Here is a 43,513-nt window from a genome sequence, read left to right as displayed (position 1 = left end):
CGGTTACATTCCGAACCCGGAAGCTAAGCCTTACAGCGCCGATGGTACTGCAGGGGGGACCCTGTGGGAGAGTAGGACACCGCCGAACAATCATTCAAAAGGGTTGGGTTCTGAACTTCGGTTCGGAGCCCAACCCTTTTTTGTTTCCCGTCACTTGAAGTTCACGTTGCGAGCCGAGCATCCACGGCATGGGTACTGCTGCAATGCTCAGAGCCGCAGGCGTCGGTGTCGGTGACGAGGTCGTCGTGCCGGCCTTCGGGAATGCCGAAGTCGCCGGGGCGGTCACCCTCGCGGGTGCGCTGCCGGTGTTCGCCGATGTGGATCCCGTGACCTACTGCCTGGATGCGGCTGCCGTCGAGGCGGTCGTAACTCCGCGGACGGCGGCCGTCGTTGTCGTCCACCGATTCGGTCGGCCGGCGGATGTCGGGCGGTTGCATGCGGTCGGGCAGCGGCATGGGCTTCTGGTGTTGGAACAGGGCGAGTCCGAGGTGCCGTACGACGAGGTCGCGCAGCGCAGGGAGCGGGCAGCGTATCTCGATGCCCGGCTGCGCGGGGTGCGGACGCCCGATGGCGGCGACGGGCACACCTACCAGCAGTACGTGGTGCGGGTGCCGGGGAACGGGCGGCCCGATCGCGACGCTTTCGCACGTGCCTTGCGGGGCAGGGGAGTTGAGTGCCGGGTGCCGGTGAAGACTCCGTTGCACCGGCTGCCCGAGTTCCGGCGGTGCGTGTCGTTGCCGCAGACCGAGCTGGCTGCCGACGAGACGCTCGCCCTGCCGGTGGACGCTTCATTGACCAAGCGGGACATGCAGCGCATCGTGGCCGCGTGCAACGCGCTCGGCGGACTGCTTCAGCCCGCCTTCTGAACGAGTTTGGGAACACCGGCCAGTTCGGGGTATGCTCTATTTCGTTGCCGCGAGGGAAACCTCGAAAAGTGACTAGCCCCCTTAGCTCAGTCGGCAGAGCGTCTCCATGGTAAGGAGAAGGTCAACGGTTCGATTCCGTTAGGGGGCTCCACGAAGAAAGCCCCCGCCCTTTCGGGCGGGGGCTTTTCTCATGCCCTTCTTCCCTTTCACGCCACCCGCATCGCCAGGATCGCCATGTCGTCGGACGGGGCGTCCGACGCGAAGCGCTCGACGGCGCGCATGATGCGGGCCGCGACCGCGCCGGCCGTCAGGCCCGTGCAGGTGGTGAGGACGTCGGCGAGACCGTCGTCGCCCAGCATGCGGGTGCCCTCGCGGCGTTCGGTGACGCCGTCCGTGACGCAGAGCAGGACGTCGCCCGGGTCGAGGGTGACCGTCTGCTCGTACAGCTCCAGGTCCTCCATGACGCCGAGGAGGGGCTGGGGTTCGGCGGCGGGCTCGACCGTGCCGTCCTGGCGAAGGCGCAGGGGGAGGGGGTGGCCGGCGCAGACGACCTTCAGTTCGGCGCTGCCGTCCTCCTGCGGGCGCATCTCGCCGTAGAGGAGGGTGAGGAAGCGGCTGCGGGCGCCCTCGTCGAGGATGGCCGAGTTGAGGCGTTCCAGGACGGCCGGGCCGCTGAGGCCCTCGCGGGCCAGGAGGCGCAGGGCGTGGCGGGCCAGGCCGGTCACGGCGGCCGCGTGCGGGCCGGTGCCGCAGACGTCGCCGATGGCGAAGCCGTAGGCGCCGTCGCTGATGGGGAAGAGGTCGTAGAAGTCGCCGCCGACCTCGTTGCCCTCGCCGGCCGCTCGGTAGATGACCTCGACCTCGACGCCGTCGATGTCGGGGAGTTCCGGGGGCAGGAGGCTGCGCTGGAGGGACTGGCTGATGGCCGTGCGCTCGGAGTAGAGGCGGGCGTTGTCGAGGGCGAGGGCCGCTCGGCGGCTGAGGTCCTCGGCGAGTTCGAGGATCTCTTGGCGGAAGTGCTCGTCGGTGGGCTTGCCGAGGGTCAGCATGCCGATGACGCGGTTGCGGGCCACCAGGGGGAGGACGACGGTCTCGCCGCCGACCGCGGAGGCCGTGGCGAGGGTCGGGCCGATGCTGGAGGACATCTGGTGGGTGGGGCCGCCGGTGAGGCCGAGGCTGCGCATGGAGCTGCGCAGGGCGGCGTTGTGCGCGGCCTCGGCGGGGGCGGCCCAGACGCGGGCGCCGGGGGTGGGCACCGGGTCCGGCGGGGCGATCTTGGAGAGGAGTGACTTGATGCCGTCGATGAGTTCCTCGTCCTCGTGCAGGACGTAGGAGAGGTACGGCTCGGAGGCCTGGTCGGCGATCGTGTAGACCGCGCACCAGGTGGCCAGCGTCGGGACGGTCATCTGGGCCATCAGGGCCAGGGTCTGGTCGCGGTCGAGGGTGCCGGCGAGGAGGTCGGAGGCCTCTACGAGGAAGCTCAGGGAACCTCGGCGCAGGCGTTCCAGTTCGCCGAGGCGGGCCGACTCGACGGCGAGCGCGATGCGGTCGGCCGCGAACTGCAGGCGCAGGGCCTCCTCGTTGGAGTAGCGGCCGGGGCCCTCGGCGGCGACGCCGAGGGAGCCCGTGAGGCGGCCCTCGACCTTCAGCGGGACCGTGACGACCGAGCGCATGCCCGTGTTGTTGAGCAGGGGGACCGCGCCGGGGACGGCGAGGAGGTCCTCATGGACGGCCGGCATGCGGGCGGAGCCGTAGCGGCCGGGGCCCGCCTCGACGGGGACGCGGGCGAAGCGCTGGCGGGCGGAGGGCAGGCCGGTGGAGGCGCGGACCTCCAGTTCCGTCTCGTCGTCGGTGGCCAGGAGCAGGAAGGCGGAGTCGCCGTCGAGCATGTCGCGGGCGCGTTCCACCGTGCGCTGGAGGAGGCCGTCGAGGTCGTCCGGGGCGGGGGAGCCGATGAAGACCTCGAAGGGGTCGGCGTTCTGGCCGTCGGCGGGGCCCGTGTCGGAGGCGGGGGCGCGTGACGGGGTCTGGAGGACGGCCCGTTCGTGGTCGCGGACCAGGAGGCAGACCGTGGAGGGCTCGCCGTCAGTGTCGCGGACGCGCAGGTGGGAGGCGTACACCGGGGTGACGCGGCCGCTGGCGCCGCGGATGCCGTAGCTGCCCTCCCAGCGGGAGAGCTGGAGGGCCTCGGCGATGCCGGTGCCGGTGCCGGGGGTGTGCGGCCAGGCCGCGAGGTCGGTGAGGGGCTTGCCGGTGACCTGGTCGGCGGCGTAGCCGAAGAGTTCCTCGGCGTCCTCGTTCCAGGCCGAGATGGCGCCCGCGCGGTCGATCTGGACGACCGCCACGCGGACGCGGCTGTCGGCGAGCGGCAGGAGGTCGGCGGGGAGGGACGGGCCGGCGGCGCGGGTGCCCACCGGGCGGTCGGGGAGGTCGAGTTGGAACCAGACCTGTTTGTGGGTCGGGGTGTACTCGACGCCCCAGCGGCTCGCGATGGCCGCGCAGAGCTGGAGGCCGCGGCCGCCCTCGCGGTCGGGGCTGCCCATGGTGGCGGGGGAGCCCTGGAGCGGGATCTCGCGTTCCGGGTAGCGGTCGGCGACCTCGACGCGTACGCCGTCCTCGGAGCGCAGGCACAGGACGTCGGCGTGGGTGCCCGCGTGGACGACCGCGTTGGTCACCAGTTCGCTGGTGAGGACCACGGCGTCGTCGACGATGTCGGCGAAGCCCCAGCCCTGGAGGGTGTCGCGGACGAAGGAGCGGGCGGTTGCGACGGATCGCCCCACGGGCTCGAAGCTGGCGGCCGCGCGCGCGGTGATCACAGAACTCCTCGGCCGGTTGTCGACGTACGGGGATCGCTGGCCGGTCCGGTCGCGCCGCTGCTGGGGCGCGCGCATGCCTGCAGGCCGGGGGTCCGGGGGCTGTCCCCCCGGGATCAGTCCGGTGGTCATGTTGCGGCCGCCCCTCCGATGCCCGCTCGTGCGCCTCGTGCCACCGCCCAGGCCGGTCAGGACCGGCGCGGCTGGACAGCCGCATGCAAGGTTACTTACCTGAACCGCCCGTGCGGATGCCGGTCAGCAGTGTTTCCGTCCCATGAGTGTGCGGACGATGTGCGAAGCTGCCGAACTGTTATGGCCGGGTTCGGCAAGGGTGAAACACTGGGCAAGCTTCTTGTGAAGGTCCGGGCAGACTGGGTGTCTTCTGACCACAGGGGGCAGCGGCTCCCGGGGTCCGCCTGATTACATCGGGCGGAAAACCCAGTGGTAACCGGCATGACGAGCAGTAGCACCCAGGCACAGCGGTAACGGTCGACCCCTGCGGGAGGGACAAGTGGAGTCTGGCGCAGCGACGCGGGGCACTAAGGCGCGCGCGAAGGGCGGACAGACCCTGAGCAGGCGGGCGCCGCGCGGTGGCACCACCGTGGTGGACACGGCGGCGCTGAACCGGCTGCTGGCCGCGCTGGTGTCCATGCGGGAAGGGAATTTCCGCAAGCGGCTCACGGTGTCCGGGGACGGCGTGATGTCGGAGATCGCGGCTGTCTTCAACGAGGTGGCCGACCGGAATCTCCATCTCACGGGTGAGTTGTCGCGCGTACGTCGCATGGTCGGCCGCGAGGGCAAGCTCACCGAGCGGCTGGAGACGGGTGCCTGTGAGGGCTCCTGGGCGACCGCGATCGACAACTCGAACGCGCTGGTGGACGACCTGGTGCGGCCGGTGTCCGAGGTCGGGCGGGTGCTGTCGGCGGTGGCCGAGGGTGATCTGTCGCCGCGGATGGAGCTGCGGACGCACACTCCGGAGGGGGCCGGGCATCCGCTGCGCGGGGAGTTCCTGAAGGTCGGGCGGACGGTCAACAACCTGGTCGACCAGCTGTCGACGTTCACCGACGAGGTCACGCGTGTGGCCAGTGAGGTGGGGACCGAGGGCAAGCTGGGCGGGCAGGCCCAGGTGCGCGGTATGTCGGGTTCGTGGAAGGACCTGACGGAGTCCGTCAACACGATGGCGTACCGGCTGACGGCGCAGGTGCGGGACATCGCGTTGGTGACGACGGCGGTGGCCAAGGGTGATCTGTCACGGAAGGTGACGGTTCATGTCGAGGGCGAGATGCTGGAGCTGAAGAACACCGTCAACACGATGGTGGACCAGCTCTCCGCGTTCTCGTCCGAGGTGACGCGCGTGGCGCGTGAGGTGGGCACCGACGGCATCCTGGGCGGTCAGGCGCAGGTGTCGGATGTCGACGGTGTGTGGAAGGAACTCACCGATTCGGTGAACACCATGGCCGGCAATCTGACGGCCCAGGTGCGCGGGGTGTCCGAGGTGATGACGGCGGTCGCCAACGGTGACCTGTCGCGGAAGGTGACCGTGCCGGCGCGCGGTGAGGTCGCGCAGCTCGCCGAGACGATCAACCAGATGACCGAGACGCTGCGGATCTTCGCGGACGAGGTCACGCGGGTGGCCAACGAGGTGGGGGCCGAGGGGCGGCTCGGCGGGCAGGCGAACGTGCCGGGCGCGGCGGGGACGTGGAAGGACCTGACGGACTCCGTCAACACCGTGTTCCGGAACCTCACCACTCAGGTGCGGGACATCGCGGCGGTGACGACGGCCGTGGCCAGTGGTGATCTGTCGCAGAAGGTCACCGTGGACGTGGCCGGCGAGATGCTGGAGCTGAAGAACACCGTCAACGGGATGGTGGACCAGCTGTCGGCGTTCGGTGCCGAGGTCACGCGGGTGGCGCGGGAGGTCGGTGTCGAGGGTGAGCTGGGCGGCCAGGCGCAGGTGTCGGGCGCGGCGGGGACGTGGAAGGACCTGACGGACTCCGTCAACACGGCGTTCCGGAACCTCACCGGACAGGTGAGGAACATCGCGCAGGTGACGACGGCCGTGGCCAACGGTGATCTGTCGCAGAAGGTCACCGTGGACGTCTCCGGCGAGATGCTCCAGCTGAAGAACACCGTGAACACGATGGTGGACCAGCTGTCGTCGTTCGCCGACCAGGTGACGCGGATGGCCCGGGACGTGGGCACCGAGGGCCGGCTGGGCGGTCAGGCCCGGGTGGACGGTGTGTCGGGCACGTGGAAGGAGCTGACGGACTCCGTCAACTCGATGGCGGGGAACCTCACCTCACAGGTGAGGAACATCGCGCAGGTGACGACGGCCGTCGCCCGGGGCGACCTCTCGCAGAAGATCGACGTGGACGCGCGCGGCGAGATCCTGGAGCTGAAGAACACCATCAACACGATGGTCGACCAGCTCTCCGCGTTCGCCGACCAGGTGACCCGGGTGGCGCGGGACGTGGGTACCGAGGGCCGGCTGGGCGGTCAGGCGCAGGTGCCCGGCGTAGCCGGTGTGTGGCGGGACCTGACCGATTCGGTGAACGGCATGGCCGGCAACCTCACGGCGCAGGTGCGCAACATCGCGCAGGTGGCCACGGCGGTGGCCCGGGGTGACCTGTCCCAGAAGATCACCGTGGACGCGCGCGGGGAGATCCTGGAGCTGAAGAACACCCTGAACACGATGGTGGACCAGCTGTCGTCGTTCGCCCAGGAGGTCACGCGGGTTGCCCGTGAGGTGGGCACGGAGGGGCAGCTCGGCGGTCAGGCCGAGGTGCAGGGTGTCTCCGGCACCTGGAAGGACCTCACGCAGTCCGTGAACTTCATGGCGAACAACCTGACCATCCAGGTGCGTCAGATCGCCGATGTCACGACCGCGGTTGCCAAGGGCGATCTGTCGAAGAAGATCACCGTCGACGCGAAGGGCGAGATCCTCGAGCTCGTCACCACCGTCAACACGATGGTGGACCAGCTGTCCTCGTTCGCCGAGCAGGTGACCCGGGTGGCCCGTGAGGTGGGCACCGAGGGCATCCTGGGCGGCCAGGCGCACGCGTCGGGCGTCACGGGCATCTGGAAGGACCTCACCGACAATGTGAACCTGATGGCCAAGAACCTGACCATGCAGGTGCGCAACATCTCCCAGGTCGCCGCGGCCGTCGCCAACGGCGATCTGACCCGTACGGTGACGATCGAGGCGCGCGGTGAGGTCCAGCAGCTCGCCGACACCTTCAACACCATGGTGAAGACGCTGAGTTCGTTCGCCGATCAGGTCACCAAGGTGGCCCGTGAGGTGGGCACGGACGGCATCCTGGGCGGTCAGGCGCATGTGCCGGGGGTGGCGGGCACGTGGAAGGACCTCACCGATTCGGTGAACGGCATGGCGTCCAACCTGACCGGCCAGGTGCGCAACATCGCCATGGTCACGACGGCCATCGCCAAGGGTGACCTGACGAAGAAGATCGACATCGACGCGCGCGGGGAGATCCTCGAGCTGAAGACGACCATCAACACGATGGTCGACCAGCTGTCGTCCTTCGCCGAGGAGGTCACGCGGGTGGCCCGCGAGGTGGGTACCGAGGGGCAGCTGGGCGGGCAGGCACGTGTGCGTGACGTCGACGGCACCTGGCGGGACCTGACCGAGTCGGTGAACGAGATGGCCGGGAACCTGACCCGGCAGGTGCGTGCCATCGCGCGCGTGGCGACCGCGGTGACCCGGGGCGATCTGAACCTGAAGATCGACGTGGACGCGTCCGGGGAGATCCAGGAACTCCAGGACTACATCAACAAGATGATCGCCAACCTGCGCGACACCACGATCGCCAACAAGGAGCAGGACTGGCTGAAGGGCAACCTCGCGCGCGTGTCGGCGCTGATGCAGGGGCGGCGGGACCTGGAGGACGTGGCCTCGCTGATCATGAGCGAGCTGCCGCCGCTGGTGGCGGCGCAGCACGGCGCGTTCTTCCTGGCGATGCCGTCGGCGGACGGCACGGACGATCTGTACGAGCTGCGGATGCTGGGGTCGTACGGCTACTCGATGGGGTCGATGCCGACCTCGTTCCGGCCGGGTGAGGCGCTGGTGGGGACGGCCGCGGAGGAGAAGCGGACGATCCTGGTGGAGAACGCGCCGAGCGGGTATCTGAAGATCTCCTCCGGGCTCGGCGAGGCGCCGCCCGCGCAGGTGATCGTGCTGCCGGTGCTGTTCGAGGGCAAGGTGCTCGGGGTGATCGAGCTGGCTTCGTTCACGCCGTTCACGCAGATCCAGAAGGACTTCCTCAACCAGCTCGCCGAGATGATCGCGACCAGCGTCAACACGATCTCCGTGAACACCAAGACGGAGCAGCTGCTGAAGCAGTCGCAGGAGCTGACCGAGCAGCTGCGGGAGCGGTCGGCGGAGTTGGAGCAGCGGCAGAAGGCCCTCCAGGCGTCCAACGCCGAACTGGAGGAGAAGGCCGAGCTGCTGGCCCAGCAGAACCGTGACATCGAGGTGAAGAACACCGAGATCGAGGAGGCGCGGCAGGTCCTGGAGGAGCGTGCCGAGCAGCTGGCGGTGTCGATGCGCTACAAGAGCGAGTTCCTCGCCAACATGTCGCACGAGCTGCGTACGCCGCTGAACTCGCTGCTGATCCTGGCGAAGCTGCTGGCCGACAACGCGGAGGGCAACCTCTCGCCGAAGCAGGTGGAGTTCGCCGAGACGATCCACGGGGCGGGTTCCGACCTGCTCCAGCTGATCAACGACATCCTCGACCTGTCGAAGGTCGAGGCGGGCAAGATGGACGTCTCGCCGACGCGGATCGCGCTCGTGCAGCTCGTGGACTACGTGGAGGCCACCTTCCGTCCGCTGACCGCGGAGAAGGGCCTCGACCTGTCCGTACGGGTCTCGCCGGAGCTGCCGGCCACCCTGCACACCGACGAGCAGCGGCTGCTCCAGGTGCTGCGCAACCTGCTGTCCAACGCGGTGAAGTTCACCGACTCCGGGTCGGTCGAGCTGGTGATCCGGCCAGCCGGGGCGGATGTTCCGGTGGCGATCAAGGAGCAGTTGCTGGAGGCCGGTTCGCTCACCGATCCGGACGCGGCGCTGATCGCGTTCTCGGTGACCGACACCGGTATCGGGATCGCGGCCAGCAAGATGCGGGTGATCTTCGAGGCGTTCAAGCAGGCGGACGGTACGACCAGTCGCAAGTACGGCGGTACGGGGCTCGGGCTGTCGATCTCGCGGGAGATCGCGCAGTTGCTGGGCGGTGAGATCCACGCGCAGAGCGAGCCGGGCCGGGGGTCGACGTTCACGCTGTATCTGCCGCTGCATCCGAGCGAGCTGCCGCCGCAGGGCTATCAGCAGGTCGCGCCCGCGCTGGAGGCCGGGGACCTGGTGGCCTCGGAGAACGGGGCGGCGGAGCTGTCGGAGCTGGCCGAGGTGGAGATCGAGACGCCGGCCGAGGTGAAGTCGTACCAGGAGACCCAGAACGGGGCGGCCGCGCTCTTCCGGCGCCGGCGGCGGTCCGCGAACGGCGGTGAGCGGCATGTCGGGGAGCCGGAGCAGTGGCCGGCTCCGCATGGGCAGCGCACCATCCGGTTCGGCGGGGAGAAGGTGCTGATCGTCGACGACGACATCCGCAATGTGTTCGCGCTGACCAGCGTGCTGGAGCAGCACGGACTGTCGGTGCTGTACGCGGAGAACGGCCGGGAGGGCATCGAGGTCCTGGAGCAGCACGACGACGTGGCGGTCGTGCTGATGGACATCATGATGCCGGAGATGGACGGGTACGCGACGACGACGGCGATCCGTCGGATGCCGCAGTTCTCGGGGCTGCCGATCATCGCGCTGACGGCGAAGGCGATGAAGGGCGACCGGGAGAAGGCGATCGAGTCGGGGGCTTCCGACTATGTGACGAAGCCGGTCGATCCCGATCATCTGCTATCGGTGATGGAGCAGTGGATGCGAGAGGCATGAGGAGTTGCTGACTCACGGTGTCCGCGGCCGTGTAGCGGGGCGGGATTCGGGGAACCTTCTGGTCCCCTGCTGCGTTCCTGCTACGTGCACAGTGACATCACGGTGACAGGGTGTGGCGACGGTCGGGGTGCGGCTACCATGACCGGCACAAGGAAGGGCGGCGCAAAGGAGTCGTCCCCAGGGGCGGCGCCCGGTGCACTGCCGGGGCGAGGAGGGCGGGCCATGGTGCAGAAGGCCAAGATCCTCCTGGTCGATGACCGGCCGGAGAATCTGCTGGCGCTGGAGGCGATCCTCTCTGCGCTCGATCAGACGCTGGTGCGGGCATCGTCCGGGGAAGAGGCGCTCAAAGCACTGCTGACGGACGACTTCGCGGTCATTCTGCTGGACGTCCAGATGCCGGGAATGGACGGATTCGAAACGGCCGCGCACATCAAGCGGCGAGAACGCACCAGGGACATCCCGATCATCTTCCTGACGGCGATCAACCACGGCCCGCACCACACCTTCCGGGGGTACGCGGCCGGCGCGGTGGACTACATCTCCAAGCCGTTCGACCCGTGGGTGCTGCGCGCGAAGGTCTCCGTGTTCGTCGAGCTGTACATGAAGAACTGCCAGCTGCGGGAGCAGGCGGCGCTGCTACGGCTCCAGTTGGAGGGTGGCGGCAAGGCCGCGGCGGGCGGTGGTGCCAAGGAGTCGGCGGGGCTGCTCGCCGAGCTGTCGGCGCGGCTCGCGGCCGTCGAGGAGCAGGCCGAGGCCCTGTCCAAGCAGCTCGACGACGAGTCGGCGGACGCAGCGGCGGTGGCCACGGCGGCCCACCTGGAGCGCAAACTCACCGGCCTGCGGCGGGCGCTGGACGCGCTGGAGCCGGGCACTGGCGGCGGTGCGGCCGCACTGCCGTCGCAGAACTGACATGAGGGGCGGGACCGGTTGGGCGTGAAGGTGCCTCAGTTCCGCCCCTTCTCAAGGGTGATGCCGCGGGTTTCCCCCGCCGTGAAGCGGACGCGTCAGTTCCGCGCCTTCGTGGCAGCGACACGAACGGGTGAAGCAGTGGGCACGCGTGTCCCCTGTGGCCTCCCCCGGTAACCTCACACCCATGGCCTCACGTCCCTCCGCAGCCAAGAAGCAGCCCGCCAAGAAGGCGGCCGCTCCCTCGAAGGCTCCGGCGAAGAAGGCCGCCGCGAAGAAGGCCCCGGCCAAGAAGGCGCCCGCCAGGAAGGCCGCGGCGAAGAAGTCCGCGCCGGCGCCCAAGCCGGCGCCGAGTCCCACCGGGGGCGTGTACCGCCTGGTGCGCGCCGTCTGGCTCGGTCTGGCGCACGCCATCGGCGCCGTCTTCCGCGGCATAGGGAACGGCGCCAAGAACCTCGACCCGGCCCACCGCAAGGACGGCCTCGCGCTGCTGCTGTTCGCCGTCGCGCTGATCGTCGCCGCGGGCACCTGGGCGGATCTGCGCGGCCCCGTCGGGGACCTCGTCGAGATCCTGGTGACCGGTTCCTTCGGCCGGCTCGACCTGTTGGTGCCGATCCTGGTCGCGGCCATCGCCGTGCGCTTCATCCGTCACCCCGAGCAGCCCGAGGCCAACGGGCGGATCGTGATCGGCCTGTCCGCGCTCGTCATCGGCGTGCTCGGCCAGGTCCACATCGCCTGCGGCTCGCCCGCCCGCAGTGACGGCATGCAGGCGATAAGGGACGCCGGCGGCCTCATCGGCTGGGGCGCGGCGACCCCGCTGACGTACTCCATGGGCGAGGTGCTCGCCGTACCGCTGCTGGTGCTGCTGACGGTCTTCGGGCTGCTGGTCGTCACGGCAACCCCGGTCAACGCGATCCCGCAGCGGCTGCGGGCGCTCGGGGTGCGGCTGGGTGTGCTGGACGACCCCGAGGCGGAGGACGCCGACGCGTTCGCCGACGACGACGCGCGCTACGACGAGCAGTGGCGCGAGGCGCTGCCCGGGCGCCCCCGCCGCCGCTCGGGCGGCCCGCGGGCGTACGACCCCGACGACGCCGAGCAGGAGGCCCTCTCACAGCGCCGTGGCCGTCCCCGGCGCTCCGCCGTGCCGCAGCCCGCGATGGACCGCCGGCTGGACGCCGTGGACATCGCCGCGGCCGCCGCCGCGGACCTCGACGGGGCCGTGCTGCACGGCATGCCGCCCTCGCCGCTCGTCGCCGATCTCACCCAGGGCGTCGGCGTCGGCGACCGTGAGCCGACCACACCGACACCGGTGCCGGCCGCGCGGCCCCGGCAGGAGAAGCTCAAGGCGGCCGATCGGACCGGGGCCGTACCGGATCTCACCAAGGCGCCCCCGGAGGCGATGCGCGACCTGCCGCCGCGGGCCGAGCAGCTCCAGCTCTCCGGGGACATCACGTACTCCCTGCCGTCGCTCGACCTCCTCACGCGCGGGGGCCCCGGCAAGGCGCGCAGCGCCGCCAACGACGCCGTGGTCGCCTCGCTGACGAACGTCTTCACCGAGTTCAAGGTCGACGCCGCCGTCACCGGCTTCACGCGCGGGCCGACGGTCACGCGGTACGAGGTCGAGCTGGGCCCCGCCGTGAAGGTCGAGCGGATCACCGCGCTGACCAAGAACATCGCGTACGCCGTGGCCAGCCCGGATGTGCGGATCATCAGCCCGATCCCCGGCAAGTCGGCCGTCGGCATCGAGATCCCGAACACCGACCGGGAGATGGTCAACCTCGGGGACGTCCTGCGGCTCGCGGACGCGGCCGAGGACGACCACCCGATGCTGGTCGCGCTCGGCAAGGACGTCGAGGGCGGCTACGTGATGGCCAACCTGGCGAAGATGCCGCACATCCTGGTGGCCGGAGCCACCGGTTCCGGCAAGTCGTCCTGCATCAACTGCCTCATCACGTCGGTCATGGTCCGCGCGACCCCCGAGGACGTGCGGATGGTCCTCGTCGACCCCAAGCGCGTCGAGCTGACGGCGTACGAGGGCATCCCGCACCTGATCACGCCGATCATCACCAACCCCAAGCGGGCCGCCGAGGCGCTCCAGTGGGTCGTGCGCGAGATGGACCTGCGCTACGACGACCTCGCCGCGTACGGCTTCCGGCACATCGACGACTTCAACGAGGCCATAAGGAACGGCAAGGTCAAGCCGCCCGAGGGCAGTGAGCGGGAGCTTCAGCCGTACCCGTACCTGCTGGTGATCGTCGACGAGCTGGCCGACCTGATGATGGTCGCCCCGCGGGACGTCGAGGACGCGATCGTGCGGATCACGCAGCTCGCGCGCGCGGCCGGCATCCATCTGGTGCTGGCCACGCAGCGCCCGTCGGTCGACGTCGTCACCGGTCTGATCAAGGCGAACGTGCCCTCGCGGCTGGCCTTCGCCACCTCCTCGCTCGCCGACTCGCGGGTCATCCTCGACCAGCCGGGCGCCGAGAAGCTGATCGGCAAGGGCGACGGGCTGTTCCTGCCGATGGGGGCGAACAAGCCGACCCGTATGCAGGGGGCGTTCGTCACCGAGGCCGAGGTCGCGCTGGTCGTGCAGCACTGCAAGGACCAGATGGCGCCGGTCTTCCGGGACGACGTCACCGTCGGCACCAAGCAGAAGAAGGAGATCGACGAGGACATCGGCGACGACCTCGACCTGCTGTGCCAGGCGGCCGAGCTGGTCGTCTCCACCCAGTTCGGGTCGACCTCGATGCTCCAGCGCAAGCTGCGGGTCGGCTTCGCCAAGGCCGGCCGGCTGATGGACCTCATGGAGTCGCGCAACATCGTCGGACCCAGCGAGGGATCCAAGGCGCGCGACGTTCTCGTGAAACCGGATGAACTGGACGGCGTGCTCGCGGTGATCCGTGGGGAGTCTGAGGGGTAGGTGTCCGGTGGAGGGGTACGCGCGACCGTGACTCACCCGTTAGAGATCTCAGGGCAACCGTTTCCCCTTGACGTACGTCCAGTTGAGCGAGAGGACAGGTACGACTTTCAACCGAGGGTTCGTGCCTGGCCCGTCATCGGATTGTCCGGCCATTCCGATGGCGTACAAAGTCGTACCGCCCGGTTGCCCCTCCCTTTGGCACCCCCCCTAGACTGAACCTCCAGCACAGGTGGCTACACGCTCGAAAGGCGCCCCCGTGTCCATCGGCAACTCCCCTGAAGACGAGCGTCCGTTCGAAGACCCGTCCGAGGAAGCCCACTTCTCGATCGGCCGTGCCCTGCGTGAGGCACGCACCGCGGCCGGGCTGACCGTCGACGACGTCAGTACCGCCACCCGGGTCCGTATCGCCATCGTCCATGCCATCGAGGCCGACGACTTCGCCCCCTGCGGCGGGGACGTCTACGCGCGCGGGCACATCCGGACGCTGGCCAGGGCCGTCCACCTCGACCCCGCCCCGCTGATGGAGCAGTTCGACGCCGCCCACGGCGGCCGCCCGGCGCCGACCGCGCCCGCGCCCATGTTCGAGGCGGAGCGCATCCGCCCCGAGCGGCGCGGGCCGAACTGGACCGCGGCGATGGTCGCCGCGATCGTCGCCGTGATCGGCTTCGTCGGCTTCACCGCGTTCAAGGGCGGCGACGACGGCGGGACGAAGGAACAGGTCGCCGAGGGCACCACCCCGGCGGCCAGCGCCACCGCCTCGCCCACTCCCAAGACCGAGAAGCCCGTCGACGAGAAGCCCGATCCCTCCGACAGCGCCATCGCCGCGGCGCCCCAGGACAAGGTGACCGTCAAGGTCAGCGCCACGGACGGCCGCAGCTGGATCTCCGCCAAGGACCACAACGGCCGGCTGCTCTTCGACGACATCCTCAAGCAGGGCGAGTCCAAGACCTTCCAGGACAGCGAGAAGATCAACCTCGTCCTCGGCGACGCCGGGGCGATCGACCTCTTCGTGAACGGCAAGAAGATCGAGGACGACTTCCAGCCGGGCGCGGTGGAGCGCCTCACCTACACGAAGGGCGACCCGCAGGCCGGGTAAGAGGTCCGTAGATCCGTAGGTCCGTACACGGGGTTGGCGAAGATCGCCAACCCCGTCGACGTTCGGTGTCGGTGGGACAAAGTAGTCTTGAGCCCATGCCTGAACGCCGTACCGTCGCACTCGTCACCCTTGGCTGCGCCCGTAACGAGGTGGACTCGGAGGAGCTCGCAGGCCGTTTGGAGGCGGACGGCTGGCAGCTCGTAGAGGACGCCGAGGACGCGGACGTCGCCGTCGTCAACACCTGTGGCTTCGTCGAGGCCGCCAAGAAGGACTCCGTCGACGCCCTCCTGGAGGCCAACGACCTCAAGGGGCACGGCAGAACCCAGGCCGTCGTGGCGGTGGGCTGCATGGCCGAGCGCTACGGCAAGGAACTCGCCGACGCCCTCCCCGAGGCCGACGGCGTGCTCGGATTCGACGACTACGCGGACATCTCCGACCGCCTCCAGACCATCCTGAACGGCGGCATCCACGCCTCCCACACCCCGCGCGACCGGCGCAAGCTGCTGCCGATCAGCCCGGCGGAGCGGCAGTCCGCGACCGACGTGGCCCTGCCGGGGCACGGCGCTCCCGTGGACCTCCCCGAGGGCCTCGCCCCGGAGTCCGGCCCCCGCGCGCCGCTGCGCCGCCGGCTCGACGGCGCCCCGGTCGCCTCGGTCAAGCTCGCCTCCGGCTGCGACCGGCGCTGCTCCTTCTGCGCCATCCCGTCCTTCCGCGGCTCCTTCATCTCGCGCCGGCCGAGCGATGTGCTGAACGAGACGCGCTGGCTCGCCGAGCAGGGCGTCAAGGAGATCATGCTGGTCTCCGAGAACAACACCTCCTACGGCAAGGACCTCGGCGACATCCGGCTGCTGGAGTCCCTGCTGCCGGAGCTGGCGGAGATCGACGGCCTGGAGCGGGTGCGGGTCAGCTACCTCCAGCCCGCCGAGATGCGGCCCGGCCTGATCGACGTGCTGACCTCCACGCCCAAGATCGCGCCCTACTTCGACCTCTCCTTCCAGCACTCCGCGCCCGCCGTGCTGCGCGCGATGCGCCGCTTCGGCGACACCGACCGCTTCCTGGAGCTGCTCGACACCATCCGGAGCAAGGCGCCCCAGGCGGGCGTGCGCTCCAACTTCATCGTGGGCTTCCCCGGTGAGTCCGAGGCCGACCTCGCCGAGCTGGAGCGATTCCTGGACGGCGCGCGACTGGACGCCATCGGCGTCTTCGGATACTCCGACGAGGAGGGAACCGAGGCCGCGACCTACGGCGACAAGCTCGACGAGGAGGTCGTCGCCGAGCGGCTCGCCCGCGTCTCCCGGCTCGCCGAGGAACTCGTCTCGCAGCGCGCCGAGGAGCGCCTCGGCGAGACGGTCCACGTGCTCGTGGAGTCCATCGACGAGGACGGCGTGTACGGCCGAGGCGCGCACCAGGCGCCGGAGACGGACGGCCAGGTGCTGCTCACATCGGGCGAGGGGCTGAGTATCGGCCGTATGGTCGAGGCGAAGGTGGTCGGTACGGAGGGTGTCGACCTCGTGGCCGAGCCTCTTCAGGGCTCGTTCGGGTGTAGTGAGGAGGCGGGCAGATGACGGGTGTTCCGGCGTCGGCTGCGGGCGGCTCCGCGCGGGCGAAGAGGGCCGGCGCCACGGCGGACGTGTCGGGTGCCGAGGTGTCTGCCGCTGCTGCCATGACCGGCTCCTCCTCCGCCGATGAGACGGCCGGTGCGCCACGTGCGACCGGTGCGGCCGGTGCGGCCGGCGTGACCGGTCCAGCCCGTGCAGCTGGTGCGGCCCGTGCGGTCGATCCGGCTGATTCCGCTGATTCTGCTGATTCGGTTGCCGATTCGGCCGCCGGTTTCGCGGGTGACTCCGCCGTGGGCGACGGCTCCTCCGGGAAGGCGCCGCGAGGCGGGAAGCTGACGGCCGCGGCCGTCAACCAGGCGAGTGTCTGGAACATCGCCAATCTGCTGACGATGCTGCGGCTGATCCTGGTGCCCGGCTTCGTCATGCTGATGCTGGCCGACGGCGGATACGACCCGGCGTGGCGTTCGCTCGCCTGGGCGGCCTTCGCGATCGCCATGATCACCGACCTGTTCGACGGGCACCTGGCGCGGACGTACAACCTCGTCACCGACTTCGGGAAGATCGCCGACCCCATCGCCGACAAGGCGATCATGGGAGCGGCGCTGATCTGCCTCTCCGCGCTCGGCGACCTGCCGTGGTGGGTGACGATCGTGATCCTCGGCCGGGAACTGGGTATCACGCTGCTGCGTTTCATCGTCATCCGGTACGGAGTGATCCCGGCGAGCCGGGGCGGCAAGCTCAAGACGCTCACCCAGGGCGTGGCCGTCGGCATGTACGTCCTGGCACTGACGGGGTGGCTGGCCACTCTGAGGTGGTGGGTGATGGCTGCGGCGGTCGTCCTGACCGTGGTCACCGGGCTCGACTATGTGAGACAGGCCATTGTGCTGCGCAGGCAGGGAATCGCCGAGCGCCAGGCCGCGTCGGAGGAGACGGAAGCGTGAATTCCACGGCCACTGACGTGGTGCGACTACTCACGGTGAGCGGCGGGACGCTGGCCGTGGCCGAGTCGCTGACGGGTGGCCTGGTGGCGGCGGAGATCACATCGGTCCCTGGGGCGTCCAAGGTGTTCCGGGGGTCGGTCACGGCCTACGCCACCGGGCTCAAGGCCGAACTCCTCGGTGTCGACCCCGGTCTGCTGGCCGCCCGTGGGGCCGTGGATCCGCAGGTCGCGGCCCAGATGGCGGCCGGCGTCCGCAAGGCTCTGGGCGCCGACTGGGGTGTGGCGACCACCGGTGTGGCCGGTCCCGACACCCAGGACGGTCAGCCCGTCGGGACGGTCTTCGTGGCCGTGGACGGGCCGTTCGGGGCGGAATCCCGTTCCGCCTCTGGCGGAAAAGTGGAGGCCCTGCGGTTGAACGGCGACCGCGCGGAAATTCGTAGAGAGAGTGTACGGAGCGTACTCGCACTGCTCCTGAAGGAGCTCGCGGGCGAACACACCGGGAATGAGCGGGCACAGGATACGGAACAGAACGGGGGGTTTTGATGTTTGCAGCCCTGAGTGAACACGACATCGCTCCCCGCACGGCCGCAGCGCGAGGCGGTACGGTGGGGCGTGAAGGATGCGGCTACGCGGTCCGAGGAGGGAGCCACCGATGATTCTGCTCCGTCGCCTGCTGGGTGACGTGCTGCGTCGGCAGCGCCAGCGCCAGGGCCGTACTCTGCGCGAAGTCTCCTCGTCCGCCCGAGTCTCACTCGGCTATCTCTCCGAGGTGGAGCGGGGGCAGAAGGAGGCTTCCTCCGAGCTGCTCTCCGCCATCTGCGACGCGCTGGACGTACGGATGTCCGAGCTCATGCGGGAAGTGAGCGACGAGCTCGCTCTCGCCGAGCTGGCCCAGTCGGCTGCGGCCACCCCCAGGGAGCCTGTGCCCACGTCGGTTCGTCCGATGCTGGGTTCCGTGTCGGTGACCGGTGTGCCGCCGGAGCGAGTGACCATCAAGGCACCCGCCGAGGCGGTGGACGTGGTCGCCGCGTGAGGTTCACGCGCGTGGGTGCCTGAGCGTCCGACGTGCGAGTGTGAGGCCCCGGCCGGGGCTTCTCCGGGGAGACCCGGGGGAGTGCGGTCGGGGTTTTTCGCGTCTTTCGGGGTGCTTCGCGTCTTGGGGGCAGGGGCAGGGGCAGGGGCAGGGGGCGGGAGCGGGCGGTTCGCGGGGTTCGAGGGGTTCGAGGGGCGAGGGGTTCAGGGGCAGGGGGCGCAGGGTTCGGGGCGAGGGAACCAGCGGCAAGGGGTTCGCAGGGTTCAGGGGTGGGCGCTGGTGCCCCGGGTGCGTTTGCCGGTGCTGGGGGCTGCGGTCATCGTGGAGGGGCGCGGGCCGCGGGCACGGGCACTGTGGGCGTGGCGAGTGTGCGGGCTCGGTGGGCTCGGTGCGGGAGGTGAGGGCCATGGAGGGCCGGATAGTGCGCCGGGGGGCCGCTGTGGGGCTCGGTGCCGTGTGGTGGTGGGCCGTGGTCCGGCTGGCGGTGGCGCCCGGTGCCGGTGTGCTGGAGGGGGCGGTCGCCGCCGGAGGGTGGGGGCTGAGTCTGCTGCCGGTGCACTGTGTGGCCAAGGCGCGGGCCATGGGGGCGGTTGCGGTGGGGCGGTGGGGGGTGGCTTGGCGCTCGGGTGTGGGGGGTCGGGGTGGGGAAGGGAGCGGGGAGGGGGGCTCTGGGGGTGTGGGAGTGTCTGGGGAGGTGTGAGAGTTCCGGGGGTGCGGGTGCTTCAGGTGTTTCGGGTGCCGGTGCTTCGAGTGCGGGTGCTTCGGCTGGGGGTGGGGTGTGGGGGCGCCGGTTACCAGGGCATGGCCACGCCGCCGTTCGGGCGGAGGATCTGGCCTGTCGTGAAGGCCGACGCGTCCGAGGCCAGGTGCAGCACGGCGTGGGCCACGTCCTCGGGGGCGCCCACTCGGCCCAGGGGTGACATACGCGACATGAGCGCCTCGATGTGCGCCTGTGCGCCGGTGTCGTGGCGGTCGGTCATGGGGGTGCGGATCCAGCCCGGGGCGACGGCGTTGACCCGGATGCCGTACCGGCCGACCTCGTTCGCCAGGGTCTTGGTCAGCTGGACCACGGCCGCCTTGGCGGCTCCGTAGCAGAGCAGACCGGGGCCGCCGGTGTCCACGGCGCCCGAAGCCATGGTCACGATGCTGCCGCCGCTGTCGTGCGCGATCATCATGCGGGCGGCCTCCTGGCAGGCGTACAGCACACCCTTGAAGTTGACGTTCAGGACCCGGTCGAGGTCCTCGTCGCGGGTCTCCAGGACGGGGCTGCTGTGCATGATCCCGGCGGCAGCGGCCATCACGTCCAGTCGCTCGCAGCACTCGACGGCCTGCCGGACCTGGACCCGGTCGGTGACGTCGAGGTGGTGTGTACGGGCGGTCCCGCCGAGGTCCTTGATGAGCGTCGCCGTCTCGTGCAGGCCCGTCGCGTCGAGGTCCGCGCCGTGCACGGTGGCGCCGGCCTGGGCGAGCAGGAGGGCGCAGGCACGGCCGATTCCGCTCGCGGCGCCGGTGACGAATGCGGTGCGCCCGGTGAGGTCGTACGCCTTCACGGCCATGAAGGGACGGTACGAGGGTTTCTGACGGGCAGTCAATTAGTGGTGGACGGTCAATTGGTGACGGTCGGTCGATTGGTGGTCGGTCGTCAATTGGCGGTGCGGGGGTGGACGGGGCGCGCTGGGCGGGCGGGCCGGACACGGCGGGTCGGTGGGGAGCCCGGTGCCGGTGCGGGCCCCGGCTGGCAGGTGGGGCACCAGTACGTGGGGCGTTCGCGGGAGCCGTCGCCCTGGTCGGCCGCGCGGACGGGCGTGCCGCAGCGCAGGCAGGGGCGGCCCGCGCGGCCGTAGACGAACAGGTCCTGGCCGCGGCGGCCGGTCGTGATGCGGACCGGGCGGTCGCGGTTGGCCTCCAGGAGCTTCCTGGCGAGTGCGGGCAGCTTCACGGCGCGGTCGGCGGGCAGCGCGCCGACGGGGAGCCACGGGGTGACGCCGAGCAGGAAGCACAGCTCGCTCTTGTAGACGTTGCCGATGCCGGCGAGCTTGCGCTGGTCGAGGAGGGCCTCGCCGAGCGGGAGGGCGGGGTCGGAGAGCAGGTTGGCCAGAGCCAGGTCGGGGTTCCAGTCGGGGCCCAGGAGATCGGGGCCGAGGTGGCCCACGGCTCGCTGCTCCTCGCTGGTGCGCAGCAGGTCGAGAACGGGGAGGCGGTAGCCGACGGCCGTGCGGTCGTGGGTGCCGAGGATCGCGCGGATCTGGTGCGCGGGGCCGCCGGTCCAGCGCTGGTCGTGGGCGTAGACCTTCCAGGAGCCGTCCATCCGCAGGTGTGAGTGGAGCGTGAGGCCGCCCTCGATACGGGTGAGGAGGTGCTTGCCGCGCGGGGTGACGTCCAGCACGGTGCGGCCGGTGAGGTCGACCGTGGCGTACTTCGGCACACGGAGGTCGGATCGGGTCAGCACCTTGCCCGCGAGGGCGCCGTGCAGCCGCGCCGCCGTCTGCCAGACCGTGTCACCTTCGGGCATGGGTCAAGGGTGGCACGGCGGGGGTGGGGGCCGGACGGGACGGGGACGGGGACGGGGACGGGGCGAGGGCGGAGCGGGGCGGGGCGGAGCGGAGCGGGGCGGGGGCGGATGGGGTGCGATGTGGTGGGGGGCGACGGCGTGGGGGTGGGGTGGTCATGCGCGGAGGCGTAGGCCTCGCGGGGTGGCGATGAAGCCGGCTGTTTCCAGGAGGGTGCCGATGGGGGCGGTCAGGGCCGAGGTGCCGTTGATCCGCTCCACCGTGACCGTGCCGAGAGAACCCGCGCGGGCGGCCAGGGCGAGGGCCTCCGCCGCGGCGTGCAGCCGGGGGTCGTCGGTGGGGGTGGCCGCGGCGTCCGGGGAGGAGGGCCAGGCCAGGACGGTCTTTCCGCCGCGCTCCATGTACAGCGTCAGCTCGCCGTCGACGAGCACCACCAGGGAGCCCGCCTTGCGGCCCGGCTTGTGCCCGGCGCCGGTCGGGGGCTCGGGCCAGGGCAGGGCGGCGCCGTACGCGTTCGCCGGGTCGGCGGCGGCGAGGACGACCGCCCGGGAGGCGGGGGAGGAGTCGCGGGTACGGCCGCGGCGGTCGGAGTAGGCCGAGGTGTACGGCGACGCCGCGGAGCCCGAGCCGTACGGAGTGGTCGTGCCGAACGGGGAGGCCGCGGAGCCGCCTCGGGGGCCGCCCGCGCCGGGGGAGGCGAAGTCCCGCGGGGACACGTATTCGCCCGGTGCCGGCTGCGGAGGGGCGAAGGGGGCGTCGAGGTCCGCCGTGTTCCAGTCGAGGTCGTCGGACGGGAAACCGCCGGGGGTGAGGTCGCCGGGGAAGCCGTCGGAAAAGCTGTCGGGGAAGCCGTCGGGGGTGGTGGCCGGGCTGCCGGTCGGGCCGGGGAGGGGCTCGCCCCGGTCGCGGGCGTTGGCCACCGCGCGCAGGCGGTCGACGGCGCCGTCCATGGCGAACTGGGCCGCGCCGAGGCCCTCGACGACATAGCCGCGCCGGGCCTGGCCGCTCTCCTCGAAGACGGACAGGATGCGGTACGTCGCCGAGAAGCCGCCCTCGACGCCCTCGGCGGCGACCGCGCCCCTGGTCACCACGCCGTGGCGGTCGAGGAGGGCGCGGGCCAGGGCGTGGGCGCGGACGGTGGGATCGGGCTCGTGCGCCGGGAGCAGCGACCAGCGGCCGGCGACGGTCGGCGGGCCGGTGCGGGAGGCGGGGCGGGCGGCGGCCGTCAGGGAGCCGTAGCGGCCGCGCGGGACCGCGCGCTTGGCGCGGTGGGCCGTGGCGCCGGCCGTGCGGCCCGAGCCCAGCAGGGAACGCATCGGGGCGAGGGTGTCGTTGGTGAGCCGGCCGGACCAGGCCAGGTCCCAGATGGCGTCGGCGAGTTGGGGGTCGGTGGCGTCGGGGTGGGTGGTGGCGCGGATCTGGTCGGCGATCTGGCGGAAGAACAGGCCGTAGCCGCCGGACAGGGTGTCCAGCACGGACTGGTGGAGCGCGGTCAGCTCCAGGGGATGGGGCGGGGGCAGGAGCAGGGGCGCCGCGTCCGCCATGTAGAGGGAGACCCAGCCGTCCTTGCCGGGGAGGGCGCCCGCGCCGGCCCAGACGATCTCTCCGGCCGAGGTGAGTTCGTCGAGCATCGCCGGGGCGTAGTCCCTCACGCGGGACGGCAGGACCAGCTTCTCCAGGCCCGAGGCGGGGACCGACGCGCCTTGGAGCTGCTCGATCGCGCGCACCAGACCGTCGATGCCGCGCAGGGAGTGGCCCTTGCCGATGTGCTGCCACTGAGGCAGGAACTGGGCGAGGGCGGGCGGCGGGACCGGTTCGAGTTCGTGCCTGAGGGCGGCCAGGGAGCGGCGGCGCAGTCTGCGCAGGACGGTCGCGTCGCACCACTCCTGACCGATACCGGCCGGGTGGAACTCGCCCTGGACGACGCGTCCGCCCGCCGCGAGCCGCTGGAGGGCGCCCTCGGTGACCGCGACGCCGAGGCCGAAGCGGGCGGCCGCCGTCGTCGAGGTGAAGGGGCCGTGGGTGCGGGCGTGGCGGGCGAGGAGGTCGCCGAGGGGGTCCTTCACCGGTTCCGTGAAGGCCTCCGGCACGCCCACCGGCAGCGCCGTGCCGAGCGCGTCGCGCAGCCGGCCCGCGTCCTCGATCGCCGCCCAGTGGTCGTTGCCGGCGATCCGGACCTTGATCGCGCGGCGGGCGCCGGCCAGCTCTTGGGCCCAGTGCGGTTCGGCGCCGCGCTCGGTCAGTTCGGCGTCGGTGAGGGGGCCCAGGAGGCGCAGGAGGTCCGCGACGCCCTCGGCGTCCTTCACCCGGCGGTCCTCGGTGAGCCACTGAAGCTCCCGCTCCAGTTCCGTGAGGACCTCGGCGTCGAGCAGCTCGCGCAGCTCCGCCTGGCCCAGCAGCTCCGCCAGCAGCCGGGAGTCCAGGGAGAGGGCGGCGGCGCGGCGCTCGGCGAGCGGCGAGTCACCCTCGTACAGGAACTGGGCGACGTACCCGAACAGGAGGGAACGGGCGAACGGGGAGGGCTCCGGGGTGGTGACCTCGACCAGGCGGACCCTGCGGGACTCCAGGTCGCCCATCAGCTCCACGAGCCCGGGGACGTCGAAGACGTCCTGGAGGCACTCGCGGACCGCCTCCAGGACGATCGGGAACGAACCGAACTCGCTCGCCACCTGGAGCAGTTGCGCGGCGCGCTGGCGCTGCTGCCACAGCGGGGTGCGCTTGCCGGGGTTGCGGCGCGGGAGCAGCAGCGCGCGGGCGGCGCACTCGCGGAAGCGGGCCGCGAACAGGGCGGAGCCGCCGACCTGGTCGGTGACGATCTGGTCGACCTCGCCCTTGTCGAAGACGACGTCCGCCGCGCCGACCGGGGCCTGCTCGGCGTCGTACTCCGTGCCCGCCCTGCGGGGCTCCTGGTCGAGCAGGTCCAGGCTCATGAGGTCGGCGTCCGGCAGCCGGAGCACGATGCCGTCGTCGGCGTGCATGACCTGGGCGTCCATGCCGTAGCGCTCGGAGAGCTTGGCGCCGAGGGCGAGGGCCCAGGGGGCGTGGACCTGGGCGCCGAAGGGGGAGTGGACGACGACCCGCCAGTCGCCCAGTTCGTCACGGAAGCGCTCCACGACGATCGTGCGGTCGTCCGGGACGTGGCCGCAGGCCTCGCGCTGTTCGTCCAGGTAGGAGAGCACGTTGTCGGCCGCCCAGGCGTCCAGGCCCGCGGTGAGCAGGCGGAGCCTGGCGTCGTCCTTGGGCAGGGAGCCGACCTCGCGGAGGAAGGCGCCCACCGCGCGGCCCAGCTCCAGCGGGCGGCCCAGCTGGTCGCCCTTCCAGAAGGGGAGGCGCCCCGGGACGCCGGGTGCCGGCGAGACCAGGACGCGGTCGCGCGTGATGTCCTCGATGCGCCACGAACTCGTACCGAGCGTGAAGACGTCGCCCACCCGGGACTCGTAGACCATCTCCTCGTCCAGCTCGCCGACGCGGCCACCGCCCTTCTTGGGGTCGGCGCCCGCCAGGAAGACCCCGAACAGGCCGCGGTCCGGGATCGTCCCCCCGGAGGTGACGGCCAGGCGCTGGGCGCCGGGGCGGCCGGTGACCGTGTCGGCCACGCGGTCCCACACCACGCGCGGGCGCAGCTCCGCGAACGCGTCGGACGGATAGCGGCCTGCGAGCATGTCCAGCACGGCCGTGAACGCCGACTCCGGGAGCGAGGCGAAGGGCGCGGCGCGGCGGACCGTGGCCAGCAGGTCGTCGACCTGCCAGGTGTCCAGTGCCGTCATGGCCACCAGCTGCTGGGCCAGGACGTCCAGCGGGTTGGCGGGAACCTTCAGGGACTCGATCGAGCCGGTGCGCATCCGCTCGGTGACCACCGCCGCCTGGACGAGGTCGCCGCGGTACTTGGGGAAGACGACGCCCGTGGAGACCGCGCCCACCTGGTGTCCCGCGCGGCCGACGCGCTGGAGGCCGGAGGCGACGGAGGGCGGGGACTCGACTTGGACCACCAGGTCGACGGCTCCCATGTCGATGCCCAGCTCGAGGCTGGAGGTGGCGACCACGGCGGGCAGACGGCCCGCCTTGAGGTCCTCCTCGACCAGGGCGCGCTGCTCCTTGGAGACCGAGCCGTGGTGGGCGCGCGCGATGACGGCCGGGGCGCCCTGGGCCGCGCCCGAGCCGCCCATCAGCTGGGCGGGGGCGTGGTGCTCGTCGAGCGGTTCGCCGGTGGCCCGCTCGTAGGCGATCTCGTTGAGCCGGTTGCACAGGCGCTCGGCGAGGCGGCGGGAGTTGGCGAAGACGATCGTGGACCGGTGGGCCTGGACGAGATCGGCGATCCGCTCCTCGACATGCGGCCAGATCGACGGGCGCTCCGCCCCCTCGGAGCCATCGGCCACCGGGGAGCCGGCCAGCTCGCCCAGGTCCTGCACGGGGACGACCACCGAGAGATCGAACTCCTTGCCCGACGTCGGCTGGACGATCTCCACCTTGCGCTGCGGCGAGAGATAGCGGGCGACCTCGTCGACCGGGCGGACGGTCGCCGACAGGCCGATGCGCCGGGCCGGCTTCGGCAGCAGTTCGTCCAGCCGCTCGAGGGAGAGCGCCAGGTGCGCGCCGCGCTTGGTGCCCGCGACCGCGTGCACCTCGTCCAGGATCACCGTCTCGATGCCCGTCAGCGCGTCGCGGGTGGCCGACGTCAGCATCAGGAACAGGGACTCCGGGGTGGTGATCAGGATGTCCGGCGGGCGGGTGGAGAGCGCGCGGCGCTCGGCGGCCGGGGTGTCGCCGGAGCGGATACCGACCCTGACCTCGGGCTCGGGCAGGCCCAGGCGGACGGACTCCTGGCGGATACCGGTCAGGGGGCTGCGGAGGTTGCGCTCGACGTCGACCGCGAGGGCCTTGAGCGGGGAGACGTACAGGACCCGGCAGCGCTTCCTCGGGTCGGCCGGCGGAGGTGTCGAGGCGAGCTGGTCCAGGGCGGCGAGGAAGGCGGCCAGGGTCTTGCCGGAGCCGGTCGGGGCCACCACCAGCACGTCCGAGCCCGCGCCGATGGCCTGCCACGCGCCCGCCTGGGCCGCGGTGGGCGTGGAGAACGCCCCCGTGAACCAGCCGCGGGTCGCGGGGGAGAAGCCGTCGAGGGCTCGGTGTGCGGAGCTGACCATGCGTCCATCCTGCACCCCTCCACTGACAATGGCTCTGAGCTGCGGTGATGAGGTGGCGATGCCCTGGCGGTGGTGAGGCGGCGGTGGTGAGGCGGCGGTGGGGTGGGGCCCGCGGAGGGGTCTGGCTGAGGGGGCTCTGGCTGAGCAGGCCTTGCGGAGGGGGCCTTGCGGAGGGTGGGGGCGGCGGCTTGGGGAGCGGAGGCCGTGTGGATGGGGGCAGTGGGATGGAGGCCTTCGGTTGGGCGTGGCTGCGGAATGGAGGCCGCCGGATGGGGATGGCCGCGAGATGGAGGCCGCCGTCGGCCGGCGTGGCCGTCGCGGAGAATGGGGGCATGGCGGGTTCGGGTGAGTTGGCGCGGCACTGGCGGTACGCCGACCTGCCCGGCGTCGATCTGCTGCGCGCCCGGTACGTCCGGAAGAGGTTCGTCCGGCACACCCACGAGCACTTCGTCATCGCGGCCATCGCCGACGGGGTCGAGGTCTTCCACCACGGTGGGGCCGACCGGTACGCCGGGGCCGGCGCGCTCGCGCTGGTCAACCCGGACACCCCGCACACCGGGCGGGCCGGAGTCCCGGAGGGGTGGAAGTACGGGGCGGTGTACCCGGCGCCCGAGGTCGTCGCCGGGATCGCGGCCGAGACGACGACCCTGCGCGGCACCCCGGGATTCGTCCGTCCGGTCCTCGACGACCCCTACACCGTGAGCCTGGTGCACCAGGTGCTCCGCGCCGCCGACGAGGGCAACGGGCTCGCCGCCGACACCCTGCTGCGGGTGGCCGTGACCCGGCTGCTGCGGCTCAACGGCGGACCTCTGCCGCAGCGGGAGGTGCGCACGGCCGGGGCGCGGATCGCGGCACACGCGCGTGCCGTGCTGGAGGAGCGGATGACCGAGCCGCCGACCCTGGAGCAACTCGCCGCGGACCTGGGGACCAGCCCGTTCGCGCTGCTGCGGGCCTTCCGCGACACGTACGGCATGCCGCCGCACACTTGGCTCACCGACGCGCGCGTGCGGCGGGCGCGGCGGCTGCTGGACGCGGGGACGGCACCCGCCGAGGCGGCCGTGGCGGTGGGGTTCACCGACCAGCCGCACCTCAACCGTCACTTCGCGCGGATCGTGGGTGTGCCTCCGGGCGCGTACCAGCGGGAGCGCAAGAATGTACAAGACGCGCGCGGAGGGCTGCTCCTACCGTCCTCCGTGTGGCAGAACAGACAGCTCTCGCAGACATACGCGCCCACGGCACGGGAAAACCGGACTCCGCCGTCGTACGGGATGCCCTCGGAGTCGGGGTCGCCGTAGGACTGTCCGGGTTCGCGTTCGGGGTGACCTCGGCGGGCAGCGGGCTCACGGTGTGGCAGACCTGCGCGCTGAGCCTCCTGGTGTTCACCGGCGCGTCCCAGTTCGCGCTCGTCGGCGCGCTCGCGGCGGGAGGCAACCCGCTCACGGCGGCTGCCGGAGCCTTCTTCCTCGGGGTGCGCAACGCCTTCTACGGGCTGCGCCTGTCGCAGTTGCTGGCCCTCCCGCGCGCGGTGCGGCCGTTCGCCGCGCAGTGGGTGATCGACGAGACGACGGCCGTCTCGCTGGCGCAGCCCGGGCGGCGCGCTGCCCGGATCGGGTTCGCCGTCACCGGACTGAGTCTGTACGTGCTGTGGAACCTCACCACGCTGCTGGGCGCCCTGGGCGCCGAGGCCATCGGGGACACGGACGCGTGGGGGCTCGACGCGGCCGGGCCGGCCGTCTTCCTGGCCCTGCTCGCGCCCATGCTCCGGACGGCCACCGAGCGGACCGTCGCCGGCCTCGCGGTTCTGCTGGGCCTCGGCCTGCTGCCGGTCCTGCCCGCCGGGGTGCCCGTCCTGGTGGCCGCACTCGCCGCGCCGGCCGTGCTGTACGCCGAGGGGCGGCGCAAGGGAGTCGGGGCCGACGCGAGGGAGCGGCGGCCGTCTGAGGGGGACCGGCCCGAGGGGCGAGGAGAAGAGCGGTGAACATCTGGATCGCGATCGGGGCGACCGCCCTCGGCTGCTACGCCGTCAAGCTCGCCGGGCTGCTCGTGCCCGCGGGGGCTCTGGAGCGGCCCCTCGTCCGTCGGCTCGCGGCGCTGCTCCCCGTCGCCCTCCTCGCCGCGCTCACGGCCCAGCAGACCTTCGCCGACGGACAGGCGCTGGTGCTGGACGCGCGGGCCGCGGGTCTTGCCGCGGCGGCTGTGGCACTGGTGCTGAGGGCGCCCTTCCTGTTGGTCGTCGCGGCCGCCGTGGTGGTCACGGCGGGGGTGCGGGCGCTGGGTGGCTGAGGGTGGGGGCGGTGGCTGGGCGCGGGGTCGCGGCCGCGAGGGTGGCGAGCCGCACGCCTCCCCGCGCGCGCCGCCTGCGGTCACCGAGGGGCGCCTCCGGGGCCTGGCGCCCGCCGAGCGGTCAGCCGATCGCCCGGCCGTGGGCCCTCAGGGTGCGCAGTGCCTCGATCGTCACCATGGGCCGGGCCTCCAGGACGGGGGCCGGTGCCCAGTGGCGCCACCGGACCGGCCAGCCGCCGTCCTTCCGCTGCTCGCCGGCGAGGAAGTCCAGGGAGCGCGCCATCTCGTCGTCCGTGAACCACGCGCGCGCGAGGGAGTGCGGTGTCCGCGCGAAGTCGTGCGGGTAGTGGTGCTCGCCGGGGGCGTACCCGGACGCGACCGGGTAGTCGTCCGGGCGGTCCGGATCCAGCGCGGCCAGCCGTTGTTCGCGCACCAGCCTGCCCAGGCGGTCGGCGGCAGCCTCCGCGCGCGGGCGGTCGGGTACGGCGTCCAGGAAGGCCACGGCGGCCTCGACCTCGTACGGATGGGACTTCTCCAGGGCGTCCACCGCCTGCCAGCAGAAGTCCGTGGCCCGGAACAGCCAGGCGTGCCACACCTCGTTGCGGTGCAACAGGCCGACCACCGGTCCGGTGGCCAGCAGGGCGCTGGGCGGGTCGTCCACGATCGGGACGAACGGCGCCGCCGGATATCCGTGCTGGCTGGGATGGATCGCCGGCAGCGCTCCGTCGGCGGTGGAGACGGCGGTCAGATAGCGGCAGACGCGCTCCACGCGCTGTCCGCCGCAGCGGCCGATGGAGTCCAGGACGCGCAGCGCGTGCGCGGTGTGCAGCGGCTGGCTGACGGGGCCGCGCAGATCGGGCTCCAGTGCGTGGCCGTACCCGCCGTCCTCGTTGAGATGGGCGTCGAGGGCGGTCTCGACGGGATCGGCACCGCCGTGCAGGAAGTGGTACGCGAACAGGCGCTGCTCCAGCACGCGCGCGGTGAGCCAGACGAAGTGCTCGGCGCGGAAGAGCGGGGAGCGCGCCGTGGGCGTCGGGGGGAGTGGGGATGCTCCGGTTTCGGCCATACGTCAGACCGTAGGACGGAAAGCGTTCTCGGCAGGCGGTCCCGGCGATGGCCACCCCCGGGCGCGGGATACTGGTGTCATGCGGTTGACGGTCTTCTGGCAGCGGATGGACGAGCACTTCGGTACGGGGTACGCCGAGACGTTCGCGCGCGATCACGTGATGACGGAGCTCGGCGGACACACCGTGCACGAGGCGCTGGCCGACGGCTGGGAGGCCAAGGACGTGTGGCGCGTGGTGTGCGTGGTGATGAACGTTCCGCAGGAGATGCGCTGATCCGTCACGAAGATCGCAGGCGGCTCCCCGATTGTCGGTGGCGTACGCGAGACTTGCTCCGTGGCACCCACTGACGAGCCCGGGCGGTCCGCCCGGCAGGCATCCCAGCCCGGCACGACGCCGCCCTCCGGACCCCCGGCGGGCGGCGCCGTCGGGCCGGGTGCGCGCATGCCGCGCTGGCTGCCGCGCGCCATGGTGCTGGCGCTCGCGCTCTTCGGGGTGTTCCAGCTGGGCACCTGGGCCTTCCACCAGCTCATCGGCCTGCTGCTGAACATCCTCATAGCGTTCTTCCTGGCCCTCGCAGTGGAGCCCGCGGTGAGCAGGATGGCCGCCCATGGCATGCGCCGGGGGTTCGCCACCTTCCTGGTCTTCTTCGGCCTGCTGATCGTGGCCGCCGGGTTCTTCACGCTGCTCGGCTCGATGCTCGCCGGCCAGATCATCAAGATGATCGAGGGCTTCCCGGAGTACCTCGACTCCGTGATCAACTGGGTCAACACGACGTTCCACACCGAGCTGCGGCGCGTCGACATCCAGGAGGGCCTGCTCCACTCCGACTGGCTGAGGAAGTACGCCCAGAACAGCGCCGCCGGCGTCCTGGACGTCTCCACACAGGTCCTGGGAGGCCTCTTCCGGCTGCTGACGATCGCGCTGTTCTCGTTCTACTTCGCCGCCGACGGACCGCGCCTGCGCCGCGCCCTGTGCTCAGTCCTGCCGCCCGCCAAGCAGGCCGAGGTGCTGCGCGCCTGGGAGATCGCCGTCGACAAGACCGGCGGCTATCTGTACTCGCGCGGCCTGATGGCGCTGATCTCGGGAGTCGCGCACTACATACTCCTCGAGGCCCTCGGCATCCCGTACGCGCCCGTGCTCGCCGTGTGGGTGGGCGTGGTCTCGCAGTTCATCCCCACCATCGGCACGTATCTCGCGGGCGCCCTGCCCATGCTGATCGCGTTCACGGTCTCCCCGCTGTACGCGCTGTGGGTGCTGATCTTCGTCGTGGTCTACCAGCAGTTCGAGAACTACGTGCTCCAGCCCAAGCTGACCTCCAAGACCGTCGACATCCACCCGGCGGTCGCCTTCGGCTCGGTCATCGCGGGCACCGCCCTCCTCGGTGCCGTCGGCGCGCTGATCTCCATCCCGGCGGTCGCCACGCTCCAGGCGTTCCTGGGCGCCTACGTGAAGCGGTACGACGTCACGGACGACCCCCGCGTCCACGGTCACCGGCGCCGCGGCGAGGGCCCGAACCCGCTGACCCGCGCGCGGCGCCTGTGGACGCGGGCACGGCAGCGGGAGAGCGGGTCCCGGAACGGGGCCGGGGGCGGGGCTGGGAACGGGTCCGGGAGCGGTACTGGCTGAACCGCGGCTTCCGGGTCCGCATCCGGGAGGCGGCAGGCGGGAGTCAGTACGTGAGGACAGCCCACACCCCAGCCGCGGCGACCGCCGCCCAGTAGCAGCCGACCGCGACGGCCACGATCCGCCACCGCACACGCTCGCTCCAGGATGTGCGGGACAGCAGCCAGGCCAGCGCGGGCAGCACCAGGACGGCGTGCAGGCTGACCCCGTGCAGGGGCTTGAGCGGGGCCGTCGAGTGGTACGCGGCCTCCTGGTGACCGGTGCGGGTGAGCACGACTCCGCGCGCGATCATCGCCGCTCCCGAGGCGAGCGCGACCAGCAGGACCGCGAAACCGGAGCGCACCGCGAGCGCCATCCCGGCCGGTCCCGTCGGAGGGTGCCGGAAGGACACCACGGCGAAGACGGTGAGCAGCACCACGAGGACACCCCCGCCGACCGCGAGGGTCATGGACACGGCGGTGTCGAAGGGCGTCTCCATGCCCAGGTGCGAGGGCACTCCCCGCCACGCCTGAAGGGTGATCCCGCCGACCTCCACGACACAGTCGGCGGCGAACACACCCAGCAGCAGGGCGCGCAGCCGTCCTTCCAGGCGCAGACACGACGTGACGCGGACGACCGCGAGCAGCGTCACACCGAAGGAGAGCCCGAAGGTCACCGGCTTGCGCCACGAGACCGGCCCGTCCCAGGGACCGCCGTCGACGGCGAAGACCACCAGGTGGAAGAGGCCGGAGAGGATCAGGAGGGCAGCGGTCGCCTCGTAGAGGCGGTCTGGGGATGGGGCGCTCGCGCGCAGGGTGGATCCCGCTTCGGCTCCCGCTCCAGAGCCGGAGCCGGAGCCGGAGCCGGATGCGGTGGCGTGGCCGCCCGCGCCGCGGCCGGTCGCGTACGGCGCCCGTGCCGTCCCCGTGGTCTTCTCGTCGTCCATGCCACGAGCGTCCCGTCGCCGCCGTACGCCGTCGTCGTCCGGCCGAAGACACCCGGCGTACGCCCGTGGAAGTAGCCGGGACGGCGGTGGAGCCGGGGTCGGGTCCGGGCGGTGTCGGGGCGTTGTGGGTGCGTGAACGTAGCCTCGGAAGTGCCGCGTGGTGCGCTTGACACGAAATTCGAACATACATTCTTATGGAAGCTCCGGCGAGGTTCTCGGCGGATGTTATGTCCCGGTTTGGGTGGGGAAGTGCCCTAGTTATCCACAGGCCGGACCGGCGTCGGGGCGCATTGTCAGTGGCAGGCGTTAGCGTCTTTGACGTGAAGCGATCGACTCAAGCAAACCGGGTGGAACCCATGGCAGGAACCGACCGCGAGAAGGCGCTCGACGCCGCGCTCGCACAGATTGAACGGCAATTCGGCAAGGGCGCGGTGATGCGCCTGGGCGAGCGGCCGAACGAGCCCATCGAGGTCATCCCCACCGGGTCGACCGCACTCGACGTCGCCCTGGGGGTCGGCGGCCTGCCGCGAGGTCGTGTGGTGGAGGTCTACGGCCCGGAGTCCTCCGGCAAGACGACCCTGACCCTGCACGCGGTGGCGAACGCGCAGAAGGCCGGCGGCCAGGTCGCGTTCGTGGACGCGGAGCACGCCCTCGACCCCGAGTACGCGAAGAAGCTCGGCGTCGACATCGACAACCTGATCCTGTCCCAGCCCGACAACGGCGAGCAGGCCCTGGAGATCGTGGACATGCTGGTCCGCTCCGGTGCCCTCGACCTGATCGTCATCGACTCCGTCGCGGCGCTCGTCCCGCGTGCGGAGATCGAGGGCGAGATGGGCGACAGCCACGTGGGTCTCCAGGCCCGCCTGATGAGCCAGGCCCTGCGGAAGATCACCAGCGCGCTCAACCAGTCGAAGACCACCGCGATCTTCATCAACCAGCTCCGCGAGAAGATCGGCGTGATGTTCGGCTCCCCGGAGACCACGACCGGTGGCCGGGCGCTGAAGTTCTACGCCTCGGTGCGCATCGACATCCGCCGCATCGAGACCCTGAAGGACGGCACGGAGGCGGTCGGCAACCGCACCCGTTGCAAGGTCGTCAAGAACAAGGTCGCGCCGCCCTTCAAGCAGGCCGAGTTCGACATCCTCTACGGCCAGGGCATCAGCCGCGAGGGTGGCCTGATCGACATGGGCGTGGAGCACGGCTTCGTCCGCAAGGCCGGCGCCTGGTACACGTACGAGGGCGACCAGCTCGGCCAGGGCAAGGAGAACGCCCGTAACTTCCTGAAGGACAACCCCGACCTCGCCAACGAGATCGAGAGGAAGATCAAGGAGAAGTTGGGCGTCGGCGTGCGCCCGGCGGAGCCCGCCGCGGTGGAGCCCGGAGCGGAGGCCGTGGCCGCCCCGGGCGCGCCCGCGGACGATGCCAAGACGGTTCCGGCTCCCGCCGCCAAGGCCGCCAAGAAGGCCACGGCCGCGAAGAGCTGATCCGTGACACGACGAACGGACTGGGCCGAGTACGCCCACCCCGGCACCGCACGGGAGCCGGGGAGCCGGGGCGACGGCGGCCTCGCCCCGGGCGGCGAGGACCGGCCGCACGGCGGCTCGTACCCCGGTGACGGCACGGACGGCGACAGCCGGCACCGTGGCGGCCGGGCGGGGCGCGGTGGCGAGGGCGGTCCACGGGGCGGCCGTGGACGCCGTCGACGCGGCTTCGGAGAACCGTCCGCAGAGGACGGAGGCGCTTCCTCCTCGTCGAGGGCCGAGAAGGGGGAGCCTTCGGGGGACCCGGCTGAGCGGGCACGGGCGATCTGCCTGCGCCTGCTCACCGGGACCCCGCGCACGCGCAAACAGCTCGCGGACGCCCTGCGCAAGCGGGAGATCCCGGACGACGTGGCCGAGGAGGTGCTCTCGCGGTTCGAGGAGGTCGGGCTGATCAACGACAGCGCCTTCGCGGACGCCTGGGTGGAGTCCCGGCACCACGGCCGGGGCCTGGCCCGGCGCGCCCTCGCCCAGGAACTGCGCACCAAGGGCGTCGACTCCGCGCTGATCGACGAGGCCGTTGCCCAGCTCGACTCCGAGCGGGAGGAGGAGACCGCCCGCGACCTCGTCGCCCGCAAGCTGCGCTCGACCCGCGGTCTCGACCGCGACAAACGGCTCCGCCGCCTCGCGGGCATGCTCGCGCGCAAGGGCTACTCCGAGGGCATGGCCCTACGGGTCGTCCGTCAGGCGCTGGAGGACGAGGGCGAGGACACGGAGTTCCTGGGGGACGGGGAGTACTGAGCGCCGGGGGTGCCATCGGCTCGGTTCCGGCGCGGTGGACGCGGCTGGACACGGTGGACGAGACCGGACTGGTGGACGAGACCGGACTGGTGGACGAGACCGGACACGGGGACGCGCGGGACGCCGATCGAGTCCAGGGGCAGGGCAGTTGCGGGTGGGGGGATATCCCCCCACTGAGGACGCTGGGCCGCCGCAGTGCACAGGTGTCTGTGCACAGGCGACTGTGGACGCATGCCCCGAACGCCCCAGGAACCCGGTGACCACGAGCCCCCGCAGGCGGCACCCGCCCCCGCGGCGCCCGTCGAACTCGGCGACCTCGCCGCGCTCAAGGCGCTCGCCCAGCCGCGTCGGCAGCGCATGCTCGAACACCTCACCCTGCACGGCCCGGCCACCTCGGCCACGCTCGCCCGCGCCCTCGGGCTGAACACCGGCTCGACCAGCTACCACCTGCGCGAACTGGCCAGATACGGCTTCGTCGAGGAGACCGACCAGCCGGACCAGCCGGAGCCGGACCAGCCGGACCAGCCGGACCAATCGAGCCGGTCGGGCCAGCCGGGTCAATCGAGCCGGTCGAGCCGGTCGGGGCAGGATGCGCGAGGGGACCGCCGCGTGGAGCCGTCCGCGCACCGGGAGCGCTGGTGGCGGGCGGTCCCGGGCGACCGGCGTTTCCCGCCGCGCAGTCGGCAGAGCGCCGAGATGCGGCACGTCATGGACGAGCTGAACCACCGTGCCTACGCCGCCGACCTGGACCTCTTCGAGCGGCTCCAGCGGGACGCGCCCCACGACGACCCCTGGGCGGACGCCTTCCCCTACTCGCGCGGCACGATCCGGCTCACCCTGCCCGAAGTCCGCGAGTTCTTCGAGGAGTACATCGCCCTCCTCAACCGCTACAAGCGGCCCGAGTCCGAGACTCCGCCCGGCGCACGCACCCTCCTCACCCGGCTCCTCGCCTTCCCCGCGCCCGCCTCCGACGACCACAACCGCGCACCCAACAGAAGAGAGACCGAGGCCCCATGATGCTGCGCTACGCCCTGAAGACCGTCCGCGCCCGCAAGGCAGGCTTCCTCGGTGCCTTTCTCGCCCTGATGTGCGCGGCCGCCCTGATCACCGCGTGCGGCACCCTCCTGGAGACGGGGCTGCGCGGCACCATCCGCACCGAGCGCTACGCCGCCACCCCGGTCGTGGTCTCCGCCGACCAGAACGTCCACCAGACCACCGTCAAGCACAAGAAGGGCAAGACCAAGGTCAAGCACAAGGCCAAACCCATAGCCGAACGCGCCTGGGTCCCGGCCGCCCTCGAACGCACCCTCGCCGACACGCCCGGCGTCGCCCGAGTCGTCCCCGAACTCACCTTCCTGGCCCAGCCGTTGCCCCCGGCCGGCGCCGGCGGCTGGTCCGGCGCTGAGTCGAGCGCCGGTCCCGGCTACGGGCACGCCTGGGACTCCGCCGCGCTGACCCCGTACCGGCTCACCTCGGGCACCGCCCCCGAGGCCGCCACCGACGTCGTCGTGGACCGTGGCCTCGCCGAGCGGGCCCACCTCGCCCCCGGTGACCGCCTCACGGTCCAGTCGACCCAGGCCCCGCGCACCTACCGTGTCTCCGGTGTCGCCGCCCCGGCGACGGCCGTACGCCACCAGACCTCCCTCTTCTTCTCCGCTGCCGAGGCCCGCCGGCTGGCCGCCCACCCCGGACAGGTCACCGCGTTCGGCGTGCTGCCCGAGGCCGGGACCGACCCTGACCGGCTGCGGCAGGCCCTGGTGAAGGCGCTGCACGGCACCGGCGCCCAGGTCGGCGTCGGCGACGCCCGGGGCCCGGTCGAGTTCCTGGACGCCGCCGCTGCCCGCACCAAGCTCGTCAGCATGGGCGGTGCGATGGGCGGCACCTCGCTGCTCGTGGCGGTCCTCGTGGTCGTTGGGACCTTCGCGCTCTCCGTCCAGCAGCGCCACCGTGAACTCGCCCTGCTGCGCGCCATCGCCGCCACCCCCGGGCAGATCCGCAGGCTCCTGGGCCGGGAGGCCCTGATCGTCGGAGCGGCCGCCGGCACCACCGGAGCGGCCCTCGGGATCCCCCTGGGCGGCTGGCTGCACGGCAGGTTCGTCGCCCTGGGCGCCGTGCCGGCCACGCTCGAGCACAGCGTGAGTGTCTTCCCGCCGTTCGCCGCCCTCGCCGCGACCCTGCTCGGCGCCTGGGCCGCCGCACGGATCGCCTCCCGCCGGGTTGCCCGGATCCGCCCCGCAGAGGCGCTTGCCGAGGCCCGCGCCGAACGCACCCGGCTCGCCTGGGGCCGGCTCCTCGCCGGTCTGCTGCTGCTCGCCGGTGGGGCCGTCCTCGTCGCACTGCTGAGCGTTCTGCGGACCGAGCCGGCCTCGACGCCCGTGACCTTCCTCGCCGTTGTCGTCCTGTCCACCTCCGTCGCTCTTCTCGGACCGCTCCTGGTCCGGGCGGCCGCGCTGCTGCTCGCCGGTCCGCTGCGGCTGACCGGCCACGGTGGCCGGCTCGCCACCGCCAACCTCCGTGGCAACGCCGTCCGTATGGCCTCCGTCGCCACTCCCCTCACCCTGCTGATCGGTATGACCTGCACCGTGCTGTTCGTGCAGCCCACCCTCGGCGACGCGGCCCGGGCCCAGGCCCGTGAGGGCGTCCGTGCCGACTGGGTCGTCGCCTCGCGGGGGCCCGGTGTCCCGGCCGAGGCGGCACGACAGCTCCGTACGGACCAGGACGTCGTCACCGAAGTCGTCCGGACGACCGTGCGCGTCGGGCTCGACAAGTACGCGGCACAGGGCGTCACCCCGGCCGGACTCGCCCGCACCTGGGACCCGGACATCACCGCCGGCTCCCTGGACAGGCTCACCGAGCACACCGTCGCCGTCAGCGAACTGGCCGCGGACCAGCTCCACTTGGCGCCCGGTAGCACCCTGAAGCTCACGCTCGGCGACGGCACGCCCGCCACCCTCACCGTCGCCGCCGTCTACGCCAGGGGCCTCGGCTTCGGAGACCTCACCCTCGCCCACGACCTCCTCGCCCGGCACGTCGACAACCCGCTGTCCTCCTCCCTCCTCGTCAGCACGGCCCGTACACAGACACAACTCGCGAACACGCTCCGTGAGTTCCCGGGACTCTCGGTGATTTCGCCGGCGGCCGCCGACTCGCTCCAGGCCGAGCGGCAGCAGGCGAACGCCGAGGTCAACTTCCTCGCCATGGGACTGGTCCTGGCCTTCACGGCCATCGCGGTGGTCAACACGCTCGCCATGTCGGTCTCCGAACGGGTGCGGGAGTTCGCGCTGCTGCGGCTCGCCGGGGCGACCCGCCGACAGGTCCTGCGGATGCTGCGCACCGAGGCGCTGTCCGTGCTCCTCCTCGCCACCTTGCTCGGCAGCGCCGTTGCCCTGGCCGTCCTGACCGCGTTCAGCGTCGGCATGACGGGCCGCGCCGCACCGGCGGTCACACCGCTCGCCTACGCCGTCGTGGTCGCCGGAGCCGGACTGCTCGCGCTCGTCGCCACCGCCCTGCCCGGCCGTGTGGCCCTGCGAGTCCGCGCGGTGACGGTGGCGACGGCCAAGGAGTGAAGGCGGCGCACGCCGACGCAGGAGAGTGGCGCCGGCCGACCGGTGACGGGGAGCGCACGATTACCTTGCGCTCCCGGGAGGGTGAGCCCGTGAGGCCCGCGGGTACCGTCTGCTGCCGCCCGCGCACCCGCGCCGACCCTCGTCCCCCGTACGAGAGTTGCCCCCGACCTCCCGAAAGGCGGCCTCGCCATGCCCGTGTCCCCCCGCTCCCGAAGAGCCTTGGTCGCAGTGGCTCTCAGCGGTCTGCTGCTCGGTGGCTGTGGCCTCTGGCCGGACGACGGCTCCTCGGGCGGGGTCAGGGGCAGGTTCACCCTGGGCTTCGTCAACGGCGGGACGTCCGAGTTCCACACGTGCCTTCAGGAGTCGGTGGAGCGTACGGCCCGCAACCACAGCATCGCGCTGCACACGGCCAACTCGCGTCAGGACGCCGGTACCGAGGTCGCCGACATCGAGGACATGATCGCCCGGAACGTCGACGCGCTGATCGTGCAGACCGTCGACATCGAGGCGCTCCAGGGGGACATCGCCCGGGCGAAGGAGGCGGGCGTGCCGATCTTCCTCACCTCGGTCGCCCCCGAGGACAGGTCCGGCCTCTTCGGCGCCGTCGTCGTCGACCTCGAGGAGGTGGGGGAACTGGACGCGGAGTGGATCGAGGAGGACGCCGCCGGCCGCGAGGTGACCGTCGGTGTCGTCGCGGGAGCCCCCGGCGCCGCCTCCGACCTGCTCACCGGCGCCTTCACCGGGCGGCTGCCGGACAACGCCGAGGTGGTCGCGAGCGAGCCGGGCATGTACGACCCCGCCAAGGCCCGGACGGTCGCCGAGGACATGATCAGGGACCCGTCCCGACCTGGACTACGCCTTCGTGGCCAACGAGGAGATGGCGTTCGCCGCCCGCGAGGCCTTCGACGCGGCCGGTGCGAAGGACGTGCGGATCGTGACCGTCAACGGCACCGACGAGGCCTTGGCCGCGCTCAAGGCCGGCCGCCTCTCCGCCACCGTCTCCAACTCGGCCGCCGACACCGGTGAGCCGGCGGTGGAGAACGTCGTCTCCCTGCTCCGCGAGGACGGGCGGGCCGACCGGATCGACCGGACGCCGGTCCGCCTGGTCACCAAGGACAACGCCGACACGGCGCCGCTGTACTGCCCGCCCGTGGGCTGAGCGCCCGGGTGGGCCGCTACGGCGTCACCGGCAGCCCGGCCGCCTTCCACGCCTGGAACCCGCCCACCAGATCCGTCGCCCGATGCAGCCCCAGCCCGTGCAGGGAGGCGGCGGCCAGGCTGGACGCGTAGCCCTCGTTGCAGATGACGACGATCCGCAGGTCGTGGTCCGTGGCCTCGGGGACACGGTGACTGCCCTGTGGGTCGAGGCGCCACTCCAGTTCGTTGCGCTCGACGACCAGGGCGCCGGGGATCAGGCCGTCTCGCTCGCGCAGGGCCGCGTACCGGATGTCGACCAGCAGCGCCTCGCCCGCGCGGGAGGCCGCGTACGCCTCCTGTGTCTCCACGCGCGCGTACCCCGAACGGACCCGCTCCAGCAACTCGTCTATGCCCACGGGCCGCTCGCCGCTCACTGCCAGTCCTCCGGCCGCTCGACCTGCTCCAGGCGCAGCACCTGTCCCGTACGGCTGTAGCGGCGGATGCGTGGCAGCGGCGGGTAGTAGGCGTGGACGGAGACCGCGTGTTCCTCGGTGGACTCGTTGAGGACCTCGTGGACGTGGTGGCGTCCGAAGGAGCGGCCCCGGCCGGCCGTCAGCGTGCGCTCCCGGTCCACGTCCTCGGTCAGCTCCAGGGTCTTCCAGCCGTCGGTGGGCAGCCGCGCGGCCAGCGAGTACTCCTTCAGCGCGCCGCGCGCGGTGAGGAAGGCGCCCACCGAGTCGGCGTGGTCGTGCCAGCCGGTGCCCGTGCCGGGCGGCCAGCCGATCAGCCAGGCCTCGCTGCCGCCGGGCCCCTCCAGGCGCACCCAGGTGCGGCCCTCCGGGTCGAGGGGGAGCGAGGCGATCAGCTCGGTGTCGGCGGCCGTGCGCCGGACGAAGTCGAGGAGGTCCGCCTGGGTCGGTGCGGCGACGGCGACTGGGACAGCGGGTGAGACAGACACGGGTACCGTCCTGGGAACGTTCGCGGGGAGCGGCGGCGCACGAGCGCGACTCGCGCTTCTGCGGCGCGCGCCGGTGGAAGAAAGGGTGCGAGTTCAGCAGGAGGGACGACACACGCAGCCCGCATAGCGGACGAGGTCCATATGGACCCTCCGCCACAGGCGCACATCGGTGTCGGTCACGATCCGGAGTACACCATGCCGGTGTGCACCGGTCAACTCACTGTCACCATGCGGACGGCCGGGACAGTACGTGCGGTCATGTGATGGTCGTATCGGACCGGCCTGGGCCGGCCCGGATCGGGCCGTGCGCGGGCTGTGCGCAGGGCCGCAGTCAGACGGTGCCCGGGCCGTGCGCAGGCAGTGCCGGCTGTCCTTGGCCGACGTACCGGACGGCAGGTGTCACTTCGCCGCCGAGCCGGCCGTGGCCTCCGCCGTGTCCGCGGTGTCCGCCGTCTCTCCCTCCGGCTTTCCGCCCACCGCGGCCTCGGCCGCCGCGTACAGGTCGGCGGGGCGTACGCCGTTCAGCGCGGTGACCAGATGGCCGTCCGGACGGATCAGCAGGACGGTGTGGGCGGCCGCGCCCGGGTAGCTCTCGGCGACCAGCAGCTCGGCCGGGCTCGGCAGCGCCGTCACCGCGGCGGCCAGCCGCGGCATGATCCCGGCCGACACCCAGTGCCTGCGCTCCCACACGCCCGTACCCGGCGCGATCAGGACGACGAGCAGCGCGCCCCGTCCGAGCCGGTCCCGCAGTCGTACGAAGGCGCCGTCCTCCGCGGTGACCCGGACGTCCTCGACCGGCGCGCCCGGGGGCGTGTCCACCGGGACCTCCGCCTCCAGGTGCCGGGGCGCGAGCGGGGAGTGCGCGTAGGTACCCGGCGCGCCGAGCGGGCCGCGCCCCAGGTGGCCGTCCGAGAGCAGCACGTCGTGCCCGCGGGCGGCACCGGGGACGTACGCCCTTATGCCGCTGCCGCCGCGCAGCACGGGCAGCGCCTGGTCGGCCGCGCGCAGCCGGGCGGAGACGGCCGCGCGCCGCTCGGCCTGGTAGCTGTCGAGCAGCGCCTCGTGCGGGCCGTGGTGCCAGGCCAGGGCCAGCTTCCAGGCGAGGTTGTCGGCGTCCCGCAGCCCCTCGTCGAGGCCCTGCGAGCCGAACGCGCCGAGCAGGTGCGCGGCGTCCCCGGCCAGCAGGACCCGCCCCACGCGCCAGCGGCGGGCCAGCCGGTGGTGCACGGTGTGGACACCGGTGTCGAGCAGCTCGTACGCCGGGGTCGGGCCCTCGGTCCAGCCCGCGAGGGTCTCGCGGACGCGGGCCACCAGCAGCTCGGGCGTGACGAGGTCCTTGCCGGGCGGGAGCAGCCAGTCCAGACGCCAGACGCCGTCCGGCAGCGGGCGTCCGGTGACTTCCCCGGCGGAGGGACCCGACGTCCGCCACGGCGGCGTCCGATGGAGCAACGCCTCGCGGTCCCACGGAAGTTCCGTCCGCAGTGCGGCCACGGCGTGTCGCTCCACCGCCGTACGGCCGGGGAAGCGGATGTCGAGGAGCTTGCGGACCGTGGAGCGGGGGCCGTCGCAGCCGACGAGGTAGCTGCCGCGCCACCAGGTGCCCTTGGGGCCGCGGGTGTGGGCGGTGACACCGGAAGGTTCCTGCTCGACCGTGTCCAGCCGGCTGTCGACCGAGATCTTCACCAGCCGCTCGCCCGACGCCGCGGCGCGCAGGGCACCGGTCAGCACGTGCTGGGCGATGTGCAGCGGGGCGGGTTCGTCGTCGCTGAACGTGATCTCGCGCGTCACCTGCTTGCGCCGCATCGCCCGCCATCCGGACCAGCGCACGCCCGCCTCGTCCAGCGGCACACCGGTGAGCCGTTCCATCAGGGCGGCGGTGTCCTCGCGCAGCACGACGGTGCGCGCGAGCCGCGGTTCGTCCTTGCCCGGCCCCTCGTCGAGGACCACGGACGGCACCTCCTGACGCGCCAGCGCCAGGGCGAGCGTGAGCCCCACGGGCCCCGCTCCGACGATGATCACCGGGTCCACGGCGCGGCACTCCCTGCCTTCGACGGTGTCCTCGCGGGCGTGAGTGAACAACAGGGTGGAGCAGGGTGCACGATCACAGAATGTATGCAACCCACTGGCGTTGTTTGCGTCAAGCGACGGAGGCAGCGGCGCGCGGGCCACTGCCTCCGGCAGATCACATCACTGGGTCACATCGCTTGAGTGTGCGTCAGATGGAGCCGCCCGCGCCACTGCCGTAGCTGCCGCCGACCTCCGCCGCGTTGAGGTCGTCGACCTGCTCGACGCCGAGCACCGCACCCGTGCTGCGCTTGCTGCGCCGCAGACGGCCCTCCAGCCAGCTCGCGAAGCTGGTCAGGATGAAGTTCAGCACGATGAACATGATTGCGACGACGATGAAGCTCGGGATCTGGTTGGCGTAGTTGGCCGCGAGCGTGCCGCGCGAGTTGAGCAGCTCGGTGAAGCCGATCATCACACCGCCGAGTGCGGTGTCCTTCACGATGACCACCAGCTGGCTGACGATCGCCGGCAGCATCGCGGTGACCGACTGCGGGAGCAGAATGCTGCTCATCGTCTGCCCCTTGCGCAGACCGATGGCGTACGCCGCCTCCGTCTGGCCCTTGGGCAGGGCCAGGACGCCCGCCTTGACGATCTCGGCGAGGACTGCGGCGTTGTAGAGCACCAGGCCGGTGACGACCGCGTAGAGCGGCCGGTCCTCGCTGCTGATGTCCGTGGAGCGGGCGTAGAACTCGTTGGCGAACAGCATCAGCAGCAGCACCGGGATCGCCCGGAAGAACTCCACCACCGTGCCGGACGCGCCTCGCACCCACCGGTGGTCGGACAGCCGGGCGATGCCGAAGACCGCGCCCAGCGGGAGGGCGATCACCATGGAGAGGGCGGCGGCCCTCAGCGTGTCGGCGAGGCCGGGCAGCAGGTACGTCGTCCAGGCCTGCGACTCGGTGAAGGGCTTCCACTGGGCGGAGGCGAACAGGTCCTTCTCGTCCATCTTCAGCCACACCCACCACAGGAGCAGCAGGAGCAGGACGGAGAAGACCACCGTGAAGATGACATTGCGCCGCTTGGCGCGGGGGCCGGGAGCGTCGTAGAGGACCGAGCTCATCGCTTCACCGCCAGTCGCTTGCTCAGCCAGCCCATGAAGAGGCCGGTCGGTAGGGTCAGTACCACGAACCCGAACGCGAAGACCGCGCCGATGAGCAGCGTCTGCGCCTCGTTCTCGATCATCGTCTTCATCAGATAGGCGGCCTCGGCGACGCCGATGGCGGCCGCCACCGTGGTGTTCTTGGTCAGCGCGATCAGGACGTTGGCCAGCGGGCCGATGACCGAGCGGAACGCCTGCGGCAGCACGACGAGCCACAGGGTCTGAGTGAAGCTCAGGCCGATGGCCCGGGCCGCCTCCGCCTGGCCGAGCGGCACCGTGTTCATGCCGGACCGCAGCGCCTCGCAGACGAAGGCCGCGGTGTAGCCGACCAGGCCGAGCACGGCCAGCCGGAAGCCCTGGATCTTGAAGTCCTCGGAGCCCATGGTGACACCGAAGACGTCGGCCAGGCCGAGCGAGCAGAAGAGGATGATGACCGTCAGGGGGATGTTCCGGACGATGTTGACGTAGGCGGTGCCGAACCCGCGCATCAGCGGGACCGGGCTGACCCGCATCGCGGCCAGCAGGGTGCCCCAGACCAGGGAGCCCACGGCGGAGAGGACGGTGAGTTTCACCGTCATCCAGAACGCCCCTAGGACGTCGTAACCTTCAAGAAAGTCGAACACGATCTCCCGCGCTTCCGGCTGGGTGGCGTATGAGAAGGGTGCGGGGGGGGGGGGGGGGGGGGGGGGGGGGGGGGGGGGGGGGGGGGGGGGGGAAAAAGAGAGGGGGGGGGGGGGGGGGGGGGGGGGTGGGGGGGGAGGAAGAGTTCTGG

Annotated in this window: 32 protein-coding genes, 1 tRNA gene, 1 rRNA gene and 1 pseudogene; 23 read left to right on the top strand and 12 right to left on the bottom strand. The window is 71.8% G+C overall.

Annotation, left to right across the window (positions count from 1 at the left end):
* The 3 genes from rrf to ACZ6D7_RS38945 all read left to right on the top strand — a co-directional run.
* A 5S ribosomal RNA gene (gene rrf, locus ACZ6D7_RS38955) occupies window positions 1-88 on the top strand; the annotation flags it as partial.
* A 115-nt stretch (window positions 89-203) separates the two neighbouring features.
* Entirely contained in the window at window positions 204-866 is a 663-nt protein-coding gene (locus ACZ6D7_RS38950) for a DegT/DnrJ/EryC1/StrS family aminotransferase (RefSeq protein WP_469501241.1), read from the top strand.
* A gap of 75 nt (window positions 867-941) precedes the next feature.
* A tRNA-Thr gene (locus tag ACZ6D7_RS38945) sits at window positions 942-1,017 on the top strand.
* Between the two features lie 55 nt (window positions 1,018-1,072).
* On the opposite strand, the gene ACZ6D7_RS38940 is transcribed toward ACZ6D7_RS38945, so the two are convergent.
* Window positions 1,073-3,811 carry a SpoIIE family protein phosphatase gene (locus tag ACZ6D7_RS38940; protein WP_469501238.1) on the bottom strand — a complete coding sequence of 913 codons (2,739 nt, stop codon included), beginning with the start codon at window positions 3,809-3,811 and terminating at the stop codon, window positions 1,073-1,075.
* A 379-nt stretch (window positions 3,812-4,190) separates the two neighbouring features.
* Here ACZ6D7_RS38940 and ACZ6D7_RS38935 point away from each other — a divergent pair, with 379 nt between their 5' ends.
* The 9 genes from ACZ6D7_RS38935 to ACZ6D7_RS38895 all read left to right on the top strand — a co-directional run bounded on the left by ACZ6D7_RS38935 (window position 4,191) and on the right by ACZ6D7_RS38895 (window position 18,789).
* Window positions 4,191-9,635 (top strand): HAMP domain-containing protein, encoded by a 5,445-nt coding sequence (locus ACZ6D7_RS38935; RefSeq protein WP_469501236.1) that lies wholly within the window; start codon window positions 4,191-4,193, stop codon window positions 9,633-9,635.
* A 222-nt stretch (window positions 9,636-9,857) separates the two neighbouring features.
* A complete protein-coding gene (locus ACZ6D7_RS38930; RefSeq protein ID WP_469501234.1) occupies window positions 9,858-10,544 on the top strand; it encodes a response regulator in 687 nt (228 codons plus the stop codon).
* A 184-nt stretch (window positions 10,545-10,728) separates the two neighbouring features.
* The gene (locus ACZ6D7_RS38925; protein ID WP_469501231.1) at window positions 10,729-13,461 is read left to right on the top strand and encodes a DNA translocase FtsK; all 2,733 of its coding nucleotides are present in this window, start codon (window positions 10,729-10,731) and stop codon (window positions 13,459-13,461) included.
* 256 nt (window positions 13,462-13,717) lie between these two features.
* Window positions 13,718-14,557 (top strand): helix-turn-helix domain-containing protein, encoded by an 840-nt coding sequence (locus tag ACZ6D7_RS38920; RefSeq protein WP_469501227.1) that lies wholly within the window; start codon window positions 13,718-13,720, stop codon window positions 14,555-14,557.
* A 95-nt stretch (window positions 14,558-14,652) separates the two neighbouring features.
* Complete coding sequence (gene rimO / locus ACZ6D7_RS38915) at window positions 14,653-16,122, top strand: 30S ribosomal protein S12 methylthiotransferase RimO (protein ID WP_469501225.1); 1,470 nt, start codon at window positions 14,653-14,655, stop codon at window positions 16,120-16,122.
* Window positions 16,119-17,057 carry a CDP-diacylglycerol--glycerol-3-phosphate 3-phosphatidyltransferase gene (gene pgsA, locus ACZ6D7_RS38910; RefSeq protein WP_469501222.1) on the top strand — a complete coding sequence of 313 codons (939 nt, stop codon included), beginning with the start codon at window positions 16,119-16,121 and terminating at the stop codon, window positions 17,055-17,057. The genes rimO and pgsA overlap by 4 nt, the downstream gene beginning before the upstream one ends.
* Entirely contained in the window at window positions 17,054-17,599 is a 546-nt protein-coding gene (locus ACZ6D7_RS38905) for a CinA family protein (protein WP_469501219.1), read from the top strand. Before pgsA ends, ACZ6D7_RS38905 begins: the two co-directional genes overlap by 4 nt.
* 109 nt (window positions 17,600-17,708) lie before the next feature.
* Window positions 17,709-18,089, top strand: coding sequence for a helix-turn-helix domain-containing protein (locus tag ACZ6D7_RS38900; protein WP_351766100.1), 381 nt, complete (start codon window positions 17,709-17,711; stop codon window positions 18,087-18,089).
* Window positions 18,090-18,495: 406 nt separating this feature from the next.
* Window positions 18,496-18,789: a hypothetical protein gene (locus ACZ6D7_RS38895; RefSeq protein ID WP_469501216.1), complete on the top strand. Its 294-nt coding sequence runs from the start codon at window positions 18,496-18,498 to the stop codon at window positions 18,787-18,789.
* A gap of 91 nt (window positions 18,790-18,880) precedes the next feature.
* On the opposite strand, the gene ACZ6D7_RS38890 is transcribed toward ACZ6D7_RS38895, so the two are convergent.
* The 3 genes from ACZ6D7_RS38890 to ACZ6D7_RS38880 form a co-directional block, all read right to left on the bottom strand.
* Window positions 18,881-19,645 carry an SDR family NAD(P)-dependent oxidoreductase gene (locus tag ACZ6D7_RS38890; RefSeq protein WP_469501213.1) on the bottom strand — a complete coding sequence of 255 codons (765 nt, stop codon included), beginning with the start codon at window positions 19,643-19,645 and terminating at the stop codon, window positions 18,881-18,883.
* 86 nt (window positions 19,646-19,731) lie between these two features.
* Entirely contained in the window at window positions 19,732-20,601 is an 870-nt protein-coding gene (locus ACZ6D7_RS38885; protein ID WP_469501211.1) for an Fpg/Nei family DNA glycosylase, read from the bottom strand.
* 153 nt (window positions 20,602-20,754) lie between these two features.
* Entirely contained in the window at window positions 20,755-25,740 is a 4,986-nt protein-coding gene (locus ACZ6D7_RS38880) for an ATP-dependent helicase (protein WP_469501209.1), read from the bottom strand.
* Window positions 25,741-26,072: 332 nt separating this feature from the next.
* Between ACZ6D7_RS38880 and ACZ6D7_RS38875 the strand changes: the two genes are divergently transcribed.
* Genes ACZ6D7_RS38875 through ACZ6D7_RS38865 form a run of 3 tightly spaced genes read left to right on the top strand, consistent with a single transcriptional unit; the run spans window position 26,073 to window position 28,023 of the window.
* Window positions 26,073-27,035, top strand: coding sequence for an AraC family transcriptional regulator (locus tag ACZ6D7_RS38875; protein WP_469501207.1), 963 nt, complete (start codon window positions 26,073-26,075; stop codon window positions 27,033-27,035).
* Complete coding sequence (locus ACZ6D7_RS38870) at window positions 26,936-27,718, top strand: AzlC family ABC transporter permease (protein WP_469501204.1); 783 nt, start codon at window positions 26,936-26,938, stop codon at window positions 27,716-27,718. Before ACZ6D7_RS38875 ends, ACZ6D7_RS38870 begins: the two co-directional genes overlap by 100 nt.
* Window positions 27,715-28,023, top strand: a complete 309-nt coding sequence (locus tag ACZ6D7_RS38865; RefSeq protein WP_469501201.1) for an AzlD domain-containing protein — start codon at window positions 27,715-27,717, stop codon at window positions 28,021-28,023. Before ACZ6D7_RS38870 ends, ACZ6D7_RS38865 begins: the two co-directional genes overlap by 4 nt.
* A gap of 121 nt (window positions 28,024-28,144) precedes the next feature.
* Here the strand turns inward: ACZ6D7_RS38865 and ACZ6D7_RS38860 are convergent, their stop codons facing one another.
* Window positions 28,145-29,089, bottom strand: a complete 945-nt coding sequence (locus tag ACZ6D7_RS38860; RefSeq protein WP_469501199.1) for a hypothetical protein — start codon at window positions 29,087-29,089, stop codon at window positions 28,145-28,147.
* Window positions 29,090-29,168: 79 nt separating this feature from the next.
* On the opposite strand from ACZ6D7_RS38860, the gene ACZ6D7_RS38855 reads away from it, so the two are divergent.
* Together ACZ6D7_RS38855 and ACZ6D7_RS38850 are read left to right on the top strand one after the other, a co-directional pair.
* Complete coding sequence (locus tag ACZ6D7_RS38855; protein WP_469501197.1) at window positions 29,169-29,363, top strand: DUF3046 domain-containing protein; 195 nt, start codon at window positions 29,169-29,171, stop codon at window positions 29,361-29,363.
* A 60-nt stretch (window positions 29,364-29,423) separates the two neighbouring features.
* Entirely contained in the window at window positions 29,424-30,716 is a 1,293-nt protein-coding gene (locus ACZ6D7_RS38850; protein ID WP_469501194.1) for an AI-2E family transporter, read from the top strand.
* A 43-nt stretch (window positions 30,717-30,759) separates the two neighbouring features.
* Here ACZ6D7_RS38850 and ACZ6D7_RS38845 read toward each other — a convergent pair whose 3' ends face one another.
* Window positions 30,760-31,638, bottom strand: a complete 879-nt coding sequence (locus ACZ6D7_RS38845; protein ID WP_469501189.1) for a hypothetical protein — start codon at window positions 31,636-31,638, stop codon at window positions 30,760-30,762.
* Between the two features lie 356 nt (window positions 31,639-31,994).
* Between ACZ6D7_RS38845 and recA the strand changes: the two genes are divergently transcribed.
* From recA to ACZ6D7_RS38815, 6 genes and pseudogenes are all read left to right on the top strand, one after another.
* Window positions 31,995-33,122 (top strand): recombinase RecA, encoded by a 1,128-nt coding sequence (gene recA, locus ACZ6D7_RS38840; protein WP_469501187.1) that lies wholly within the window; start codon window positions 31,995-31,997, stop codon window positions 33,120-33,122.
* Between the two features lie 3 nt (window positions 33,123-33,125).
* On the top strand, window positions 33,126-33,917 hold the full coding sequence (gene recX / locus ACZ6D7_RS38835; RefSeq protein ID WP_469501184.1) for a recombination regulator RecX: 792 nt from the start codon (window positions 33,126-33,128) through the stop codon (window positions 33,915-33,917).
* Window positions 33,918-34,148: 231 nt separating this feature from the next.
* Window positions 34,149-34,934, top strand: a complete 786-nt coding sequence (locus ACZ6D7_RS38830; RefSeq protein WP_469501181.1) for an ArsR/SmtB family transcription factor — start codon at window positions 34,149-34,151, stop codon at window positions 34,932-34,934.
* A complete protein-coding gene (locus ACZ6D7_RS38825; protein ID WP_469501179.1) occupies window positions 34,931-37,483 on the top strand; it encodes an ABC transporter permease in 2,553 nt (850 codons plus the stop codon). The genes ACZ6D7_RS38830 and ACZ6D7_RS38825 overlap by 4 nt, the downstream gene beginning before the upstream one ends.
* A 189-nt stretch (window positions 37,484-37,672) precedes the next feature.
* A pseudogene (locus ACZ6D7_RS38820) lies at window positions 37,673-38,257 on the top strand (substrate-binding domain-containing protein); the annotation flags it as partial.
* Between the two features lie 103 nt (window positions 38,258-38,360).
* Entirely contained in the window at window positions 38,361-38,642 is a 282-nt protein-coding gene (locus ACZ6D7_RS38815; RefSeq protein WP_469501176.1) for a hypothetical protein, read from the top strand.
* A 16-nt stretch (window positions 38,643-38,658) separates the two neighbouring features.
* On the opposite strand, the gene ACZ6D7_RS38810 is transcribed toward ACZ6D7_RS38815, so the two are convergent.
* The 6 genes from ACZ6D7_RS38810 to ACZ6D7_RS38785 form a co-directional block, all read right to left on the bottom strand.
* Window positions 38,659-39,054: a rhodanese-like domain-containing protein gene (locus ACZ6D7_RS38810; RefSeq protein WP_469501173.1), complete on the bottom strand. Its 396-nt coding sequence runs from the start codon at window positions 39,052-39,054 to the stop codon at window positions 38,659-38,661.
* Entirely contained in the window at window positions 39,051-39,578 is a 528-nt protein-coding gene (locus tag ACZ6D7_RS38805) for a cupin domain-containing protein (protein WP_469501171.1), read from the bottom strand. Before ACZ6D7_RS38805 ends, ACZ6D7_RS38810 begins: the two co-directional genes overlap by 4 nt.
* A 93-nt stretch (window positions 39,579-39,671) precedes the next feature.
* The gene (locus tag ACZ6D7_RS38800) at window positions 39,672-39,743 is read right to left on the bottom strand and encodes a putative leader peptide (RefSeq protein WP_309544753.1); all 72 of its coding nucleotides are present in this window, start codon (window positions 39,741-39,743) and stop codon (window positions 39,672-39,674) included.
* A 234-nt stretch (window positions 39,744-39,977) separates the two neighbouring features.
* Window positions 39,978-41,606 (bottom strand): FAD-dependent monooxygenase, encoded by a 1,629-nt coding sequence (locus tag ACZ6D7_RS38795; RefSeq protein ID WP_469501250.1) that lies wholly within the window; start codon window positions 41,604-41,606, stop codon window positions 39,978-39,980.
* Window positions 41,607-41,793: 187 nt separating this feature from the next.
* On the bottom strand, window positions 41,794-42,702 hold the full coding sequence (locus tag ACZ6D7_RS38790) for an amino acid ABC transporter permease (protein WP_469501168.1): 909 nt from the start codon (window positions 42,700-42,702) through the stop codon (window positions 41,794-41,796).
* Entirely contained in the window at window positions 42,699-43,364 is a 666-nt protein-coding gene (locus ACZ6D7_RS38785; RefSeq protein WP_469501165.1) for an amino acid ABC transporter permease, read from the bottom strand. The genes ACZ6D7_RS38790 and ACZ6D7_RS38785 overlap by 4 nt, the downstream gene beginning before the upstream one ends.
* Between the last annotated feature and the right edge of the window lie 149 nt (window positions 43,365-43,513).

It is taken from the genome of Streptomyces sp. NPDC041784 (assembly GCF_055591025.1).
This window is presented reverse-complemented; position numbering and strand designations above follow the sequence as displayed.

Excerpts from the sequence above, each read along its gene's own strand:
- ACZ6D7_RS38900 (WP_351766100.1), top strand. The coding sequence starts at position 17,709 with ATGATTCTGCTCCGTCGCCTGCTGGGTGACGTGCTGCGTCGGCAGCGC.
- ACZ6D7_RS38885 (WP_469501211.1), bottom strand. The coding sequence starts at position 20,601 with ATGCCCGAAGGTGACACGGTCTGGCAGACGGCGGCGCGGCTGCACGGC.
- recA (WP_469501187.1), top strand. The coding sequence starts at position 31,995 with ATGGCAGGAACCGACCGCGAGAAGGCGCTCGACGCCGCGCTCGCACAG.
- ACZ6D7_RS38875 (WP_469501207.1), top strand. The coding sequence starts at position 26,073 with ATGGCGGGTTCGGGTGAGTTGGCGCGGCACTGGCGGTACGCCGACCTG.
- ACZ6D7_RS38925 (WP_469501231.1), top strand. The coding sequence starts at position 10,729 with ATGGCCTCACGTCCCTCCGCAGCCAAGAAGCAGCCCGCCAAGAAGGCG.
- ACZ6D7_RS38880 (WP_469501209.1), bottom strand. The coding sequence starts at position 25,740 with ATGGTCAGCTCCGCACACCGAGCCCTCGACGGCTTCTCCCCCGCGACC.
- ACZ6D7_RS38830 (WP_469501181.1), top strand. The coding sequence starts at position 34,149 with ATGCCCCGAACGCCCCAGGAACCCGGTGACCACGAGCCCCCGCAGGCG.
- ACZ6D7_RS38940 (WP_469501238.1), bottom strand. The coding sequence starts at position 3,811 with ATGACCACCGGACTGATCCCGGGGGGACAGCCCCCGGACCCCCGGCCT.
- ACZ6D7_RS38845 (WP_469501189.1), bottom strand. The coding sequence starts at position 31,638 with ATGGACGACGAGAAGACCACGGGGACGGCACGGGCGCCGTACGCGACC.
- ACZ6D7_RS38895 (WP_469501216.1), top strand. The coding sequence starts at position 18,496 with ATGGAGGGCCGGATAGTGCGCCGGGGGGCCGCTGTGGGGCTCGGTGCC.
- ACZ6D7_RS38930 (WP_469501234.1), top strand. The coding sequence starts at position 9,858 with ATGGTGCAGAAGGCCAAGATCCTCCTGGTCGATGACCGGCCGGAGAAT.
- ACZ6D7_RS38815 (WP_469501176.1), top strand. The coding sequence starts at position 38,361 with ATGGCGTTCGCCGCCCGCGAGGCCTTCGACGCGGCCGGTGCGAAGGAC.
- pgsA (WP_469501222.1), top strand. The coding sequence starts at position 16,119 with ATGACGGGTGTTCCGGCGTCGGCTGCGGGCGGCTCCGCGCGGGCGAAG.
- ACZ6D7_RS38825 (WP_469501179.1), top strand. The coding sequence starts at position 34,931 with ATGATGCTGCGCTACGCCCTGAAGACCGTCCGCGCCCGCAAGGCAGGC.
- ACZ6D7_RS38855 (WP_469501197.1), top strand. The coding sequence starts at position 29,169 with ATGCGGTTGACGGTCTTCTGGCAGCGGATGGACGAGCACTTCGGTACG.
- ACZ6D7_RS38890 (WP_469501213.1), bottom strand. The coding sequence starts at position 19,645 with ATGGCCGTGAAGGCGTACGACCTCACCGGGCGCACCGCATTCGTCACC.
- ACZ6D7_RS38950 (WP_469501241.1), top strand. The coding sequence starts at position 204 with ATGCTCAGAGCCGCAGGCGTCGGTGTCGGTGACGAGGTCGTCGTGCCG.
- ACZ6D7_RS38790 (WP_469501168.1), bottom strand. The coding sequence starts at position 42,702 with ATGAGCTCGGTCCTCTACGACGCTCCCGGCCCCCGCGCCAAGCGGCGC.
- ACZ6D7_RS38860 (WP_469501199.1), bottom strand. The coding sequence starts at position 29,089 with ATGGCCGAAACCGGAGCATCCCCACTCCCCCCGACGCCCACGGCGCGC.
- rimO (WP_469501225.1), top strand. The coding sequence starts at position 14,653 with ATGCCTGAACGCCGTACCGTCGCACTCGTCACCCTTGGCTGCGCCCGT.